General features: G+C 40.0%; 53 protein-coding genes (2 of these 53 only partly in view). 25 read left to right on the top strand and 28 right to left on the bottom strand.

Going from position 1 to position 57,671, the window contains the following annotated elements:
• Positions 1 to 1,335 carry the 5' portion of a sigma 54-interacting transcriptional regulator gene (locus BKM32_RS09140; RefSeq protein WP_076663533.1) on the bottom strand. 132 nt of this gene lie to the left of the window's left edge, so 1,335 of the gene's 1,467 nt are visible here — the first part of the coding sequence; the start codon lies at positions 1,333 to 1,335; the stop codon falls past the left edge of the window.
• Positions 1,336 to 1,374: 39 nt separating this feature from the next.
• On the bottom strand, positions 1,375 to 2,502 hold the full coding sequence (locus BKM32_RS09135) for a VWA domain-containing protein (RefSeq protein ID WP_076663532.1): 1,128 nt from the start codon (positions 2,500 to 2,502) through the stop codon (positions 1,375 to 1,377).
• A 232-nt stretch (positions 2,503 to 2,734) separates the two neighbouring features.
• Here BKM32_RS09135 and BKM32_RS09130 point away from each other — a divergent pair, with 232 nt between their 5' ends.
• The 8 genes from BKM32_RS09130 (at position 2,735) to BKM32_RS09095 (ending at position 11,315) form a co-directional block, all read left to right on the top strand.
• Positions 2,735 to 5,107, top strand: a complete 2,373-nt coding sequence (locus BKM32_RS09130; RefSeq protein ID WP_076663531.1) for a heavy metal translocating P-type ATPase metal-binding domain-containing protein — start codon at positions 2,735 to 2,737, stop codon at positions 5,105 to 5,107.
• Between the two features lie 63 nt (positions 5,108 to 5,170).
• The gene (gene ccoS / locus BKM32_RS09125) at positions 5,171 to 5,359 is read left to right on the top strand and encodes a cbb3-type cytochrome oxidase assembly protein CcoS (protein WP_053978291.1); all 189 of its coding nucleotides are present in this window, start codon (positions 5,171 to 5,173) and stop codon (positions 5,357 to 5,359) included.
• Between the two features lie 3 nt (positions 5,360 to 5,362).
• Complete coding sequence (gene ccoN, locus BKM32_RS09120; RefSeq protein WP_076663530.1) at positions 5,363 to 7,552, top strand: cytochrome-c oxidase, cbb3-type subunit I; 2,190 nt, start codon at positions 5,363 to 5,365, stop codon at positions 7,550 to 7,552.
• Between the two features lie 6 nt (positions 7,553 to 7,558).
• The gene (locus BKM32_RS09115) at positions 7,559 to 7,738 is read left to right on the top strand and encodes a cytochrome c oxidase subunit IV (protein WP_053978289.1); all 180 of its coding nucleotides are present in this window, start codon (positions 7,559 to 7,561) and stop codon (positions 7,736 to 7,738) included.
• Between the two features lie 2 nt (positions 7,739 to 7,740).
• Positions 7,741 to 8,718 carry a cbb3-type cytochrome c oxidase N-terminal domain-containing protein gene (locus BKM32_RS09110; protein ID WP_083702146.1) on the top strand — a complete coding sequence of 326 codons (978 nt, stop codon included), beginning with the start codon at positions 7,741 to 7,743 and terminating at the stop codon, positions 8,716 to 8,718.
• Positions 8,719 to 8,726: 8 nt separating this feature from the next.
• A complete protein-coding gene (gene ccoG, locus BKM32_RS09105; protein WP_076663529.1) occupies positions 8,727 to 10,151 on the top strand; it encodes a cytochrome c oxidase accessory protein CcoG in 1,425 nt (474 codons plus the stop codon).
• A gap of 17 nt (positions 10,152 to 10,168) precedes the next feature.
• The gene (locus tag BKM32_RS09100) at positions 10,169 to 10,612 is read left to right on the top strand and encodes a FixH family protein (protein WP_076663528.1); all 444 of its coding nucleotides are present in this window, start codon (positions 10,169 to 10,171) and stop codon (positions 10,610 to 10,612) included.
• Between the two features lies 1 nt (position 10,613).
• Positions 10,614 to 11,315, top strand: a complete 702-nt coding sequence (locus BKM32_RS09095; protein ID WP_076663527.1) for a sulfite exporter TauE/SafE family protein — start codon at positions 10,614 to 10,616, stop codon at positions 11,313 to 11,315.
• Positions 11,316 to 11,368: 53 nt separating this feature from the next.
• On the opposite strand, the gene BKM32_RS09090 is transcribed toward BKM32_RS09095, so the two are convergent.
• Positions 11,369 to 12,202, bottom strand: a complete 834-nt coding sequence (locus BKM32_RS09090) for a universal stress protein (protein WP_076663526.1) — start codon at positions 12,200 to 12,202, stop codon at positions 11,369 to 11,371.
• Positions 12,203 to 12,400: 198 nt separating this feature from the next.
• Between BKM32_RS09090 and BKM32_RS09085 the strand changes: the two genes are divergently transcribed.
• The 5 genes from BKM32_RS09085 to BKM32_RS09065 all read left to right on the top strand — a co-directional run bounded on the left by BKM32_RS09085 (position 12,401) and on the right by BKM32_RS09065 (position 18,222).
• The gene (locus tag BKM32_RS09085; protein ID WP_076663525.1) at positions 12,401 to 13,030 is read left to right on the top strand and encodes a superoxide dismutase family protein; all 630 of its coding nucleotides are present in this window, start codon (positions 12,401 to 12,403) and stop codon (positions 13,028 to 13,030) included.
• Positions 13,031 to 13,323: 293 nt separating this feature from the next.
• The gene (locus BKM32_RS09080) at positions 13,324 to 14,775 is read left to right on the top strand and encodes an MFS transporter (RefSeq protein WP_076663524.1); all 1,452 of its coding nucleotides are present in this window, start codon (positions 13,324 to 13,326) and stop codon (positions 14,773 to 14,775) included.
• Positions 14,776 to 14,797: 22 nt separating this feature from the next.
• The gene (locus BKM32_RS09075; RefSeq protein WP_076663523.1) at positions 14,798 to 15,952 is read left to right on the top strand and encodes an endo-1,4-beta-xylanase; all 1,155 of its coding nucleotides are present in this window, start codon (positions 14,798 to 14,800) and stop codon (positions 15,950 to 15,952) included.
• The gene (locus tag BKM32_RS09070) at positions 15,945 to 16,937 is read left to right on the top strand and encodes a glycoside hydrolase family 43 protein (RefSeq protein ID WP_076663522.1); all 993 of its coding nucleotides are present in this window, start codon (positions 15,945 to 15,947) and stop codon (positions 16,935 to 16,937) included. Before BKM32_RS09075 ends, BKM32_RS09070 begins: the two co-directional genes overlap by 8 nt.
• 109 nt (positions 16,938 to 17,046) lie before the next feature.
• Entirely contained in the window at positions 17,047 to 18,222 is a 1,176-nt protein-coding gene (locus tag BKM32_RS09065; protein ID WP_076663521.1) for an LETM1-related biofilm-associated protein, read from the top strand.
• Positions 18,223 to 18,231: 9 nt separating this feature from the next.
• Here BKM32_RS09065 and BKM32_RS09060 read toward each other — a convergent pair whose 3' ends face one another.
• From BKM32_RS09060 to BKM32_RS09045, 4 genes are read right to left on the bottom strand one after another with little or no spacing between them, the layout of a single operon-like run.
• Positions 18,232 to 18,987: a LytTR family DNA-binding domain-containing protein gene (locus tag BKM32_RS09060; RefSeq protein WP_076663520.1), complete on the bottom strand. Its 756-nt coding sequence runs from the start codon at positions 18,985 to 18,987 to the stop codon at positions 18,232 to 18,234.
• Positions 18,984 to 19,343: a 2TM domain-containing protein gene (locus BKM32_RS09055; RefSeq protein WP_240472305.1), complete on the bottom strand. Its 360-nt coding sequence runs from the start codon at positions 19,341 to 19,343 to the stop codon at positions 18,984 to 18,986. Before BKM32_RS09055 ends, BKM32_RS09060 begins: the two co-directional genes overlap by 4 nt.
• Positions 19,334 to 20,677, bottom strand: coding sequence for a histidine kinase (locus BKM32_RS09050; RefSeq protein ID WP_076663519.1), 1,344 nt, complete (start codon positions 20,675 to 20,677; stop codon positions 19,334 to 19,336). The genes BKM32_RS09055 and BKM32_RS09050 overlap by 10 nt, the downstream gene beginning before the upstream one ends.
• A 9-nt stretch (positions 20,678 to 20,686) precedes the next feature.
• Entirely contained in the window at positions 20,687 to 21,319 is a 633-nt protein-coding gene (locus tag BKM32_RS09045) for a M48 family metallopeptidase (protein ID WP_076663518.1), read from the bottom strand.
• Positions 21,320 to 21,495: 176 nt separating this feature from the next.
• Between BKM32_RS09045 and BKM32_RS09040 the strand changes: the two genes are divergently transcribed.
• Both BKM32_RS09040 and BKM32_RS09035 read left to right on the top strand, forming a co-directional pair.
• Positions 21,496 to 21,912 (top strand): hypothetical protein, encoded by a 417-nt coding sequence (locus tag BKM32_RS09040; RefSeq protein WP_076663517.1) that lies wholly within the window; start codon positions 21,496 to 21,498, stop codon positions 21,910 to 21,912.
• 40 nt (positions 21,913 to 21,952) lie between these two features.
• On the top strand, positions 21,953 to 22,522 hold the full coding sequence (locus tag BKM32_RS09035; protein ID WP_076663516.1) for a hypothetical protein: 570 nt from the start codon (positions 21,953 to 21,955) through the stop codon (positions 22,520 to 22,522).
• 15 nt (positions 22,523 to 22,537) lie between these two features.
• Here the strand turns inward: BKM32_RS09035 and BKM32_RS09030 are convergent, their stop codons facing one another.
• The gene (locus BKM32_RS09030; RefSeq protein WP_076663631.1) at positions 22,538 to 24,688 is read right to left on the bottom strand and encodes a TonB-dependent receptor; all 2,151 of its coding nucleotides are present in this window, start codon (positions 24,686 to 24,688) and stop codon (positions 22,538 to 22,540) included.
• Between the two features lie 161 nt (positions 24,689 to 24,849).
• Between BKM32_RS09030 and BKM32_RS09025 the strand changes: the two genes are divergently transcribed.
• Complete coding sequence (locus tag BKM32_RS09025; protein ID WP_083702145.1) at positions 24,850 to 25,728, top strand: DUF1684 domain-containing protein; 879 nt, start codon at positions 24,850 to 24,852, stop codon at positions 25,726 to 25,728.
• 88 nt (positions 25,729 to 25,816) lie between these two features.
• Positions 25,817 to 26,188 carry a protease complex subunit PrcB family protein gene (locus BKM32_RS09020; protein WP_171971856.1) on the top strand — a complete coding sequence of 124 codons (372 nt, stop codon included), beginning with the start codon at positions 25,817 to 25,819 and terminating at the stop codon, positions 26,186 to 26,188.
• Between the two features lie 49 nt (positions 26,189 to 26,237).
• Here BKM32_RS09020 and BKM32_RS09015 read toward each other — a convergent pair whose 3' ends face one another.
• Complete coding sequence (locus BKM32_RS09015; protein ID WP_076663513.1) at positions 26,238 to 27,170, bottom strand: peptidylprolyl isomerase; 933 nt, start codon at positions 27,168 to 27,170, stop codon at positions 26,238 to 26,240.
• A gap of 185 nt (positions 27,171 to 27,355) precedes the next feature.
• Between BKM32_RS09015 and BKM32_RS09010 the strand changes: the two genes are divergently transcribed.
• A complete protein-coding gene (locus tag BKM32_RS09010; protein ID WP_076663512.1) occupies positions 27,356 to 27,811 on the top strand; it encodes a hypothetical protein in 456 nt (151 codons plus the stop codon).
• 93 nt (positions 27,812 to 27,904) lie between these two features.
• On the opposite strand, the gene recQ is transcribed toward BKM32_RS09010, so the two are convergent.
• Positions 27,905 to 30,106, bottom strand: coding sequence for a DNA helicase RecQ (gene recQ, locus BKM32_RS09005; RefSeq protein WP_053978271.1), 2,202 nt, complete (start codon positions 30,104 to 30,106; stop codon positions 27,905 to 27,907).
• A gap of 86 nt (positions 30,107 to 30,192) precedes the next feature.
• Here recQ and BKM32_RS09000 point away from each other — a divergent pair, with 86 nt between their 5' ends.
• The 4 genes from BKM32_RS09000 to lptB all read left to right on the top strand — a co-directional run bounded on the left by BKM32_RS09000 (position 30,193) and on the right by lptB (position 33,185).
• A complete protein-coding gene (locus BKM32_RS09000) occupies positions 30,193 to 31,158 on the top strand; it encodes an SIS domain-containing protein (protein WP_076663511.1) in 966 nt (321 codons plus the stop codon).
• Positions 31,158 to 31,982, top strand: a complete 825-nt coding sequence (gene tatC / locus BKM32_RS08995; RefSeq protein WP_053978269.1) for a twin-arginine translocase subunit TatC — start codon at positions 31,158 to 31,160, stop codon at positions 31,980 to 31,982. The genes BKM32_RS09000 and tatC overlap by 1 nt, the downstream gene beginning before the upstream one ends.
• Complete coding sequence (locus tag BKM32_RS08990; RefSeq protein WP_076663510.1) at positions 31,975 to 32,322, top strand: carboxymuconolactone decarboxylase family protein; 348 nt, start codon at positions 31,975 to 31,977, stop codon at positions 32,320 to 32,322. The genes tatC and BKM32_RS08990 overlap by 8 nt, the downstream gene beginning before the upstream one ends.
• A 122-nt stretch (positions 32,323 to 32,444) precedes the next feature.
• The gene (lptB, locus tag BKM32_RS08985; RefSeq protein ID WP_053978267.1) at positions 32,445 to 33,185 is read left to right on the top strand and encodes an LPS export ABC transporter ATP-binding protein; all 741 of its coding nucleotides are present in this window, start codon (positions 32,445 to 32,447) and stop codon (positions 33,183 to 33,185) included.
• A gap of 111 nt (positions 33,186 to 33,296) precedes the next feature.
• On the opposite strand, the gene BKM32_RS08980 is transcribed toward lptB, so the two are convergent.
• Both BKM32_RS08980 and BKM32_RS08975 read right to left on the bottom strand, forming a co-directional pair.
• The gene (locus tag BKM32_RS08980; RefSeq protein ID WP_076663509.1) at positions 33,297 to 34,172 is read right to left on the bottom strand and encodes a DUF808 domain-containing protein; all 876 of its coding nucleotides are present in this window, start codon (positions 34,170 to 34,172) and stop codon (positions 33,297 to 33,299) included.
• Positions 34,173 to 34,193: 21 nt separating this feature from the next.
• The gene (locus BKM32_RS08975; protein ID WP_076663508.1) at positions 34,194 to 34,928 is read right to left on the bottom strand and encodes a phosphatidylcholine/phosphatidylserine synthase; all 735 of its coding nucleotides are present in this window, start codon (positions 34,926 to 34,928) and stop codon (positions 34,194 to 34,196) included.
• Between the two features lie 350 nt (positions 34,929 to 35,278).
• On the opposite strand from BKM32_RS08975, the gene BKM32_RS08970 reads away from it, so the two are divergent.
• Together BKM32_RS08970 and lnt are read left to right on the top strand one after the other, a co-directional pair.
• On the top strand, positions 35,279 to 36,322 hold the full coding sequence (locus tag BKM32_RS08970) for a PorV/PorQ family protein (protein WP_076663507.1): 1,044 nt from the start codon (positions 35,279 to 35,281) through the stop codon (positions 36,320 to 36,322).
• Positions 36,322 to 37,905 carry an apolipoprotein N-acyltransferase gene (gene lnt, locus BKM32_RS08965; protein ID WP_076663506.1) on the top strand — a complete coding sequence of 528 codons (1,584 nt, stop codon included), beginning with the start codon at positions 36,322 to 36,324 and terminating at the stop codon, positions 37,903 to 37,905. The genes BKM32_RS08970 and lnt overlap by 1 nt, the downstream gene beginning before the upstream one ends.
• 330 nt (positions 37,906 to 38,235) lie before the next feature.
• Here lnt and BKM32_RS08960 read toward each other — a convergent pair whose 3' ends face one another.
• The 7 genes from BKM32_RS08960 to BKM32_RS08930 all read right to left on the bottom strand — a co-directional run bounded on the left by BKM32_RS08960 (position 38,236) and on the right by BKM32_RS08930 (position 47,393).
• Complete coding sequence (locus tag BKM32_RS08960; protein ID WP_076663505.1) at positions 38,236 to 39,636, bottom strand: sugar transferase; 1,401 nt, start codon at positions 39,634 to 39,636, stop codon at positions 38,236 to 38,238.
• Between the two features lie 56 nt (positions 39,637 to 39,692).
• Complete coding sequence (locus BKM32_RS08955) at positions 39,693 to 40,706, bottom strand: glycosyltransferase family 4 protein (RefSeq protein ID WP_076663504.1); 1,014 nt, start codon at positions 40,704 to 40,706, stop codon at positions 39,693 to 39,695.
• Positions 40,660 to 41,988: an O-antigen ligase gene (locus BKM32_RS08950; protein WP_253187439.1), complete on the bottom strand. Its 1,329-nt coding sequence runs from the start codon at positions 41,986 to 41,988 to the stop codon at positions 40,660 to 40,662. The genes BKM32_RS08955 and BKM32_RS08950 overlap by 47 nt, the downstream gene beginning before the upstream one ends.
• 72 nt (positions 41,989 to 42,060) lie before the next feature.
• Positions 42,061 to 43,197 (bottom strand): glycosyltransferase, encoded by a 1,137-nt coding sequence (locus BKM32_RS08945; RefSeq protein WP_076663502.1) that lies wholly within the window; start codon positions 43,195 to 43,197, stop codon positions 42,061 to 42,063.
• A 21-nt stretch (positions 43,198 to 43,218) separates the two neighbouring features.
• Positions 43,219 to 44,391 carry a glycosyltransferase family 4 protein gene (locus BKM32_RS08940; protein WP_076663501.1) on the bottom strand — a complete coding sequence of 391 codons (1,173 nt, stop codon included), beginning with the start codon at positions 44,389 to 44,391 and terminating at the stop codon, positions 43,219 to 43,221.
• Between the two features lie 734 nt (positions 44,392 to 45,125).
• Entirely contained in the window at positions 45,126 to 46,454 is a 1,329-nt protein-coding gene (locus BKM32_RS08935; RefSeq protein ID WP_076663500.1) for a glycosyltransferase family 2 protein, read from the bottom strand.
• 189 nt (positions 46,455 to 46,643) lie between these two features.
• Entirely contained in the window at positions 46,644 to 47,393 is a 750-nt protein-coding gene (locus BKM32_RS08930; RefSeq protein ID WP_076663499.1) for a hypothetical protein, read from the bottom strand.
• Positions 47,394 to 48,046: 653 nt separating this feature from the next.
• Here BKM32_RS08930 and BKM32_RS08920 point away from each other — a divergent pair.
• Positions 48,047 to 48,271 (top strand): hypothetical protein, encoded by a 225-nt coding sequence (locus tag BKM32_RS08920; protein ID WP_076663630.1) that lies wholly within the window; start codon positions 48,047 to 48,049, stop codon positions 48,269 to 48,271.
• On the opposite strand, the gene BKM32_RS08915 is transcribed toward BKM32_RS08920, so the two are convergent.
• From BKM32_RS08915 to BKM32_RS08875, 9 genes are all read right to left on the bottom strand, one after another.
• Complete coding sequence (locus tag BKM32_RS08915) at positions 48,268 to 49,005, bottom strand: methyltransferase domain-containing protein (protein ID WP_076663497.1); 738 nt, start codon at positions 49,003 to 49,005, stop codon at positions 48,268 to 48,270. The two genes, BKM32_RS08920 and BKM32_RS08915, sit on opposite strands and share 4 nt — an antisense overlap.
• A gap of 14 nt (positions 49,006 to 49,019) precedes the next feature.
• The gene (locus BKM32_RS08910; protein ID WP_123812091.1) at positions 49,020 to 50,117 is read right to left on the bottom strand and encodes a glycosyltransferase family 4 protein; all 1,098 of its coding nucleotides are present in this window, start codon (positions 50,115 to 50,117) and stop codon (positions 49,020 to 49,022) included.
• A gap of 68 nt (positions 50,118 to 50,185) precedes the next feature.
• Positions 50,186 to 51,088 (bottom strand): hypothetical protein, encoded by a 903-nt coding sequence (locus BKM32_RS08905; protein ID WP_123812090.1) that lies wholly within the window; start codon positions 51,086 to 51,088, stop codon positions 50,186 to 50,188.
• A gap of 37 nt (positions 51,089 to 51,125) precedes the next feature.
• Positions 51,126 to 52,562 (bottom strand): MBOAT family protein, encoded by a 1,437-nt coding sequence (locus BKM32_RS08900; protein WP_076663495.1) that lies wholly within the window; start codon positions 52,560 to 52,562, stop codon positions 51,126 to 51,128.
• Entirely contained in the window at positions 52,552 to 53,664 is a 1,113-nt protein-coding gene (locus tag BKM32_RS08895; RefSeq protein ID WP_076663494.1) for a glycosyltransferase, read from the bottom strand. The genes BKM32_RS08900 and BKM32_RS08895 overlap by 11 nt, the downstream gene beginning before the upstream one ends.
• A 16-nt stretch (positions 53,665 to 53,680) precedes the next feature.
• A complete protein-coding gene (locus BKM32_RS08890; RefSeq protein WP_076663493.1) occupies positions 53,681 to 55,081 on the bottom strand; it encodes an asparagine synthase C-terminal domain-containing protein in 1,401 nt (466 codons plus the stop codon).
• Positions 55,082 to 55,178: 97 nt separating this feature from the next.
• The gene (locus tag BKM32_RS08885; protein ID WP_076663492.1) at positions 55,179 to 56,651 is read right to left on the bottom strand and encodes a hypothetical protein; all 1,473 of its coding nucleotides are present in this window, start codon (positions 56,649 to 56,651) and stop codon (positions 55,179 to 55,181) included.
• Positions 56,644 to 57,366 (bottom strand): bifunctional 2-polyprenyl-6-hydroxyphenol methylase/3-demethylubiquinol 3-O-methyltransferase UbiG, encoded by a 723-nt coding sequence (locus tag BKM32_RS08880; RefSeq protein WP_076663491.1) that lies wholly within the window; start codon positions 57,364 to 57,366, stop codon positions 56,644 to 56,646. The genes BKM32_RS08885 and BKM32_RS08880 overlap by 8 nt, the downstream gene beginning before the upstream one ends.
• Positions 57,359 to 57,671: the final stretch of a glycosyltransferase gene (locus BKM32_RS08875; protein ID WP_076663490.1), read on the bottom strand. The gene runs 653 nt beyond the window's last position; only the last 313 of its 966 coding nucleotides appear in the window; the start codon falls outside the window, past its right edge; its stop codon occupies positions 57,359 to 57,361. Before BKM32_RS08875 ends, BKM32_RS08880 begins: the two co-directional genes overlap by 8 nt.

Below are 57,671 nucleotides of genomic sequence, written 5' to 3'. Positions count from 1 at the left end.
TGGAATGTCTGGTGCATATTCTTCCAACAAAGCGTCCAATGGTTGGATGCTATCTAATAACTGTTGGTAATCCCTATCCGGCACATCGTCCAATAATTCAAACCCCTCCTTTTGATTGAAAAACCAAGATACAATATCATCATAAGGTGTGGCATCGCCTTCCTTTTTCAGTTTTTCAATCTTAGGGAACAGTTCCACAAACAAAGTTTTTACAGCATCCCCTATTAGATTGTAAGCCACCACCGAAGCTCCTTCCTGCTCTCCTTCATACACCAATTCTACTTTCCCCGTGATGGACGGAATGATTCCCATAAAATCTCCCATACGTACCGTGGTATTTTCATCTTCACATTGCAAAGCGCGACGTTCGGCGGTACTCAATAAATTTTCATAGGCGGTAATTCCCAATCTGGCACTCACACCACTTTTGGCATCTATAAACTCACTTTCGCGTGCTTCAAAAGCCACTTGCTCCAACAAATCCTTTGCCAATTCAGGCACTACAATGTTTTCAGCTTGTCTAGCATCCAATTTGGCTTCCTGTTGGGTAATGAGTTTTGCGGTTTCCAAATCTTGGGGATAATGGGTTAAAATCTGGGAACCAATACGGTCTTTAAGCGGGGTTACAATACTGCCTCTATTGGTATAATCCTCTGGATTTGCCGTGAACACAAATTGGATATCCAAAGGCAAACGCAATTTAAATCCACGAATTTGAATATCTCCTTCCTGCAAAATATTGAACAGCGCCACCTGTATTCTGGCCTGTAGATCGGGTAATTCATTGATTACAAAAATACACCGATTGGCCCTAGGAATCATCCCGTAATGAATCACACGATCATCGGCATAACTCAATTTAAGATTGGCCGCTTTTATAGGATCTACATCACCAATAATATCGGCAACCGTAACGTCTGGCGTTGCCAATTTTTCAGCAAAGCGTTCACTGCGATGCAACCAAACAATAGGTGTATCATCACCTTTCTCCTTAATTAGTTCCGTAGCATATCTAGACAACGGTCTTTGGGGATCGTCATTGATTTCGGAACCTTCCACTACGGGAATATATTCATCCAACAAATTTACCATCAGCCGCGCCAATCTTGTTTTGGCTTGTCCTCGCAATCCTAATAAATTAATGTTATGTCGGGATAAAATGGCACGCTCCAATTCAGGAATTACGGTATGCTCATATCCGTGGACGCCTTCAAACGTTTCCTCCTCCTCTTTAAGCTTTTCTATTAGATTATTCCGCAACTCATCTTTAATCGACTGGTATTTATACCCTGCCTTTTTTAAAGCTCCTAAAGTGGTAATGGCTGATATATTCATAGGTTTGATATCTAGTTTTGGTTTATCGAAAAAGACCTGTTATCCTTTGATGCGTTTTTTTCTATTGGTTTCGTAATCTTCAAAAATCATTTCGCCTAAACCTTTCAGCCCTGTATAAAAGGCCTTTCCTTGGTTGGCGTAGGTAAACTCACGAACAAATTGCATTAAATAAGCATCTTGGGCAATCATAAAAGTAGTGATTGGAATATGAAGCCGTCTTGCCTGCTGTGCCATGGCATAGCACTTATTGACTATAAAATCGTCCAAGCCGTAACTGTTTTTATAATATTCGCCATTGGGCAAACGCAAACAACTTGGTTTTCCATCGGTGATCATAAAGATTTGCTTATTGGTGTTGCGCTTACGTCTTAGTAAATCCATGGCCAATTGCAACCCGGCCACCGTATTGGTATGGTATGGGCCAACCTGTAGATAGGGCAAGTCCTTAATTTGGATTTGCCACGCATCGTTACCAAACACCAAAATATCCAAGGTATCCTTTGGGTAACGGGTAGTGATCAATTCCGCTAAGGCCATGGCCACTTTTTTGGCTGGGGTAATGCGGTCCTCTCCATATAAAATCATACTATGGCTGATATCAATCATCAAAACCGTACTCATTTGGGACTTGTGAAGGGTTTCCTCCACTACCAAATCGTCCTCAGACAACCTGAAATTTCCAAGGCCATGATTGATTTGGGCATTCTTTAAACTTTCGGTCATGGACACACGGTCTAAAGCATCCCCAAATTGATATTCTCTATAGTCGCCTGTATGCTCATCTCCAATCCCAGGGCTTTTGCTTCTATGGTTCCCCTGGCCACTGCGTTTGATTTTTCCAAAAATTTGGTCCAAGGCCGCTCTTCTAATCGCACGTTCTGTTTTCGAGGTAATCCCCAAGCCTCCTTCTCCATCAGGACGCAATTCTTCGCGGATATAGCCTTTCTTTTTAAGGTCTTCAATAAAATCGTCTATGGTATAATCTTCTGTCGTGAGATTGTATTCCTTATCCAATTCCCGTAACCAATCAATAGCTTCATCAAAATCGCCCGAAGTATGGATAATCAATTCCATAAAGATATCCAGAAGCTTATAAAAAATAGATTGCTCCGGTGCCTCATAATTTCTAAAGACAAATCCCTTAAAAAAATAGCCCTTTGTTTTCATAGCCCTATAAAATTACAATTTTTTGGAACGCCATCCGAATGTTATCGCAGTACATCCCAAAACACCATCCAAAGAGCCACTCCACGGCTCCTTTTCAAAAAAACAAATCATAAAACCCTGTAACACAAATAGTTAAATTCACTCATCGGTACTTCAGGATCAAAGCTGATAATTATCATATTATATTTTTTCTTATCTTTTAACCTTTGTTTAACAGATTAAACAAAAATTCATGGAGGGTCTAACCTGCTATCATTGTGGCGATTATTGCAATTCCAACACGATTACTTTGGACGAAAAAGTATTCTGTTGTAATGGTTGCAAGACCGTTTATGAGATTTTTTCGGATAATGGACTGACCTGTTACTACGATTTCCAATCTTCTCCTGGAGCGACTCCAAAAATCCAACAACACAAATACAATTTCCTTTCGGAAGCATCCATTATTGATGAGCTTACCGATTTTAATGATGGTAATGTACAGATTACAACTCTGTATATTCCGCATGTGCATTGTAGTTCCTGTATCTGGATTCTGGAAAACCTCAACAAGCTCAACCGCCATATAAGCAGCTCTCAGGTTAATTTTGGAAAAAAGACCGTGACTGTCACCTATAATAGTGACGCCTGCTCCCTAAAGGAATTGGTATTGCTATTAAGCAGTATTGGTTATGAACCTTATATAAGTCTGGACGATTTTAAAAACAATAAAAAGCAGATTGACCGCTCCTTAATTTACAAATTGGGAATTGCTGGTTTTGTCTTTGGAAACGTCATGTTCCTGTCCTTCCCTGAATATTTTGAAGTTGGGGAATTTTGGTTGGAACAGTACAAAGTAGTCTTTAGGTGGTTGATGTTTGCCTTTTCCCTTCCCGTGGTATTCTATGCAGCACAAGACTATTTTGTGTCTGCCTACAAAGGGCTGCGCTCAAAACTATTAAATATTGATGTGCCAATAGCCCTAGGAATTGCCGTCCTATTTATAAGAAGTACCATTGAAATTATCTTCGATTTGGGCAGCGGCTTTTTCGACAGCCTTACCGGCTTGGTGTTCTTTTTATTGGTTGGGAAGTTCTTTCAACAGAAAACCTACTCTTTCCTTTCTTTTGAACGTGACTACAAATCGTATTTTCCTATTGCCGTTACCAAATTGGAAAATGGCCAAGAAAGCAATATTCAGGTTTACGACATCAAAAAAGGAGACCGTTTGCTCATAAGAAATGAAGAACTGATCCCTGTAGATGGAATTTTATTGAAAGGAGATGCCGCTATCGACTACAGTTTTGTGACGGGAGAATCCAAAAAAGTGAAAAAGGTTTCGGGTGATAAGCTTTTTGCCGGAGGCAAGCAGACTTCTGGTGTGATAGAAATGGAAGCCGTAAAACCAGTAGAACAAAGTTACCTAACACAATTGTGGAGCAATGAGGTGTTTCAACAGGATAAAGAGCACCGCTTTACCACATTGACCAATACCATAAGTAAACACTTTACCATTGCCGTATTAAGCATTGCCCTTATTGCTACCTTGATTTGGTTAGTCGTCAACCCTAGCAAAGCCATGAATGTTTTTACGGCAGTACTCATCATTGCCTGCCCTTGCGCCATTGCTTTGGCTGCGCCATTTACCTTAGGCAATATTTTACGAATTTTTGGCAAACATAAATTCTATCTCAAAAATGCATCGGTGATTGAACAATTGGCTGACATCAACCTGATTATTTTTGACAAAACTGGCACCATTACCTCCAACAAACAGACTCAAGCGGTGTATGATGGTATGCCGTTGACCAATCAAGAGGAAGAACTTTTAAAAAGTACCGTTCGTAATTCCAACCACCCTTTAAGCCGCAGCCTTTACCAACTACTAAAGGAGCATGATATTTTGCCTTTGGGTCATTTTGAAGAGCACCCAGGACAAGGTATTGAAGGTAGATTTAACAGTGACCTTATTAAAATAGGTTCGGCAAATTTTGTTGGAAAAATTGAAACCTCGTCTGTTCTGGAAACGAGTGTACACATTAGCACCAACAACGTATATAAAGGTAAATACACTTTTTACAACAACTATCGAAAAGGGCTAACGCAACTTTTTAATCTGTTAAAAAAAGAAAACGATTTAGTAATTCTTTCTGGAGATAATGATGGTGAAAGTGATAATCTTAAAAAGTTGTTGCCCGCCAAAACAAAACTGATCTTCAACCAAAAGCCAGACGACAAACTGGAATACATCAAACACCACCAAAGCGAAGGTGCCAAAATACTAATGGTTGGAGATGGTTTGAATGATGCTGGAGCCTTGGCCCAAAGCAATGTAGGGATTGCCATTTCAGAAAATGTGAATGTATTTTCCCCTGCTTGCGACGCCATTTTGGACGCTTCAAAATTCAATTATTTGTACCAATACATTCAAACCTCCAAAAAAGCCATCCAAATCATCAAGTGGAGCTTTATGCTATCGCTGGTATACAATCTTATAGGACTCTTTTTCGCCGTAACCGGTCAATTATCACCAGTTATCGCAGCCATCTTAATGCCCTTGAGTTCTATTAGCATCGTGGTATTCACCACCATTGCTACCAATATGTTGGGCAAAAAACTAAATTAAAAATTACTGGACTATGAAACTAAGCAAATTAAACCCTAAATTTAAGTATCAATTCAACACATTATGAGTGTTTTATACCTATTACTAAGTATCAGCATTGTGGTTGCCGTTGTGTTTTTCTTCGCCTTTGTTATGGCCGTAAGAAAAGGACAGTACGACGATAGCTATACACCCTCCATACGCATGCTCTTTGAAGACGAGCTTGTAAAAGATGTACAAAAACCTTCAGTTAAACACAAAAAGACCAATTAAATTATGGAAGTAGAACAATTTTATTACGACAATAAAATCGTCAAGAAATTCCTCACAGCAACCATGCTTTGGGGTGTTGTTGGAATGCTCGTAGGACTCTTGCTGGCGTTCATGTTTATTTTCCCAAACCTAACCGAGGGCATTCCTTGGCTGAGCTTTGGACGTTTGCGTCCGTTGCATACCAATGCCGTTATTTTTGCCTTTGTTGGAAACGCCATTTTCGCTGGGGTCTACTACTCCTCCCAACGACTTCTAAAGGCTAGAATGTTCAGTGACACACTGAGTAACATCAACTTTTGGGGCTGGCAGTTAATTATTGTTTCCGCTGCGCTCTCTCTGCCTTTAGGTTTCACGACTTCCAAAGAATACGCCGAATTGGAATGGCCTATAGATATTGCCATTGCAGTAGTTTGGGTGGTTTTTGGATGGAACCTTATCGGAACCATTTTAAAACGTAGACAGCGTCATATGTATGTAGCCATTTGGTTCTACTTAGCCACTTTTGTAACGGTTGCGGTTCTGCATATCTTTAACAGTTTGGAACTACCTGTAAGCGGACTGAAAAGTTACTCGGTTTACGCCGGAGTACAGGATGCTTTGGTGCAGTGGTGGTATGGCCACAATGCGGTAGCATTCTTCTTGACCACGCCGTTTTTGGGATTAATGTATTATTTTGTTCCAAAAGCTGCCGATAGACCAATTTATTCCTATCGTTTATCCATCATCCACTTCTGGTCCCTGATTTTCATTTATATCTGGGCCGGACCTCATCACTTGTTGTACACGGCGCTTCCTGAATGGGCACAAAACCTAGGAGTTGCCTTTTCTGTGATGCTTATCATGCCGTCTTGGGGAGGGATGATCAACGGGCTTCTTACTTTGAGAGGTGCTTGGGATAAAGTACGTATTGACCCGGTATTGAAATTTATGGTAGTGGCTATTACTGGTTATGGTATGGCTACTTTTGAAGGGCCTACCCTTTCTTTAAAAAGTGTGAATGCTGTGGCTCACTTTACAGACTGGATCATTGCCCACGTACATGTAGGAGCCTTAGCTTGGAACGGATTTATGGCCTACGGAATGATCTACTGGTTGATACCGCGTTTGTACAAAACCAAATTATATTCTGTTGGATTGGCCAACTTACACTTTTGGATAGGTACTTTAGGGATCATCATGTATGCACTTCCAATGTATGTGGCTGGATTTACCCAAGCTAGTATGTGGAAACAATTCAACCCAGACGGTACCTTGGTATATGGTAACTTCTTGGAAACTGTAACCGAAATCATGCCAATGTACTTAATGCGTGCCATTGGAGGAACCATGTATGTAATTGGTATCTTGATTTTGGTATACAATATTATTGCAACCATCAGAACTTCTAATGCATCCGTTACCGATGAATTGGCAGAAGCTCCTGCACTTCAACCAGTCGCTAAGCACCGTGTTGCAGGTGAAGGCTACCACACTTGGTTAGAGCGTAAACCTGTTAAATTGACCATCTACGCCACAATCGCCATCCTTATTGGGGGTATTGTGCAGATTGTACCAACCATTATGGTAAAATCCAATATTCCAACTATTAGCAGTATCCAACCTTATACGCCTTTGGAATTGGAAGGTCGCGATATTTACATCCGTGAAGGTTGTGTGAGCTGTCACTCCCAAATGGTACGTCCGTTTAGAAGTGAGGTAGAACGTTATGGTGAATACTCCAAAGCAGGGGAATTTGTATACGACCACCCATTCTTATGGGGAAGTAAACGTACGGGGCCAGACTTACACCGTTTGGGTCAAAAGTACTCCGACAACTGGCACTTAAACCATATGTACGATCCACAAAGTACTTCATCAGGATCTATCATGCCAAGATACCCTTGGTTGATTAAAGATGAACTGGACAAGTCGCAAACAGAAGCCAAAATGCGTACTATGGTGAAATTGGGAGTGCCTTATACCGATGAGGAAATTGCCAATGCCCAACAACAAATGTTGGAGCAAGGAACTCAAATTGAGAAGAACTTGTATTCCGATCCAGACTTCGCTGAAACCTATGAAGCCGACAAAAAATCTGGAGGTGCTGATTTCGTGGAAATGCGCAATCGTGAAATTGTGGCCCTTATTGCCTACCTACAGCGTTTAGGTACAGATATTAAAGTAAAACAGGATGTTTCATCTAGTTCAAACTAAGGCCTTATGTTAAAATTTATAAAACATCATATGGACAGTATTGAAGGGATAGAAATCTACCCCATCATTTCACTACTGATATTTTTCATCTTTTTTGTACTTCTTTTTTGGTGGGTATTTACCGCCAAAAAAGAGTACATCTCTAGAATGAGTAACCTTCCATTAGACAACCAAAATATCGATTAATTATGAGAAAATTAATTCCATCCTGGATACGAGTACCTGTCATCTTCTTTTTTATAGTAGGACTCATAGAATATAATATAGACTCCCATGGCAAGCCTGCCATTTTAGAACAGCCAGCCCTATTGCTATTTGTCATATTTGTGCTTTTGTTGCTCATAGGTATTGAAGGGATTGTAAGTTCTATGGACAATATCCTTTACCAAAGTTTGGACGAAGAAGGTAAAAAGCGTTATGATGAAGCCCAAGCCAAAGACCCAAAATTTGTTGCTTGGATCAAGCGTACCTACCTTAAACTTTTGGGTTCCAAACCTATTGAATTGGAGCACGAAATCATTTTGGACCACAACTACGATGGCATTCAAGAACTTGACAACGACCTTCCACCATGGTGGCTATATGGGTTTTATGCAACCATTATTTTTGCCTTCGTATACTTATTTAAATATGAAGTATTCAATGCCGACGGGCAGTATGACGAACTAAAAACAGAATACGCAGAAGCTAAGGCTGCCATTGAAGAATACAAAAAAACAGCCAAGGATTTGGTGGATGCCAATACCGTTGAAGTATTGACCGATGCAAAAGACCTAGGTGCAGGAAAAGCCATTTTCGATGCCAACTGTGTGGCTTGTCACAAAGCAGATGGTGGTGGAGGAATTGGTCCTAACCTAACTGATAATTATTGGATTTTGGGTGGGGGAATCAAGAATGTATTCCATACCATTTCAGAAGGTGGTCGTAACGGAAAAGGGATGATTGCCTGGAAGCAAAGTTTAAAACCTTCGCAAATTGCACAAGTAGCCAGCTATGTGTTGCAATTCCAAGGTACCACGCCTGCCGAACCTAAAGAACCACAAGGTGATTTATGGGCTCCGGAAGGACAAACTGCTCCTACAGAAACCCCTGAAGCTCCTGCTACCCCAAACGAACCTGAAGCAGAAACAGTAGTAGATTCCACTGCCACTGCCTCAGTGCAATAACCTAAATTATGGATACTCCGGAACAAGAAACATTTAGAGATTCTATTGGCACTGTCACTAAGGAAGGGAAACGCGCATGGGTATACCCTAAAAAACCAAGTGGACCTTATTACGACAAACGTAAGTTGGTAAGCTATGCTTTGTTGGCGTTTCTATTCTTGGCACCCTTTATTAAAATTAATGGCAACCAGTTTTTACTGTTCAATGTGCTGGAAAGGCGCTTCAACATTTTCTCGTTCCCATTTTGGCCACAGGATTTCTATTTGTTCGTGATTGCCATGGTGATTGGCATTTTGTTCATCACCTTATTCACGGTAGGTTTCGGACGTATCTTTTGCGGGTGGATTTGTCCACAGACCATTTTTATGGAAATGGTCTTCCGCCGTATTGAATATTGGATTGATGGTGATCGCGGCAAACAAATGCGCTTGGACAGACAACCTTGGAATGCGGAAAAAATTAGAAAGCGTGCTTTAAAATGGAGCATCTTTTTATTGATTTCCTTCCTAATTGCCAACGTGTTTTTAGCCTATCTTATTGGTGGCGACAAGCTTCTTTCCAATATTATGGACGGTCCTTTCGAGCATTTGGGCACCTTGTTTCCGTTGCTCATTTTCACAGGAGTATTCTATTTTATATTTGCTTGGTTCAGGGAACAAGTATGCATCATTGCCTGTCCTTATGGAAGGTTACAAGGTGTACTTTTGGATACCAAATCCATTGTAGTGGCTTACGACGATAAACGTGGTGAAGGCGAAAACGGAAGAAAAAAATTCAGAAAGAATGAAGACCGTCAAGCCCTTGGACATGGCGATTGTATCGATTGTTTGCAATGTGTGCATGTATGTCCTACCGGTATAGACATTAGAAACGGGACACAGTTGGAATGCGTAAACTGTACTGCCTGTATTGATGAATGCGACCATATCATGGAAAGTATCAACCTTCCAAAAGGATTGATTAGATATGCCAGTGAAGATGAAATTGAGAAGAAGGAAAAGTTCAAACTTACCCTTCGTATGAAAGGCTATATTGCGGTTCTTACCATATTGATTGGATTCTTAATTGGCCTTTTGGCATTGCGAAGCGATGTAGAAGCGACCATTTTAAGATTGCCAGGACAATTGTATGAACATAAGGATGACAATATTATCAGCAATGTCTTCACTTATAAATTGGTAAATAAAACGTCTAAGGACATTGAAAACATTAGTTTCAAACTAAGAAATTATGAGGGTACCATTAATTTGGTGTCGGCCAAGGATAAGTTTGATGTGCCCGGACAGGAACTTGCAGAAGGGACCTTGTTTATTGAAATTAAACAAGGAGATTTAAAAGGGGACAAAAATAAATTGACTATTGATGTTTACAGCAACGATGAATTGATTGAAACAACAACGGTTAATTTTTTAGGTCCTAGAAGTTATAAATAATCTAAAAACTATAAGCTATGAAATTTAATTGGGGAACAGGTATTGTAATTGCCTTTATAGCTTTTATGAGCTTTATACTCTACTTTGTGGTGATAATGAGTAAAAATCGAAATGACCACCATTTAGTAACCGAAGATTACTACCAACAGGAATTGGAATTCCAACATGATATTGACAAACTCAACAATGCCAAAAATTTGGAAGAAAACTTACGTTGGCAAAAAACAGATAGTGGAATGCTCATCAGTTTTCCTGAAAATTTGGAAACCCAAAAAATCGCAGGAAATATTGAATTGTATCGCCCTTCCAACAAGCATTTGGATTATAAAGCAGCCATTGAGCTTACGGACCATACGGTCTTGATTCCTAATGACCGCCTTTTGGAAGGACGTTGGGACATAAGAATAGACTGGACTTATAACAACACATCTTATTTGTACAAACAACAAATAGTTTACTAAAATGCTCTGGACGGCCTTTATATTGGGATTATTGGGAAGTTTACACTGTGTAGGCATGTGCGGGCCCATTGCCTTTATGCTGCCTGTAGACCGTTCCAATACCACAAAAAAAGTGGGGCAAATTGCTATTTACCACTTGGGCCGAATTTTGGCCTATAGTATTATGGGCTTTGTTTTTGGACTCATTGGAAAAAGCCTATATCTCTTCGGGATCCAACAACAGCTCTCCATTGCCATCGGGATTATGATGATCTTGGCGATCTTACTTCCCCAAGGGAAATTCAGTACCTCCCGACTTACGGCTCCTATTTTTAAGGTAATTTCAAAAATTAAACAAAATCTAGGCAATGCACTACAAAAAAGAACTGCCGACACCTTTTTAACCATCGGCTTTCTAAATGGATTTTTACCCTGCGGATTGGTTTACATGGCCATCTTTGGGGCCATTGCCAACCAAAATATGTTAGAGGGGAGTTTGTATATGGCGCTTTTTGGTTTAGGTACGGTTCCTTTAATGACCTCTGCCATTTATCTAGGAAAGTTCCTCAGTTCAGAAGTAAAACAACGCATCCAAAAAGCCATTCCGGTATTCGTGGTAATAATTGGACTGATGTTTATCCTTAGAGGCTTAGGGTTGGGCATCCCTTACCTTTCTCCTGCTCCATCAACTCCTATGGCCAGTAGCCATATAGAGTGTCACTAAACAAAAAAGGGTTGGAACATTCCAACCCTTTTCTTTTTTCTTTTATCAAAAACTTAGATTTTGAAAGTCAACACAGGCAATGATGCATGGTTGGCAATATCTTCAGAGATACTTCCTTCAAAGAAATGTAAAAAGCCAGTTCTACCATGTGTAGCCACTGCAATTAAATCGGCGTTGATTTTGTTGGCATAATTAAATACCCCTCCTTCAACGGTATAATCATTAACAATAGCTACGTTTTCTTTTTGATCTAAATTACCATCGGTCTTGTTCAAGAAGTTGGTGATCTTCTCTTCAATTTCATCAGAATTTCTAAAACTGTCTGAAGGCAAGTTCACATAAAGAATATGTGGAGTCACTTTCATAGCTTTGAAAAGGGACATTGCCTTTTTATACACGCCATAAGTTTTGCTAGAGAAATCGCAAGCAAACACGGCATTGTTAAATTCTACATTGGCCAATTTTTCTTTCACAACCAATACAGGTACATCAGAATGTCTTACAACCTTTTCAGTATTGGATCCAACAAAAATCTCTGAGAACCCACTAGCGCCCTTCGATCCCATAACGATTAAGTCTACACTATGGCTTGCGGCCACTTCTGCCAATTCACTAAATACTTTAAAGTGCTTTACTACAGGGGTCACTGTTAAACCTTCCAAATAAGGTTTATCCAAGAAAGTTTCAAATTTCTGTTCTGCAATCTTTAAGAAAAATACAGCTTTTTCTCCTTGCTCAATATCTCCCGTATTTAAAACCGCCTCAGAAATTTCAAGCATGTGCATTACCAATATTTCACTATCATGCTCTCTGGCTATGGCTGCTGCTGCTTCCAATGCATATTCAGAATATTCAGAGAAGTCAACAGGAACAATAATTTTTTTCATTGTAATAAGTAGTTTAGGTTATGTTTTTTCCAAGGATAAAATTACGATTTTTATTCAGCTTTTACGTACAATGACCATGAAATTAACATCGAAAACCTTATTTATTTACAATCAAAACTGTGGTTCCTAGACTTCAAATAAATTTTAGTATTCTTCATATAATCCTTAACTTTCGGTAAAATTCAAACCAAATTAACAATGAAAGCATCAATCTTAATAGTTCCTATATTGGCAGTTAGCCTTTTTATGGGATGTAAAAACGATCATAAAAAAACTATGGAAGGTACTGAGCAAGAAAGTACCGAAACGGTAACCACACCGGAGAAAACAGAGATGGATAATCACGCTGCCGAAACAAAAAAAATTAAGGTGAGATTGGAGCCAAAAAGTAAAAGCAATGTTTCTGGAAATGTCCTTTTTAAGGAAGTTGATGGGATTGTATCCATGGTGGCCGTATTCGACGGATTGAGTGAGGGAGAACATGCCATCCACTTACACGAAAAAGCAGACTGCTCTGCAGAGGATGGAACTTCCAGTGGTGGTCACTGGAACCCAACAGCACAACCTCATGGCAAATGGGGCAGCTCCGAAGGTTACCATAAAGGTGATATAGGTAATTTTACAGCCGATGCCAAAGGACATGGTACCATTTCTTTTAGTACCGATGAATGGTGTATTGGTTGTGGAGATCCTTCCAAAGACATTTTAGGGAAAGCCGTAATTGTACATCAAGGTACAGACGATTTCACCACACAACCTACAGGTAACGCCGGTGGTCGTGTAAGCTGTGGCGGTATTATTGAGGAAGAAAAGAATGTTCACCAATAGAAGTGAATTTCCACTTTTAACAACATAAAAAAGATGTCCTGAATGGGCATCTTTTTTTATCCCATAAAACTCCCAAAAACTGCTCGAAACCGCCTGTTTTACAAGCAAATTCCATTATCCATAAATTCTTTCACAATCGGTTGCGTTTTTCATGAAAATTACCCTATTTTTTTCGTAGATTGCAAAGAGATTATTTCTACAAGCCGAAAATTGAAAAGGCAGCAACAGATGGATTCGCTGAAGTAATAATCCACAAAAACTAACTTCTAACCCATAATTAAACTACTTGTAGAATGACTTCAGATTCTCAAAAGCTCTCCGTAATGGAAAAGGTTGGCTACGCCTTGGGAGATTTGGCCGCCAATCTCGTATTTCAAACCTTAATTACTTACCTAGCCTTTTTCTACACCGATATTTACGGCTTGGACAACAACCATGCCTCGGTAATCATGCTCACAGTTGGCCTTGTGGCCGCCTTTGTTTTCAACCCTATCATTGGGGCCGTGGCCGACAGAACCCAATCCCGCTGGGGAAAATTCAGACCTTGGATCCTTTATACTGCGGTTCCCTTGGGTGTTGTGGCGCTTTTGGCCTTTACAACTCCCGACTTCTCTTATAAGGGTAAAGTTATTTGGGCCGTAGTAACCTATACCCTACTCCTGCTATTATATGCCGCCAACAACTTGCCATATTCGGCCTTGAGCGGTGTGATTACCGGAGATATGAAAGAACGCAACAGCATGTCGGCCTATCGTTTTGTAGCTGTTATGTTTGCGCAGTTCTTTGTACAGGTGCTCATGCTCCCAATTATCATGTATGTGGGGGAAGGCGATAAGGCTGCCGGGATAGAAACCGTAATGACCTGGTTGGCCATTATTGGAACAGTAATGCTCCTCATCACGTTTGCCTCAACCAAGGAACGTATTGTCCCAAAACCTGAGCAACAGGCAAGCTTAAAAGAGGACTTATCCGATTTGTTTCAAAACAGACCTTGGGTCATCATGCTATCCTTAACCATATTGATTTTTATCACTTTGGCCATGAAAGGAGGCTCGTATGTATATTATTTCAACAATTATGTCGATCAAACAACCTTAACCGAATACATCAGTCCTATTTTGGATATGATGTCCAACATGGGGATTAATTTCTTTGGTTCCGACCCTGTATCCGCAGGCTTTGGATTATTCAATGCAGGGGGCATTATCTTTATGATAATAGGAATTACCATCTCCAAAAAACTGGCTGACAAATATGGCAAACGGGATGTGTTTGGCATCGCTCTATTCATCTCAACCCTTTTTATCATTGCCTTTTACTTTTTTCAACCCAAAAGTGTTGGCTTGATGTTTTGGTCGCAAATCCTCCATGGCTTTTTCTATGGCATCACCATTCCCATTCTTTGGGCCATGATAGCTGATGTTGCCGATTACTCGGAATGGCGTACCAATAGACGTGCCACTGCCATTATTTTTTCTGCCATGATGGTGGGCCTTAAAGCCGGTTTAAGTATTGGTGGGGCCTTGGTAACTTGGATTTTGGGAAGATATGGTTACATTAATAAAGATATGGTACCTGCTGGTCAGGAAATCATACAACCCGAAAGTGTGGCTCAGGGAGCTAAAATGTTGGTGAGTATTTATCCTGCCATTCCATTTTTGATAGGCGCTGCCATCTTGTTTTTCTATGTCATCAATAAGCAAATGGAGACCCAAATTGAAAACGACCTAAAAGCACGTAGATAATCAATTTCAAATTACAAGGATTATGAAACTTAAATATCTTCTTCTTTCTCTTCTGATTATAGGCTGCAAGGCAAAAGAATCTAAAGACACCCAGATTGATAAGCCTCAAGAAGTCACTTCTTTGAAGGAAGCTTTAAAAAGTGATTTTTATATTGGCACAGCTCTTAATGTGAATCAAATCCATGAACGGGATGCGGCCACCAATAGTGTGATCAAAACCCATTTCAATGCCATTGTTGCAGAAAACTGTATGAAATCGGGACTGATCCACCCTGAAAAAGACACCTACTTTTGGGAGGATGCTGATGCCTTCGTCAACTTTGGAATGAAGAACAACATGTTCATTACAGGGCATACCCTGGCGTGGCATTCGCAAACACCTCCATGGCTGTTTGTAGACGACCAAGGGAATGATGTCACTAGGGAAGAATTGATTGCAAGAATGACAGACCATATTACCACCGTCATGACCCGCTACAAAGGCAAAGTAAAAGGTTGGGATGTGGTCAATGAAGCCCTCAATGAAGATGGTACAATGCGAGAGAGTAAATTCTACACCATCATCGGGCCAGATTGGGTGGAAATTATGTTTGGCATTGCCCAGAAAGTAGATCCTGATACGGAACTTTACTACAACGACTACAATCTTTCGAATCCTGAAAAACGCCAAGGTGCTGTCAATTTGGTAAAATCCATTCAGGAAAAAGGGATTAAAGTGACTGGAATAGGCATGCAAAGCCATGTTTCTATGGACAACCCCGACTTAAAAGTATATGAAGAAAGTATTGAAGCCTTTTCAAAATTGGGCACCGTGATGATTACCGAATTTGATCTTTCGGTTTTAAAATGGCCCAACAGACAAATGACTGCCGATATTTCGGAACGTGCTGCCTATATGGAGAAAATGGATCCTTTTAAAACAGGATTGCCAGATTCTATGGCAATGGCCCAACAGGAACGTTTCCAAAAGGTGTTCAATATATGGAAGAAAAACAGTAAAAGCATTACAAGGGTAACCACTTGGGGCGTTAACGATGGGAACTCTTGGAAAAATGACTTCCCAATTCCCGGAAGAACTGATTACCCTTTATTGTTTGACAGAAGCAACAAGGCAAAACCAATTGTAACCGACCTTATTAAACAGGCTAATACCACAAACACCACAGCTCATGAATAAAATAGCCAGACATCTCGTAAAACATATTTACACAGCCGATCCTTCGGCTCATGTATTCAACGGAAAACTATACATCTATCCTTCACACGACATTGATGCAGGTGAAGCCTTTGACGATTTAGGAAGTCACTTCGACATGGAAGATTACCATGTATTTTCAATGGACACTCCTGATAGCGAAGCTCTAGATCATGGGGTGGCTTTACACGTAAAAGATGTACAATGGGCAGAAAAACAAATGTGGGCACCAGATGCAGCCGAAAAGGACGGCACCTATTACCTTTATTTTCCGGCCAAAGACCGTGAAGGGATTTTTAGAATTGGTGTGGCTGTAAGCAATTCACCAACAGGGCCTTTCACCCCACAGCCCGAAGCGATTAAAGGAAGCTTTTCCATAGACCCTGCCGTATTTAAAGATAAAGATGGTGAACACTATATGTATTTTGGAGGCCTTTGGGGTGGGCAATTGCAGCGTTGGAGAACAGACCATTTCAATGCCGATGAACCAGAAAGTCCTTTTGCCCATATCCCGCAAGATCATGAACCTGCTCTCTGCCCTAAAGTGGCCAGACTTACCGATGATCTTTTGGAATTTGCGGAAATGCCAAAGGATTTGCTCATCTTGGATAAATTTGGTGAGCCACTAAAGGCAGGTGACCACAATCGCCGATTTTTCGAAGCCGCTTGGATGCACTACCACAACGGAAACTATTATTTTTCTTATTCTACCGGAGATACTCACATGCTGTGCTATGCTATTGGCGACAATCCTTATGGTCCATTTACGTATGCCGGAGTCATCTTAACACCTGTGGTTGGTTGGACGACTCACCATAGTATCTGCAAGTTTGAAGACAAATGGTATTTGTTCCATCACGACAGTAAATTATCGGATGGTGTCACCCATTTAAGGAGCATTAAAATGGTAGAATTACAGCACAGACCAGATGGTACTATAGAAACCCTGGATGGTATGATGGAATAATTCCATTCATTTCAGAAAAGTAAGACAGCATAAGCTAATTTGATTTGGAAGTCACTTCGGGTTTAAGATTAAAAAGTATCTTTACACCTTAAATTTTTCAGAAAAGCCTATGAACCCGTCTGCCAATGGTTGGATAAAAAAATGTCTTAAGGAAGTTTCTAAAAACGACACCTTCCTTAACCATGGTGACTATCAATTTTATGAGTCTTTAAAACATTGTGGGTTTATTTATGGTAGTAATGTAGAAGTAGTACTCAATGGCATTTACAATAGGGATTTCTCCCACGAAGAGCTTGGAAAAGTCAACCTTTTATTGGCCTTTTATTATGTGCACCACATTCAAAAAGAACCTCAAAACTTTATTGATAGTGTAGTAGGATTTTACAATACCATTGCTGCTTACAAAAGTTCCTTTTTTGAAGATTTATTGGGTGAAAAAACCTCATCTGAGCTACTGGAGAGCATTATTGACAAACGCGTGCATATCGATGATAATATCATCACCAAAAACTTCAATTATTTTATTACGAACGCCTTGTTGTTTGTAGATGTTTTGGCCTACCAAAAATACCTCAGCACACACAACATTACTGAAGCGTATATCAAGCAAATGGAAGCCTGTATAGAAACCATTGTGGTGACTGTATTTGATTATAAAGCTGAAAAATCGCAGTATGACAGAAGTTTGATTAAGTTGCTCAAGGCTTCTTTGCGATACCAAAACAAGGAAGCGTTGAGTTATGACGATGTCATTACCTGTATGGAAACCCCTCTCTCCAAATTTTACATTACCGATGTGGTCTGTATGGCCTTTTGGAGCGATAAGGTTATTGATACGGAAGAACAGAAGTTTTTAAAACGTTTTGGAAATGATCTGCAATTGCCCGACACAGTCATTCAACAATCGGTAAAGGACATCGATGTATTTTACAAAACCAACAAGGACAAAATAGCTCTGTTGAATTCCAAAAACATGGTGCAGAGCTTTTACGACAATTCCAGTAGAATGGTCAGCAAGCTTATAAAACGTAACAGCAAACGCTTACTCAAGGAATTGAAGCAAAGCAAGGAATTAATGGTCCTACTCACCAAATCAACCACTCGCCCACTTACCGATGAAGAACAGAAAAAAGTGACCGATCAACTTTTGGATATCATTAAAACCATCCCAAGTTTGGCCATTTTTTTATTGCCCGGCGGTATGTTGCTCTTGCCTATTTTTATAAAATTCATTCCTAAAATGCTTCCGTCTGCTTTTGATGATAACCGCGTGGATGAGGATTAATTAGGACATTTATTCTAACCAATCTTTAAAATCCCTAACGCGTTCCCGGGCCACAATAACCTCATGTTCCCTAAAGCTCCCCAATTTTATCTGCAATCTGGAATTGGTATAACTAATCATGTCCTGTATGGCATTGATATTGACAAAAAACTTTCGGTTGATCCTGAAAAACAGATCGGGGTCCAACTCCTGTTCCAGTTGCTCCAAGGTGGTATCCAATAAATAATTGCGTCCTTCAGCTGTATGGGCATAGGTCCCTTTGTTTTCACTGTAAAAACATTCAATGCTTTCGGTGGTTATCAATTTTAAATGTTGGCCAACTTTCACCGAAAAGCGCTTTTTGTAATCACGTTCTATAGGATTCACCAACAATTTTTTGATGGCTTCAAAATCCAAACTCATCAAGCCTTGTTGGGGCAAACGCTGTTGGTATTTTTCTACTGCCTTTTTCAGCTCTGCTTCATCAATAGGTTTCAGAAGGTAATCAATACTGTTCAACTTAAAGGCCCTAAGGGCATATTCATCGTAGGCTGTGGTGAATATGATGGGTGAAGTGATGGAAACGGCCTCAAAGATTTCAAAGGACAATCCATCACTCAACTGGATATCCAAAAAAATCAAATCCGGATGTGGATTGGATTGAAACCAAGTAATAGATTCTTCCACAGAATGTAACAAAGTATCTACTTGCACACCAATTTTGTCCAACATACGCTGCAGGCGTCTTGCCGAGGGTTTTTCGTCCTCAATAATCAGTACGTTCATTGCCATTTTTGCTGATCTTTTTCCATAAACTCCCTTATTTTTCGTTCTTCCCAATGCTTTCCAAACAAGAGGTCGGGGCCAAATACTCCAAAGGCATGGAAGCCTAAGCCTATTCCCCAGAAAATGGCCGTAGCAAAGGTGCCAAAATTCCAAATATTTCCATGACTTGAAATAGCAATGGTAATGATGATGAATAAATTGACGATTACATAGGACGCCAAATGCCAATAAAATCCAACCAATTTTTCAACTTTTTTCTTAGCTCTTAAATAAGCTTCTTCCTTATAAATATAAGTGTCCTCCAAACGCGGCGGAAACTTATCATTGTTTTGATACGGTTCCATGATCAGCTCCATTTTTGTTGATTTTCTTCTTCTTTCATAAACTCCTTAATCTTCCTGTTTTCCCAATTTTGGCCTAAAATGCCATCATTAACAAAGACATTGTAGGCCTGGAAAATAAGGCCCATGCCCCATCCCAAAAGTGGGAACCAAAACCAATGGAAGCCCCAAAAGGTCTTGTAGTTGATAAAGATTAAAAAAGGAATTACGAGCAGGTAAGAGATCAAACTGTAATAAAATCCCTTTAGGTTGTCTACATGTTTTCTGGCTCGCAAATAGCTGTCGTCAAATTGCGAAGCGGGTTGTAATGATGGTCTCATAACGGATATTTTTTTGGACAGCATGGGAATAGCCACTGAGAACTTTCCTTGCTGTTGGTGAATACTAACGGTTTTACTGGTAAGCAATTCGTAGCGTTGTTTTATGTTTTCAAGCCCTACACCGCTACCACGCTTAACTATTTGTTTGGGCTGTAAATTATTTTCCACTACAAGCGCTCCTTCACGCTCATAAATAGTGATATAAAGTGGTTTTGAACTGGTAACCATATTGTGCTTCACAGCATTTTCCAAGAGCAATTGCAATGACAGCGGCACTACTTTATAGTCTGGATTGGAAGCCCTTTCCGGAATATCAAACACAATGCTGTCTTCAAAACGCATCTTCAACAAAGTCATATAGGTTCTAGCGAAGTCCAGCTCCTCATCAACAGTTACCAAATCCTTGTTCTTTTGCTCCAACACATAGCGATACACTTTGGAAAGCGAGGTGGTAAACTGTTGGGCACTCTCAGGGTTTTCCTCAATCAAACTGGTAAGCACATTCAAACTGTTGAACAAAAAATGTGGATCCAACTGGTTTTTAAGTGCATCGAATTTTGCACTGGCCGTTCCTGCAATAACTTGCTGCTCCTTGATTTTATTCTTTTGGTACCGATTGTAGAAAAAGATCACATGAAAAATAGCGATAACGGTCAAGGTGATCCACAGTCCAAATTTATAGGCTTCAAGTGTTTCCTGTTCCAAAAAGCTTCCAAAGGAATGTCCATTGAATACCATGGCCGTCAAGGCTCTCAACACAAACAAACCAATTAAAGTGATGATGGTGGCTCCCAATACACCTACTACAATTCGCTTGAGGTAATGCTTCCATTGAAAGCGCTCCAAATATTGAAAAAAGTACATATTGGAGTAGCCCAATACAAAGGCGTACAATTGGTAAAACACAAAATCAATGACATAATCGGTGATGCTTTTATTGGTAAATCCACCGTAAAGTGAATTGCCAAATACAAATATCGCACAGCCAATACCAAAGGCGATAAAGAAAGATTTCATTGACTTGTTCATGATGTTATGCTAGTGTTTTTCTTGACAGGATTCTGCCAGCAATTGTTCCAACCTTTGCTGCCCCCAATTGGGATGAAAAGGCGTCTCAGGTTTAAAGGTAGCAAAAAGTTCCAAGGCATGGTTTAGGTCCTTACAAAATGGTGAGGTGTCCTGTCCAAAATATTTGGCACTGCCTATCTCCCACTCTGCCTTCCCATAAACCGCCCTAGGATTGTTGGGTGCCAATTGTTTGGCTTTGGCATACAGTTCACTAATTTTTGCTGAGTATTTCATACCATAAGTCATTCCATCAAACACCACCCAATTGGTCAACACATGGGCCTGAAGCACTAATATCTCCGGATTTTCCTTACTGATACTCTTGGCTGTATTTAAGTGCTCTTGAGCCTTGTCCAATTGAGCCTTTAATACAACAGCATCCTTTTCCTCCCAACTTTTTAAGCTGTTCATCTGGGCGATATAATAGTGGGGCAACCATTGGTCCCGTTCGGCATTGGCAATGCGCTCAAACAGGTTTTCGGCCTCAGTCCATTGATTGGCTTCCCATAAACTAAAGGCCTTTTGCATGCCCTTTTCAAAATTGGCTTGTGCCTGGGTGAGACTTCCCAAAAGCAACAAAATGATGTAAAAAAAATGTTTCATGATGCTAAGTTTTAATGTTGAAACAAATATCCTGCACTTTAGGAAGCTTTTGAAAAGAAGCCTACTGAACTGTCACTTTTAAAAGCTGAATTGTAATCTCTATTTTGCACAGTACTTTTCTTCAAATAGAAAAACTTTGTTAGATTTGAAATGTCTTAACCAACACTTTCAACTACATGAACTTTATCAAATCGCTGTTCCTATTTACTATTTTTTGTCAGCTTGTGAGCTGTAACCTATTGCCATCAAAAATACAACCTCAAACAGCCGATTTAGGAGAAGCCATCAAGATGAACACCAATAAAGAGGTGATGTCTAAAGTAACGAGGAAAGATAGCTTGGTCAACTTTAGCTACCAATCGAAAATTTCAACCAGTATTTTCGGAGGTTCTTCCAGCAGCCACACCCTAATAGTGAAATTGTTTCCCTTTGAAAATTCCGAATTCACATCGAATACCTATTTACAAACGAGAAGCTCTGAAATCAAAAACGTTTTGGATCAGGAAATGACAACCTTATCAAATTTTGATGCCATCAACTTTCAGCTCATTTCTCATAACAAACAAATTCAAAACATCATCTTAGAACTTTAAGACCTAACCTTTCAACTTTCGCCCTTAACCAACCAAACCAATGAACCGACTTATCACCCTACTATGCTTCATAGCATTATTTCACGCCTGCCACACTCCCAAATACATTAGCTATGGAGACATTCATGGCACTTTAAATTTCGAGAATGGCAAATGGCTTCTCAACAAAATTAAAGCCCCTTCCAGCCTAGTGAGCAGCTTGACCGACATCACCGTTAATGAATTTTCCAGCTTACTTGGTAATCGCTTCTCAACCGTTTATGAAACAAAACAATTAATGTTGCCCAAAGAACTTCCAGAAACATTGAGTAAATCCACCCTCTTGGATATTAAAAATGGAACGGGTTTTGATTTCTTTATAACCGTACGAGCCAAGCGCTTGAGCAACGACATGGGTAGTCTACAAATAGGGAAAAACTACAGTGAGAAACTCAATTCTGGATTGGTGACTCTAGAGATTTACGACCTCAACTTACAGCAAAAAATATATTCAAAAACAGTACAGGGCAACTTGACTGTAGAAGAAAATGATAATTCACTAGTCTTTGGAAAGAGCTCCAATGGGCTGATGATTTCCAGTTTAAAAAAGATTTTAAGAAAGCTAGGATAGGGCTTTACTTTAAAATTACAGCTTATCCAATTGGTTAGATTTACCATCGTCGCTAATGGTCCAGAAAAATCCAATGAAGAAAAACTGATCTGCTCCAGGCAATAAAGCACGTCTATGATACTGTCCATTCATATCAGGCGAATTGGTATATTGGTAGCCGTTCACATTTTTAATCCCCAAAACATTGTTCACGGATAGATACAAGATTTTTTGCGGACTTATTAAATAGGCCCAATTCACACTTAAACTGTTGTAAGTTCTGGTTCGAGCTGCCATGAATTCGGTTTGGTTTGGATTATCGTAAGGTCTTCCTGAAGCGAAGGTATAACTCAATCCCAACTGGCTTTTCCAAGCCTCAATCCAATATTTGCCAACTACAGAAAGGTTATGGGTATTGGCATAATTAGGAGTGGCTGCCTCTGGAAAATTCAAATAGTTTCGCTTGGTGTCCAAATAGGAATAACTCAACCAATAATCCACATGTTTCAAGGTTTTGTTATCACGCCAAAACACATCTAACCCTTGGGCATAGCCATCACCATTTGTTCCAAAATCACTGTCAAAAGTGGGCTGTTGGTTAGTATACGTCAATAAATTATGATAATCCTTGCGATAAGCTTCCGCCCTAAAAATCTTACCGTCATTTACATATTGATAGTTTAAAATATAATGAGACGTATGCGCAGCCTTTAATCCTTGGTCAAACTTTAAATAGTCGTTAGAAGGAGTTTGATAGAATTGCCCATATGCCAAAGAAAGCTGCCCATTCTTTGAGGTTTTGAAAGCCAAGGATGCTCTAGGGGCCACTTCCATACTTTGGAACAAATGATGGTAATCGGCCCTTAGTCCCGCCTTTAAAGCTAATTGCTTACTAAAAATGATATCTGCTTCCGTATAAGCGGCAGAAATACGATTAGTAAAACCGTAATTAACGGTAAGTGTATCTTCCTCAAAGTTTTCTTCAAAATTGGTAACAAAAGCTTCCCCTCCAAAACTCAATTTCACTCTATTACTAAAATGCTTTTTCAACGTCAACTTAAAATGTCCCGAATGTTCCCTATTGACTATATTACTTTCCATAAGTTCGATAGTGTTTTTACCCAAAGTATAGCTCATCCCCGAATGTAAAGACCAACCCTTGCCCAAGGTACCTTGATAGGACAGATTGGTATACCAATTTCTATTTTTCAAATGCACATATACCCCTTCGTCATAATTGATATCCTCTTGCGTCAAAGCAAAACTGCCGGCATCAAACGCTGTGTAAAATTTCAACAGACCACTATCAAACTTTTGTCTAAAAACTGCCTCTCCCTGTCCTCCCCTAAAAGGAATGTCCCAATGATTTCTATCGGGAAAAATTGCCGTATAAGGTGCCAAGTTTATATAACTGGCGTTCACACTCAACGATCGACGTTTCCTTTTTTCGGTATGACCTAAGGTACCTCCAACCGTCATCAAACCAATATCAGTCTTCTCTTGATCGGGTTCATCAATCGTATTCAATAATAAAACACTGGACAAAGCTTGACCATATTCCGCAGAATATCCCCCTGTTGAAAACGTAATCCCATCAAACAAAAAGGGGGAATAACGCCCTCTAGATGGCGTATTGTTGGTACTAGGCGTATAGGGTGTAAACACTCTAATGCCATCTATAAAAATTTGAGTTTCATCGGCGCTCCCGCCTCTTACAAACAAACGGCCATCTTCAGCCACCGTGGAGGTCCCTGGTAAGGTTTGCAGCGCTCCTACAAAATCGCCCAAGGCACTCGCCGTAGTCACCACATCCAAAGGTTTTAAAACAGACACCTTAGAATTATCGCCTGCCTCAAAAGTCCCCGCCGAAATCACCACGGCATCCAAAGCATTTACGGAATCTCGCAATACCACTTTCAGATTTTGCAAATCTGTAACGGCTTTAGTGACATCATGGGTTTCGTAAGACACATAGGATACAATCAAATGCACCTGCCCCTCTTCAAGGGTTTCGAACTCAAAATGGCCCTCTTCATTACTGGTGGCACCATCATAAGTGCCATCAATATAAATATTGGCCCCTACAACAGGAAGCCCTTTAGAGTCTACAACAGTACCTGAAATTAATTGCTGTGAAAATGTGTTGCCCACGGTTAGCATTACCAATAAATAGAGAAGTGATTTCATGATAGGTTCGTTTACAGGTACAAATATCATGTCCTGATAGCCCTCTTAAAATTCAAACCCTCTGAGCTGTTAGTTTTTAAGGATGAATTGTGAGCTTCTTCCAATTTCCCAAAAGTGAGTATCTTTAAATTTCATAACTTTCAAATCTAAAATCTCAATTCATGCGAATCCTTCTCTTCCTTTTATGTACAGCTTTAATGTCCTGCGGAAATGCTTCCTCAGAAAAGAAAATTGATCAAACGTATAAGGAAGACATTGAAGCGTTTTGGAAGTCTAAAAATGAGGTAAGAAAGGACAACTATCTACAGTTATCTGGTTTGTTAAAACTTATCGACAGTAGTACTGTTTTTGGACTGAATGCCTCCAACCAACCTTCCTCCAAAAAGGAAGCCCTACAAACCATCTTTGGCAATTATACACAACTAGGCGATAGCCTTATATTCATTCCTGCTGAAAACAAAATTATTACGGTAGAAGCCGACACCTTATCCGCTAGACTCCCTATGGTTTTTGATAGCTATGGAAGTTCACAAATGCTACATCAAGAGCATTTGAAATGGCAAATTATTACCCGAGGGGATAACCGCTATATTAGGGTTTGGGATGCAAAGAATCCGGCCATAGACGCTTTTAAAGGTTTTGAAACCTTCCCTTTAAATCCAAAATTTATCCTGAAAGGGCAATTTACCTATTACGACCAAACCCAAACTAAAGATGTAGAATCTAAATTAGGCTATAAGCATGCCACAGATTTTGCCGGTTTTGTAAGTTTTGAGTTTGAAGGTAAAGAATACAAACTCGACACCGAAGCTGATGGTTTTATCATGTTAGGCGATGCCACTTCCGGCAATACCACTTATGGTGGCGGACGCTACTATGTCTTGGAAATACCAAGTACCAACGGGCCTGTTACTATTGATTTCAATAGATTATACAATCCGCCTTGCGCCTATTGTGCCTTTACAACTTGCTTATTGCCCCCAAGTCAAAACCAATTGCCGTTCGAAATTTTAGCAGGAGAAACAACCAATAGATTATAATACCATGAAAAATACTTGCTTCCTTCTATGCACCATCGTGTTTACCTTAGTTAGCTGTGGTTCAAAACCCAATAAAACAACGCAAAACATGGAACCTTTCATAATTGCTGAAGGCAACCTTTATGGAAATGGAGACGAAGGCATTCCCAAACAACAGATCATTATTAATACCGAAGCAGAATGGCATGCTCTAAAAGAGCAAATGGATCGAGTAAATCCTGTGTCGGAGCAATTCACGCAGAAGGATGTTAATTTTAATATCTATCAAGTCATTGCGGTATTTGAGAGTGTGAAAACTACAGGAGGTTACCGCATCGACCTCAATTTGGAAACTACCCAAACCCAACGCACCATTACCGTAAACACCAAAGCGCCGGAAGGCATGGCTACCATGGTCATGACCCAACCTTTTAAAATCATGGCCATTCCAAGAATGGACACGCCCATAATATTTCAATAAAAAAAGCACCTCAATGAGGTGCTTTCCTTTTAATATATAAGATTGGAGATTACTTTACATCCATCAATTCTACGTCGAATACCAAAGTAGCGTCACCAGGAATCACACCTCCAGCACCACGACTTCCATACCCTAAATCGCTAGGGATTACAAATCGTGCTTTGTCACCTACTTGCAACAGACCGATACCTTCATCCCATCCAGCAATTACCTGACCAACACCTACGGTAAATTCCAAAGGTTGGTTGCGCTTATATGAAGAATCGAATACGGTTCCATCAGCCAATTGACCTTTATAGTGTACGGCAACAGTTTTTCCTTTTTCGGCTTTTTTACCAGCTCCCTTCTGGATGATTTGGTAACGCAAACCGCTAGCAGTTTCTTCAAAACCAGCAGCCAACTTATCCAACTCTGCTCTCTTGGCTTCACGCTCGGCAGCAATACGCTTTTCACGAGATCCTTCAAAAGTTCTAAAAGCTTCAATAGCATTAAAGTTTTCAGCAGCTTCACCTACACGGATAATTTCAACCGCATCCATAACATCACCTTGAGAAATAGCATCCACCACATCCTGGCCTTCTACTACTTTTCCAAATACGGTATGCATATTGTCCAACCAAGGAGTCTCTACATGCGTAATGAAAAACTGGCTACCATTGGTTCCAGGACCGGCATTGGCCATAGACAACACACCAGGACCATCGTGCTTCAAGTCTGGGTGGAATTCATCATCAAATTTATACCCTGGGTTTCCAGTTCCTGTTCCTTGAGGACATCCTCCTTGAATCATAAAGTCTGGAATTACTCTGTGGAATTTCAACCCATTATAATAAGGTGTTCCCTGTGGCTTTGCCGAATTTTCCAAATTTCCTTCTGCCAAGGCCACAAAGTTTCCAACCGTTCCCGGTACTTTTTCAAATTCTAAAGCAACCAATATGTCGCCTTTGCTTGTATTAAATTTTGCGTATAAACCGTCTTGCATTGTCTTTGTATTTTGTTTCGATGTGCAAAGATACTAAACTATGGTTGAAGCAGAAAGCTTCCCTAAAGAAGATGCGTTGTGTTAAAGATGTAAAACGCTTTAGAAAAACAGACGGCATTTAGCACTAATACTTTTTGGAAAGGCCTTTTTGAAAACCTAGATTTGCAATGATCTAACAGATACCTATGAAATTTTCACTTACCAAACTAAAAGCGGCTTTTGGAGACTCCAAAAACATGGGAAAATTGCACGCTGACGGTTATACCCAAAACATTATCAACGATATCAAAGACGAGCCTTTTGCAGTTGGCGCAGAGAACGTGTGCTATGCGGGCATTGCCGAATTGGGAGGCTACCATTTTTTACAGACCATTATTGTTGGAAGTTTTCATATCAAAACCATCAAAGGGGCACAATTGACCATTAATGGAAAAGATTTTAAAATGGTCATGACTTCTGACATGGAAGAATTGGAGTCTGAGCATTCAGATGTTTCCAATCGAAGCATCACACGCATCGATTTTGCCATTGAAAAGGAAGACATTGCTAAATTCAAAAAATCTAACATCGATAGTTTGTTGTTGGAAGCAAAAAAACACCGCATCCCTTTTGATATCTATAAACCTTCAAAAGAAGCTTAATTATATGTTGTCATTTCAACAGAGTGGAACGAAATGAGGAAACAAAAAAGGGAGCCAACGGCTCCCTTTTACTATAATTTAAAGGTATGCTATTTAATTAGCTACCTCACTGATAAACTTGATACGATACAAACGTAATTCCTCATCGTCGTAATCTCCATCAAACTCCTCAATGGCATCCGAGATTTTATCCGTTTCAGAATCCATAAAATACTCATGGATTTCCTCCTGTTGGTCTTCATCCAAGATTTCGTCAATCCAATAGTCGATATTCAGTTTGGTCCCCGAATATACAATGGCTTCCATCTCCTTGATAAACTCGCCCATGCTCATTCCTTTGGAAGCAGCAATGTCATCCAACGGCAACTTTCTATCCACATTTTGAATGATAAAAAGTTTTAAAGCCGAATTGGTTCCGGTACTCTTCACCACCATATCGTCAGGACGGATGATATCGTTTTCTTCCACATAACGGGCAATCAATTCGATAAAGTCCTTTCCATATTTCTTGGCCTTTCCTTCTCCTACTCCGTGCACATAGCTCAGTTCTTCAATAGTCATAGGATACTTAAGGGCCATATCCTCTAAAGAAGGATCTTGGAAAATCACAAAAGGTGGCACGCCCAATTTTTTGGCATTGCGCTTACGCAAGTCCTTGAGCATTCCCATAAGTTTTTCATCGGCAACGGCTCCTCCAGATTTGGCAGCAGTTACAATGCTTTCATCGGTAGTTTCATCAAACACATGGTCTTCCGTCATCATAAAAGAGATAGGCTCCTTTAAATAAGCCTTCCCTGCTTTGGACAAACGCATCACGCCATAGGTTTCGATGTCCTTTCTTAAATAGCCGGCTACCAACAATTGGCGAATAAGAGCCATCCAGTAACGTTTGTCGTGATGGCTTCCAATACCAAAAAATGGCTGGTCATCGGTTTTATGTGACGCAATCAAGGCATTGGAACGCCCAAGTAACACATGCACCAAATCCTTGGCCTTATATTTTTCATTGGTCTTTTTAACGGTTTCCAAAACAGTCACCACATCCTCTTGGGCTTCGTGCTGTTTCTTTGGGTGACGTACATTGTCATCCATGTCGCCTCCTTCACCAGTAGCATTATCAAATTCTTCCCCAAAATAGTGAAGAATAAATTTACGGCGTGACACCGAACTTTCAGCAAAAGCAACAACCTCTTGCAATAAGGCATGCCCAATTTCCTGTTCGGCTACTGGTTTCCCAGCCATAAATTTCTCTAGCTTTTCAATATCCTTATAGGCATAAAACGCCAAACAATGGCCTTCGCCACCATCACGTCCTGCCCTACCAGTTTCCTGATAATAACTTTCAATACTTTTTGGCATGTCATGGTGGATCACAAAACGCACATCTGGTTTGTCAATCCCCATTCCAAAGGCAATGGTAGCCACTACCACATCCACATCTTCCATCAAGAACATGTCTTGGTGCTTAACCCGTGTTTTAGGATCCAGCCCTGCGTGATACGGTACTGCCTTAATGCCATTTACTTGAAGTACCTGCGCCAATTCCTCTACTCGCTTTCTGCTCAAACAATACACAATCCCCGATTTACCTTCATTCTGTTTGATAAATCGAATGATGTCCGCATCCACTTGTTTGGTCTTAGGGCGTACTTCGTAATACAAGTTTGGACGGTTAAAGGAAGCCTTAAACAGATTGGCATCCGTAATGTCCAAACTTTTCAGGATGTCCTCCTGTACCTTAGGCGTGGCCGTAGCAGTCAACCCAATGATAGGAATGTTCTCCCCAATACGTTTGATAATGTGTCTTAAATTGCGGTATTCCGGTCTAAAATCGTGGCCCCATTCACTGATACAGTGGGCCTCATCTACCGCCATAAATGAAATAGGCACCGAGCGCAAAAACTCTACGGTTTCTTCCTTGGTCAACGACTCTGGTGCTACATACAATAATTTGGTAATGCCGTTAGTGATATCTGATTTAACACGGCGAACTTCGGTTTTGTTTAGTGAAGAATTCAGTACATGGGCAATGCCTTCATTGTCCGAAATCCCCCTGATAGCGTCAACTTGGTTCTTCATTAACGCAATTAATGGCGACACTATAATAGCTGTTCCATCCTTGATAAGGGCTGGAAGTTGATAGCAAAGCGACTTCCCTCCTCCGGTGGGCATGATTACAAACGTATTATGCCCTTCAACAATACTTTGAATTACAGGCTCTTGCAATCCTTTGAATTTAGAAAATCCAAAGTACTGCTTCAGCGCTGAATGCAAGTCAATTTCTTTGATACTCATTAATCCCTATTAGTATTTTATATACATTTGCATAGATTAAAGATATGAATTTCTTTAACCGCTTCAAACCATAAAATTAATAAATTTTGAACATAAAAAACGACATCCTTAAAACCGCGAAAAGAACCATTGATTTAGAGAGGGATGCTATAGATAACCTAGGCCAGCTGCTGAATGACGACTTTGCAGATGCTGTGTCTTTAATATACAATTCCAAGGGTCGTGTCATCATCACTGGAATAGGAAAAAGTGCCATTATTGCCAATAAAATTGTTGCCACCTTAAACTCTACTGGAACCCCTTCAGTATTCATGCATGCCGCCGATGCCATCCATGGTGATTTGGGGTTGATTTTGGAAGACGATATTGTGATTTGTATTTCCAAAAGCGGGAATACTCCAGAAATTAAGGTCTTGGTGCCACTGATAAAAAATGCCAAAAACAAAATGATTGCCATTACGGGCAACGAAAACTCCTTTTTGGGACAACAGGCCGATTACATTTTAAATGCCTACGTAGAACATGAAGCCTGTCCTAACAATTTGGCCCCAACCACCAGTACCACAGCCCAATTGGTAATTGGCGATGCCTTGGCTATTTGTTTATTGGAATTGCGTGAATTTACCAGCAAGGACTTTGCCAAATACCACCCAGGTGGTGCTTTGGGAAAACGTCTTTATTTAAGGGTTAGCGACCTTGCCTCCTTAAACCAAAAACCACAAGTAACCCCTGAGACTAATGTAAAACAGGTGATTATTGAAATCTCCGAGAAAATGTTGGGAGTCACTGCAGTAGTGGAAAACGACAGCATTATTGGAATCATCACCGATGGGGATTTAAGACGTATGCTTACCAAAAATGAGTCCTTCATACACCTTACGGCCAAAGACATCATGAGTCAAAATCCAAAGCGCATCGATTCCGATGCCATGGCTGTAGATGCCATGGAACTTATGGAAGCCAATGGCATTTCACAATTATTGGTGGAAGAAGAAGGCAAATATGCTGGGGTGGTACATTTACATGACTTGATAAAAGAAGGAATTATCTAATGGCGAAAAAGAACGTAAACGAAATGTCGTTCCTGGATCACCTTGAAGATCTAAGATGGCATTTAATAAGGATTACCTTGGCCATTCTATTGGGAGGAGTTGTGGCTTTTTTAATGAGTGATTTCATTTTTGACACCATCATCTTTGGTCCAAAAAAAATGAGTTTCCCTACCTACAAATACCTTTGTCAAATCTCCCAATTTATTGGAATAGACACCACCTTTTGTGCGGAGGAACTTCCTTTTAGGATACAAAACCGCACCATGGGCGGACAGTTTTCTGCGCATATCTGGACCTCCATTTATGCAGGTTTGGTCATTGCCTTTCCTTATATAGTATATCAGTTGTGGCATTTTATAAGCCCAGGTTTGCACCCTAACGAGCGCAAACATTCCCGTGGCTTTATTGTCATTACTTCCTTGCTGTTCTTTTTGGGAGTACTGTTTGGATACTATGTGGTAACGCCCTTGTCTATCAACTTCCTTGGGACCTACAACGTCAGCGCCGAGATTTCCAACGAAATAGATGTTAGCTCCTATGTGGCATTGGTAAGATCCTCTTCCATTGCCTCAGGTTTTGTATTTGAGCTGCCCATCATCATCTACTTTTTAACAAAGGTAGGTCTGGTAACGCCACAGTTCTTAAAGAAATACCGCAAGTTTGCCTTGGTGTTGGTCTTGATCCTTTCAGCCATTATCACGCCTCCAGACATTGCAAGTCAAATTATTGTGGCCATCCCAATTTTGCTCCTGTACCAAGTGAGCATCTATATTTCGGCAATTGTTATTAGAAACCAGAAAAAACAAACCACACATCATGGCTGATTTAGTAAACGAATTTAACGACTACCGCAGTCGTATGAATGAGAGGATCTTGGCCGACAACAACAAGATCATCAAACGAATTTTCAATTTGGATACCAATGCCTATGCGGAAGGTGCTTTGGATGTAAAAACCAAAGAACTATTGGGCTTAGTGGCTTCGGCTGTTTTGCGCTGCGACGACTGTATCAAATACCATTTGCAAACGGCCTATAACGAAGGTTTGAGCAAAGAGGAAGTAAGCGAAGCTTTGGGCATTGCCACTTTGGTTGGCGGTACCATTGTCATTCCCCATTTGCGTCGCGCCTACGAATTTTGGGAAGCTTTGGAAAACCAAGAATAAGGATTTTTCATCTCTAAAATTCATAGTCCGCCAACATATGTTGGCACTTGGTGACGCGTTATATAATAAAATTAAAAATTGTAAGTTTGCCTTCTTAGAAGCAACGACGAAAAAATAAGCCTGTGAAATTAAAAGCCGAACATTTAATGAAGTCCTATAGCGGACGTAAGGTTGTAAAAGATGTTTCCTTGGAAGTGAACCAAGGGGAAATTGTTGGATTATTGGGGCCTAACGGTGCTGGTAAAACCACTTCCTTCTATATGATTGTTGGGCTGATCAAACCAAATGGCGGAACCATTTATTTGGACAACACCGAAATTACCCACTACCCGATGTACAAAAGGGCACAAAACGGGATTGGCTATTTGGCGCAGGAAGCTTCGGTATTCCGAAAGTTGAGTATTGAAGATAACATTTTAAGCGTGCTGCAATTGACCAAAATGAGCAAAAAGGAACAGTTGCACAAAATGGAATCGCTGATTGATGAATTTAGTTTGGGGCATATCCGTAAAAACCGTGGGGACCTACTTTCGGGTGGGGAACGCCGCCGTACGGAAATTGCTCGCGCACTGGCTACCAATCCTAATTTTATCTTGTTGGATGAGCCTTTTGCCGGAGTAGACCCTGTAGCGGTAGAGGACATTCAGCGTATCGTGGCTCAATTGACAAGAAAAAACATCGGAATTCTTATTACCGATCACAACGTACAGGAAACTTTGGCCATTACAGACCGTACCTATTTAATGTTTGAAGGAAGCATCCTAAAAGCAGGAGAACCGGAAGAATTGGCTTCCGATGAAATGGTTCGTAAAGTATATCTAGGACAAAACTTCGAATTGCGTAAAAAGAAATTGCACTTTTAAGGACTTACTATGTTGTCATTGACTGCGTCGAATCTTCGATTTCAGAAGGAGGTGAAACGTAATCAGTATCTTGCATGCTTCATTCATCCCAAGGACCAATAACGTATTAGGTTACTTTTTCTTAAACAACTTCTTAATTACCAACACCACTGCAAGTACAAGGGAACCAATGACCAGCCCCATTACAAACTCGCGCAACATTCCTGGCCAAGACGCCAATATATGATGGTCGTGAAACCAAGGAACATTGTGGGCAAATATCCCTCCTGCCACAATCAACAAGGCCAAGGTACCAATTACCGAAAGTCCTTTGACCACAATGGGTAGCGCTCTCACCAAACCACGTCCCATATGATATGTGGCATTGGTTTCGCCATTGCTAAGTGATATCAATTTCAAACCGAAATCGTCCATACGTACAATAAGGGCAACAATTCCATACACACCAACGGTAGCCAAAATAGCCACTACAGAAACCACCGCTATTTGTACCAACAACTCAGATTCCATCACATTCCCCAAAGCAATGATGACGATTTCAACAGAGAGGATAAAATCCGTAAGAATGGCCGATTTCACCTTTTTTTGTTCTTGGGCCAAAACTTCCTTTGGAGATTTGGCGGCATCAGAGCCTTCTTCTTTATGATGGGCATGCGGTACAAAAAACTCATACACCTTTTCGGCACCTTCATAGGCTAAATACAATCCTCCCAAAATCAAAATAACGGTAATCGCCACAGGCACAAACGCACTGAGCAAAAAGGCAATGGGCAAAATAATGAGCTTGTTTAAAAAAGACCCTTTCGTGATGGCCCATAACACAGGAAGTTCTCTAGACGACACAAAGCCAGAAGCCTTTTCAGCATTCACCGCCAAATCGTCCCCTAAAATTCCAGCAGTCTTTTTTGTGGTAATCTTACTCATTACCACAACGTCATCCATTAAAGCAGAAATATCATCCAATAAGGCAAAAAAACCTGAGGCCATACATGTAAATCTTTAAAATAATTAAGCGTTTTTGCTAAACACCGACAATAGAATATATAAGACAATCACTATGGGGATTGCTACAAACTGTAACAATATTAACAGCACTAAACTGATTAGCAGAAAGCTATAACGAACTTTATTGGCTGCAAAGCTCCAGTCCTTCGTTTTCAAAGCAAACAACCGAATGGACGAATTAAGGATATAGCAACTAAACACACTAAACAGTATCAAAAACCAAGGATTCAAAATCAATTGGCTTAACCATGCCGTACTCTGAAATTTCAAAATTAAAGGCAGGGATAAAATCAATAAAGCATTCGCTGGAGTTGGCAAGCCTTTAAAGGCTGTTTGTTGTTCGGTATCTATATTGAATTTCGCCAAACGATAGGCAGACCCCAAGGTTACCAACAGGCCTACCAGAGCCAAGGGGGCAAAGGCTACCCCATTAAAATCGGCCACAGAATTCCATTCTGCAGGCTGCTCCGAAGCCAAGGATATAGACAGTAATTTGTACATCACCAATCCGGGAACCAAACCACTGGTAACCATATCTGCCAAAGAATCCAACTGCAGTCCCAATTCACTGCTTACCCCAAGTTTTCGAGCCAAAAAGCCATCAAAAAAGTCGAAGAAAATCCCCAAGAACACACAAAAGGCCCCAGCTACAAAATTACCGTGTACCACAAAAAGCACGCCTACACAGCCGCTAAATAAATTCAATAAAGTAAATAAATTGGGTATATGCCGCTTCATATTCTTGGCTTAGTTTTGTGTAAAAATAGCAACTATTTTGAAATGTTTCTAAGGAATTAATTTCCGCTTTTGTGGATTTTGTAGCCTAATAAGCAATATTCATAAGAAACAAACACACAAACCACCACATATCAATGCCTTACAATATAACATTTCCTTGAAAACATAATCCTACAGACCATGCAACAGCTCCCGAAATTTTAGGGAACAAAAAAAGAACCTTAGAAACTTATCTACTCTATATAACTCCCACACAATAAGTGTGGACATTTGTTGTTTAATAGGTTAAAAATATTGTGCATCTTTGTAAAAATTTTTTGCTCTTGAAAAACTATATCGGGCTTTTTTTGATGTTGGTTTCCTTTGGAGCCCTTGGGCAAACCGCTAGAAAATACTCCAATGAATTTATGAATATCGGGGTTGATGCCGCAGCGCTGGGTATGAGTAATACGGTGGTGTCCTTCACTTCCGATGTAAATTCCGGATATTGGAACCCCGCAGGATTGACCGCTTTGGAAGACAATCAATTGGCCCTGATGCACTCCAGTTATTTTGCCAATATTGCCAATTACAACTATATGGCCTTTGCCATGCCCCTCGACACCGAAAGTGCTGTTGGAATTTCCCTGATCCGTTTTGGAGTTGACGACATTTTAGATACTACTCAATTAATAGACGACCAAGGAAATATCAATTACGACCGTATCAAACGCTTTTCTACCGCCGACTACGGAGTCACCTTTTCCTATGCCCGTAACCTTAAACTTAAAGGCTTCAGTTACGGTATCAACGCAAAGGTCATCCGTCGTATCATTGGCGATTTTGCCTCGTCTTGGGGATTTGGCCTCGATGCAGGGCTTCAGTTCCAAACAGACAAAGATTGGAAGGTTGGGATAATGGCTCGCGACATAACTACTACTTATAACGCTTGGGCTATCGATAAGGACAAGTTCAACGATATTAGTGAAGCTGTAGAAGGCCAAAACCAAAGTCTTCCGGAAACAACCGAAATAACCATTCCTAAATTACAGGTGGGCGTTTCCAAAAAGTTCATCTTTCATTACGACTATTCTTTGGTAACGGCTTTAGATTTGAATGTACGTTTTGCAGAAAACAACGATATCATCTCCTCCTCCTTTGCCAGTATCAATCCTGCTTTTGGATTTGAATTTGGCTACACCGATTTGGTGTTTCTAAGGGGAGGCCTTGGGAATTTCCAAAACGAAACCCAGTTTGACGATTCCCAAACCACGACATTCCAACCCAATTTTGGGGTAGGCTTTAAATACCGAGGCATACAAATAGACTATGCCTTTACCGATATTGGCGACCAAAGTGCCGCCTTATATTCCAATGTATTTTCCCTAAAACTCGATTTTAGTATCTTTAGATAGTGCAAAAACCAATTCTTGCCATAAGCTCCGGACTACTGCTGGCCCTCTCATGGCCCACCTATGGCATGCCTTTGTTATTATTTGTGGCCTTTGTACCATTATTGGTATTGGAGCATTCTCTAAGAAATTCCTCTTCAAAAGGCAAGCGATTAAAGTTGATGGGCTATGCCTATCTTAGTTTTGTTATTTGGAATTTTATCACCACCAATTGGTTGCGTTTTGCCGATGTGTTTGGGGCCAGTTTTGCCATTTTGGTCAATTCTTTATTGATGACCATACTCATCCTACTCTACCATACCATCGCCAAACGCAGTTCACAGAATAAAGCACTTCTATTTTTGGTAACCTTATGGATCTGTTTCGAAAAATTGCATTTGGGCTGGGAATTCTCTTGGCCTTGGCTGAACCTTGGTAATGCCTTTTCCGAACACCCTTCTTGGATCCAATGGTATGAATATACGGGAACCTTCGGAGGAACCCTTTGGGTATGGCTTGGCAACCTGATTACCTTTAAAGCCTATTTGGCCTACCAAGAAAAAGGTAGAAAAGCCTTAAAAAATCCTGCAATAGGACTGGCTACACTCATCCTTTTACCAATTGGAATATCTCTCGTTCGCTACTTTACCTTTTCATATGAAGGAACGGCTGTAGAAGTGATGGCCTTGCAGCCGAATATCGACCCATACAGTGAAAAATACCATACAGCCAACGACAGTATTGCCCAGTTACTTTTAAAGTTGACGGATAAGAACATTACAGACAAGACTACTTTGATATTGGCCCCCGAAACGGTATTTGCCGATAATGTCCGTTTAAAGCAGTTCCCCAATGCACGTTTCAAATCTTTATTGGATGGCTATGTAAAACAGCATCCCCAGGTTAATTTCTTGACCGGTATATCTTTCATTGATGTTTTCGGAAATCCTGCTAAAGTGCGTTCAGAAACCAATCAATTAAGGGACGATCTTTGGTATGACGACTACAACTCAGCCATCATGCTCAATGTCTCAGACAGTGTACAGTTTTACAACAAATCCAAATTAGTAGTGGGAATTGAAAATTTCCCCTATCAGGAAATCCTAAAACCCTTGATTGGAGATGTCATGATTGATTTGGGAGGCACTGTGGCCATGAAAACCACACAAAAGGAACGCTCGGTATTTACCACCTCCGATGGTAACACCAAAGCTGCCCCTATCATTTGCTACGAATCGGTATATGGTGAGTTTGTCACAGGCTATGTCCGTAATGGCGCCAACCTCCTGGCCATCATTACCAACGATGCCTGGTGGGGAGAAACCCAAGGCCATAAACAACATTTAAGCTATGCCCGCCTTAGGGCAATAGAAACACGGCGTCCTGTGGTACGTAGTGCCAATACAGGAATTTCAGCCATCATCAATACCAAAGGAGATATCGAAGCTACCCTACCCTATAATACCCAAGGCGCACTCACCGGAACCATCACCACCAACAATACACAAACCTTTTACACCAAGGCAGGCGATTATATTGCACGTATCAGTTTGTTTGTGATGATAGGATTGTTTTTGATCACTATGTTCAGAAGACCTAGAATATAGAATCGCGAAACTGCTTCTCTATTCTCTATTCTCTATTCTCTATTCTCTATTCTCTATTCTCTATTCTCTATTCTCTATTCTCTATTCTCTATTCTTGTATCTATCCTCTTGCACCAACCTTTCATTTAAACACGCCCACTTTCTACGTCATCCTGAGAAAACCCATCCTGAATAAAGCCGAAGGATAGAAGGACTCACTATGTCATCCTGAGCAAGCCTGTCCTGAGCATCGTCGAAAGGTCGAAGCATACTATTCTCTTAAGTCTTGCGTCTATATTCTTTGCTCTTTGTTCTCAAGTTATGCATTCTCAATTCTTCATTCTTAATTCATTACTGCCCTCTATAGTACACTATCGTACTCAAGGTTTTCAGGATAATATTTAAATCTAGGAAGAAACTACGGTGTTTGATATAGTAAAGGTCATATTGCAGCTTAGTCAAACTGTCATCAATGGTAGCCCCATAACGATAGTTAATTTGCGCCCACCCGGTCAGTCCCGGTCTAATCACATGACGGGTTTCATAAAAAGGAATTACTTGCGATAGTTCATTCACAAAATAAGGACGCTCAGGACGGGGACCAATAATACTCATATCCCCTTTCAGAACATTGTAGAACTGAGGAAACTCATCAATACGGGACCGCCTTAAAAACCGCCCAAACTTAGTAATACGGGAATCATTCTTATCGGCCCATTTGGCCCCACAATTGCGCTCGGCATTTACGACCATACTTCGTAATTTAACAATATGAAAGGGCACTCCATTCTTACCAACCCGTTCTTGTTTATAAAATAAGGGACCGCGATTCCCTAAGGCATTACCTAAAAGAACAAATGGTAAAAAACAGACCCCTATCAAAAGTCCCAAAGAGGCAAATACCATATCAAAACTACGGTGAAAAAAGAGGTAGAGGGCATTTTGATTGCTTCGGCTAAATGGAAAATACTTATAAAAATCCTTGCCTATAAATTGAATGGGCACCCTGTGGGTCACCTCTTCATACACTTGCGTATATTCTCTAATAGTAAACCCCCGCTCTAAAAGCATCATCAAATCATGATATATCTCGGGCATAATGGTTTCGGCATTAAAGCTGGCCACCAAAACCTCCGACACCCGTTCCTCAATTATCACAGGAATCAAATCTTCTGGACGATATTCCTTAAGCCCTTTAAACCTCACAGGGGCATCTGGCTCGGCTTCACAATTGATAAACCCGATAATTCGGTAGTTAGGATCAGAATCCTTCAGGGGTCGGACAATATTTTCCATATTGGAAATTTCCCCTACCAACAGCACCTTCTTATTAAATCTGGGAGAGGACACAAAAGTAGTATAGGCCACTCGCCACAAAAAAATGCCCACTATCAAGGCAACATAAAAATAGACGATCTGAAGACGCTTTTCCGGAAGAAAAGGTGTAAAGAAAGGCGTCAGCAAATAAAACAACACCACGGTGGAAGCAGTCAATACCACATTTCGGAAGGTCGTATCCAATTTACTCGATTTATGCAAATCATAAATCTCAAAAATCGTCCCAAACACCATAATGTAAAGTCCCAACACCACCAAAGGCACCGTATGCTCTTGATCTATGGTAAGATATCCAAAACCAAAACCGTATTCCAAAACACAGAGTCCTAACAGGACCATGCCTAAATCCATCAAGCGCAGCAATACCTTTCGTTCTGAAATCTCAAAATGTATATCCTTGGTTGGCCCTCCCATGTGTTAGTTGGAATTTTGTCGTAAATATATAAAGATATTTAACAGAAAGGCAGGTCTTAGGGATGTAATACGACATTCCATCGTTGTTTGACCAGTTCCCAGTCAAATTCTGCCACTACGGCACGGGCATTATGGATCAAATGCTCCCGAAGTTCACTATTCTCATAGACCTTCTCTATAGCTTCCACAATAACCTGTACATTATTTGGGGGCACTAACAAACCACTCGCTCCATCTGCAATCAAATAAGGCATGCCCCCCACATTGGTGCTGACTACAGGCAATCCCAAGGCCATGGCTTCAATCACACTCACAGGAGTATTGTCAAAATTGGTCGTATTGATAAAAATATTATACTCCTTGGCCAATTGGGTCCATTCAGCCTTACTCAGCTTCCCCGTGAACCGCACCGAAACATTCAAATCCTCTGCCAAAGCCCGAACCTTTTCCAAACTCCCATCACTATCGGGCCCCACCATACAAAGCGAAACATCATACCCCTTTTGTTTTAAGTCATAAACAACCCTAACAGCCAACTGGGGGTTGTAAATTTTTGAAAAAGAACGCACCCACAGCAAACGTATACTTTCGTAACTCTTCTTTTCTAAAGGATAATGGCATAGCTGAATACTATTCGGGATATGCACCACATTGGCATAGCCATGCTTTGCAAAAGCATCCTTTAAATATTTGGAAGGAGACACATTATGCTTGGCGTGTTTAAAAATTAGAGCGCACAATTTTGGATGACTGAGCAAACGGGCAGGCAGATTCCCCCCGTTCAAACTAGGGATATAGGGCAACCTTAAAACCCGGCATAGCTGACTCACCAAAAAGGCATAATAAAAATTGCTCGTACTATAGGTATCGATAAGGACTACATCTGTGGATTGCGCATAACGCATACATTGGTAAAGCATGTCAACTAAACGCAAGAATTTGATGTTATGAGATGAAGCATAACGCAACTGATTTCCCTCTGCTTCCAATAATGCCCCTAGCACCTGTATGGACGAAAGATTACTATATTGGTTGTTTAGATTGTTTCCTATGTACAGAACGTTGCTCATATGTTACATTTAAAAGAGAAAGGGCATATATGAAAGACGGAGCGGCAATGCGCATTCCTGAGTGGTTAATTGTAGCAAACCAAAAGCACAAAAATGACCAAAAAAACAAACTGTTTTGGTGTTTACCCCTATAAGCCAAAGGGGTAAATATCAAAATGGTTAAGATGATAATTCCTAAAAAACCATGTTCTGCCAAAAGCCTTCCGACCTCATTATGTGAAGGCAAATGATGCCCCGATTGCTCTACTCTTTTATTTTTTGTTCTACTAGCTCCAATCCCTAAAAAAGGGCTTTCCAAAAAACCATTTACTTCTTCCATAAACAAATCTACCCTTCCTGTTGTGATATCACTTTTTTCTCGTCCTTGTGCATCCTCATTGGCGTAACGTTTATCAATCAATCCCATTGTTTGAGTGGAACTTATCATCCAAGTTATGGCTAAGCCTACTATTAAAAGCATGAATGATCCCATGATTTGATTTTTTTGTCGCAAAGAAGACCTAAAAAACAAAGTCCACAAAAAGGCTCCAACAACAATCACTGCAGCAAAAATCCCTCCCCTACTAAAGGTGACAATAGCCCTAAATCCCATAGCCCCCAATAAGGCTATATTCAATACTTTTAATAAAATATTGGGGGATTGTAAAAACAAACGCACTACCATTATGAACATCCCCAATCCCAAAACGGTAGCTACTTGATTAGGACCAAAGCCCCCTGAGGTTGCAGAATTGGAAGCAGTCCCTGAAAGGGTATCTTTAATACTAGGGTTATATAAAAATAGATAGGTCGTTGTTGCTACCAAAGGCAATAACATATACAGCAGCATATCCAATATTTGTTTATGGGACACTTTCCGTTCATAACAAAATAAAGCGGCAACTCCCAAACATACAGGTCCACTCAATACAAAGGCAATATTCGTTCTAAAATTAGCATCAAAGGTTAAGGTTATAGAGGCTACTACTATGGCAGGCACCAACAAAATAAGATACATAAAGTAAGGATACCCCTTTCCTGAAACACCTTTATAAAACATACCCATTACGGTAAATACGATTACCAAATACTTTGAAGCTTCATAGGAAAGTCCTCCCTTAGTCATCCTAAAAAAGACCTCTGCCCCCACAAAATAAGAACAGGCCAAAAACACATTAAAAATTTTATCTTTCTTGGGGCCTAAAATAATTTTCCATATGAAATAGAGTACCGCTCCTACAAAATACACTTTGGAAATAGATTGAAATAAGAATACCAATAGCCCCATGGCTATATGGAGCAAAATTTGAGTAATGTATTTAGATTGGCTGTTGTTGTGCAATTGTAAATAGTAAATAGTAAATACTAAAAATAACTAAATTTTAAATCCGGCTGTAATATCCCGAATGCGTTGATTATAATATTCAAAGGTAAAGGGCAATGCTACCTTATGAACTTCAACTATATGAGCCGTATATTCTTCTGGAGATAGCCGCATTAACTCCGTCATGGTATTGAGCACACTAGTTATTTCCACATTTCCCAACACCCAGCCCTGCTTGCGGTGTTGTACATATTGGGTTATAGCCGACACCTTTGATACTATTGGGAGACATCCAAAATTCATTGCTTCAGCAATGACCTTTGGAAAACCTTCCGAAGCTGTTGTAGGCATCAAAAATACATCACTCTTCCTATAGATTTGAAATACTTGCTCCCTATCCAAGCTTCCATGCCATACCACAGGAACTTCAATATTTTTTGCCAAAGACTTATAAGTCTCCAACGCTGTTCCTTCTCCTACCAAATGCAAAGCTTCTATCTTAGAACACATTTCTTCATCCAAAGCCCTAAAGGCTTCAAGGATACGCCCCACCCCCTTGGCTCCTTCAATACGACCTACATAGCAAAAGGTCCAACGCTTAGGCAGTCCCCTTTGTCTCGTCCACAAATCTCCTTCCTTAACATCTGTTTGAGTTAAACATGGATTCTCAAAGGTCTGACAGTGCTCAGGTTGGGACGGCCAACGTCCATTGATTGTCACGGTTCTAGATTGTCTCTGTAACCACCAGCGCTGCCAACGATAGCCCAAAGGGGGGGTTGCTTGATTCCAATTCCCTGCATACTTAAACCAACCTGGTTTCTGACTATACCAACTTAAAAAAGGCAATGTATATGCTCCTATGCCCGTGGGTGCCCGAAACTGGAAACAATCCACCTGTTTAAGGGTACTATATATCACAGCTAAGGTTTTAGGGGCCTGCCATAGCACGTCCAACTTAGCATAAAGTCCTTGGCCTCCCACAGCAGGAATAGCTACAAAATGGACTTTTTTGGATTGATACGGTAGGGTACTTTTTGGGGGTATTCCCTTATGCCACATGGCCACATGCCAAATCTCCTCAAACACTTCCAACAAATGGTTGATTTCATTAACGGTGGGGCCCCAACCTACAATATTCCCATCTTCAGAGGTATAATGTTCCGTATGTGAAATGATGGCTAATTTCAAAATCTATGAGGTATATAACTATTACTTACCATTGTATCTATCCCGTAAACCATTCACTTCTCTTTTTACTGCCCATTTCTCATTGTAAAGTTCTTTCTCAATAACCGCTATATACCTCATCACAATCGCCTCCCAATCATGTTCCAAAGCCCAGGTTTTAGCTGCTTTGGAATAATTTGGATAATCCTTTAAAATGGTTTGTAGAGCCTGCAGCATTGCCTCAGAATCTCCGAGAGGAACCAATTCTCCGGTATACCCGGGTACAATAGCATCGGCTATCCCGCAGTCCTTACTCCCAATGGCTGGAACGCCAAAAACATTGGCTTCCAAAATAGCAATTCCAAATCCTTCCACATCACCACTATGAGTGCCCATGCTTAACATGACAAATACATCTGACTCCTTCAACAGCCCTTTAAGAGCTTCATCGGACACTCTCCCGTGAAAACTCACATGATCCCCTACCCCCAACACTTCAGCTTCTTTCTGAAATGCCTTCCAATCAGTGGGCAAACCTACACAATGGTAATGCAGTTCGGGATAATTTTGCAATAACCTCGGTAAAATTCTGATGACATTCAATTGTCCCTTACGCTCTGAAACATGCCCCACCGTAATCAGTTTGGGGATTCCTTCCAAACGCTCAACACTTTTCAAATCTTCCTTTACCCAATCGGCTTCAATTCCATTAGGAACCACTGTAGTTCGTTGTTGTAAATTTTCCGGGAGCAATCCTCTCGTAAACTTTGACACCGCTATAATATGGGCCATTTGTCCTAAAGACATTTGAACAGTCCCTCGTAAAATCTTATTTTTAAAATTAACCTCCGTACCATGGACCACCGCCAAGGCTGGACGCTTCACAACATTGATTCCCAAAGCTACACTCCAAAGGGAAAATTTCCCAGAAGCCAACACCATATCGGCCCATCCGATGGACTTCAACAGCAATTGTAGGCGTTTTACATACATGAGTCCTCTAACTTTATGCAAAGGAACCCTCATGACTTCAAAAGGTAATTGGGCATCAAACTCCTGTTCCTCATTTAGATCCCAAGTTCTCTGATCGGCAACAACCCTTACTTCATATCCATTAAGGTTCAAATACTTGGCTAATTGATAAGCATGCCTTCCTATCCCTCCTGGTAAAGGAGGAAATTCGGATGTAATAATAAGAAGATTTTTGGTTTTCAAGGACGTTTCAATCTGCTGTAAAATAAAGCTATAATCCTGCAGAGCGCAAATTTTTTAGAAAGGAATTTATATGCAACTGTATTCTACAATAGAAAATGGTATTTAAAGGTTGCCCCCAAAGAAACAGATTAGGATGAGCACATGTGATTCTATCACACAACATACCCCTTTTTGGTTCCCACCCATTACTTTATTGCTGATTTTACTTCATATCCCCCAAAAAAAACCTTTTCTAATTGGTCGACATTCTTAGACAAACACTGGAGAACAATACCATTAAAACTAAAATAAACCACTGATATTAAGGCTCTTATTTTAACAAACAATACAATGGTGTACTCTTCAATTAAAATACTCTAAGTAGAACAAAGTCATTTGAAGTTATTTATAAATCCTAAGGCTTACTAAATTTCATCTAATTGCCCAATTCAAACAAGAAAGCCCTTCCGAACACTAATCAACCTCTATAAAATGAATACCGGAAAGGCTTTTTTGAAGATACTGCTATTAACTGTTGCTAAGTTAGGTATAAAAGATTGCCACACAAGACATCCTTAATTTAGTTATACACATGGTTTTCAACACCTTCCACGCACACTTATAAACATCTTATACACTCTCATATCAACAAATCATGAATTCCCCTACAACAAACAGTTCATCTGACTCTATAGTCTACAATCTACCCCATGCTTTCGACTTCTTTACCTTAAGCTCTTTTTAGAACTATCAGTTTACAATTCTCCAATCATCGGCCCCTCCTCCAACTTTCTAGTGGCCAAACGCCAGGATTTCCAAACCTGAAACACGACCAAAGGCAACATAAATACGGACAGTAGTGCCCCCAAGACCAACATTAAACGATTTTGCTTAAAACGATAGGGCAAAATAGAAATAGGCACCGTCCTTAACAAAGCATATCTGGTGGCCCTACCCCCAAAATAACCCCTAAAAAAATACAGCACACTGGGAATCGGCCGCGGCGCCAACAGCTTATTGGTACGAAAAGCATCCCAACTGCCCATTTCCCGTAGCCCCCCACTATCTACCTTCAGATGCAAACGTTCGGCATATGGGTTGGACACATTCAAAAAACCCGCCCTATAAGCACGAAGACCAAATTCTCCATCTCCCATACGCTGCTTTTCAAACTGACGATCGAACAAGCCAATATCCTCAAATACCTCCCTTTTAATCAAAACATTTCCTGTGTCCAATTGATCGCTTACCTTAAAAAAAACATAATGTTCCGGAACCTTGGCCCCCACTTTCGAAATGGATACCCCTGAAGAAATATCGGCCTTAAAAAAATCCAAAGCCTTGATATGGGAAGAAATCCAATCGGGTGCCACTCGGCTATCATCATCAAACAATAGCAAGTAGTCCCCTTGTGCTTCTTGTATCGCTCGGTTCCGCGCCAACCAAAGGGCTTGTTCCTCTTGGTAAAACACTTTCAAGTCCACCCCTAAATCCTTATAAAAAGCCTCTTTAAAGGGTTGGGACTGGTCCACCACCAACACCTCAAAATTAGGGTAGTCCTGTTGTGTCAAGTCCTGCAAGACATCCTTTAGATAAGTATAGCGGCTCAAAGTAGGGATGATGACAGATACTTTGGGGGCCTTTTCTAGCAAAGAACTTTTAAAACCATACCACCCTTCATGACTAAGTGGATGTTTTAAATACGTACTACGTATAGCATGACGACTATACCAAAAGGCTTTGACTTCCTTAATAGGATTACAAAAACTTCCCAACCGCAATCCCAACACATACCAAACCCAAGCTTTATTGAAATATTTACGGATAAATCGGTACTCGTCTACCAAAGGTAATTCTACAGCTTCCGAATAAACCTCAGCGTCCCCAATATACCCCTTCTGCAAAGCCTGCCAAGACAAGTCATGTAGTTGTGCCAAGGCACTTTCAAAGCCCGAGTCGGCTTCCAACTGCTTCTTTATGATTATTGGCAACTCCTCTACTTTAGGAAAGATTCCTTTATCATTATTCCTGTTTAAAGAAAAATAATGGGTAGGCTGAAGATAGTTTAGAAATTTAAATAGCATTTTTAGTTGATTGCTTCAGTTATAAAGACCTCTCGATTGTTGTTTTTAGCCTTATAAACTTTAAGGGACTAAAAATAGTAAATCGTCTTCACTTTAATGGAACTCCACTTTTTTTCTTTCAAAAGCTGACATATACAACATACAAAGAGGACTTAAGCCCTCTTTGTTCATTTGATTTTCACTTTTCCTTTATACTATATCTATCAATTGCAAAGCATTGAAAGCTCCATTATTCAAAGGATATTGGACTGCATTGACTTCTTGATAGAATGCCACTTTCAGAAAAAAGCATTGATTTCCAGAACCACTTGGTACCGCCGAGGGAGTCAAAGTGACCGAGGTGGCGAGACCATCTATGGGCATATTAGTCACAGGACTAAGCTGCAGCTCCTTTATTCGGGTTTCGAAATCGATATTCAACACCCCACTAATGAAACTTACATGCGTAGCCCCTTCAGGCAGATCCAAATTTTGACTAGGTATGAAATTGGTAATACTCACTTCCCCGGTGGTTGTGTTAAGTGTAAAATCGGAACGTAGGACTACCCCCAATAAAGCATTCGCATTAAAGTCAAATCCCTTTAGGTCTGTTTGACCTTGTACTGTCTGTAACCCCAAAGCCACATTACGAGCTCCTCTTAGCGAGGTTGTATCAGCATTTTTCACTTTTGCCATAACCTGAGTGAGCCTAGATGTCACAAGGCCATCCTTAGCATCGACCAACAAGTCTAAAATTGCCCTCCTAAGGAGCTTCCCTGCCGAGGCGGCATTGCCAAACTCGGCCCCATTTTCCCTTGTTCTAGCAAAGGCTGGATCGGACTGGATGCGATTTTTAATTACCCCCCTTTTGGTTTTTACCAAATACCCTTGTTTGCCCTTATAAAAGGTAAGATCGTCCAGGGTTCCTTCGATCTTGATTATGCTTCTTAATTTTGCCATACTTTCATTTTTTATCTGCTGTAATTACTTACAAGCAATATTAAACTTCCTTTACAGCCATTGGCTTTTCCCAATTACACCTTATAAACCTTGGCCACTGTTTATAATTTATTTGAGGCAATTCCTTTGGCCTTTTTCAAACTTCGGAAGTTTTTGGATTTACTCTTTTCCAAAATTGCCGCTATGTCACCTTTAAGACCATTCACTACCAACTAGTCAACCTTTAACTGCTTCCTTCCTAAATCTTTTTAAATGGTTAAGATTAGCCACTTCCGCCGATTTCGCCGTTTTGTGCCCTTTTCCTGTCTTTCTGCCAAAACCGCTTTGGCATACATTTCCCATACTTAAGGCATACTTGAACTATAGGGTCTCTTGGGAGTATTAGAGCGTTATTTTTTAACTTGAATATTAGGTGCACATGGATGATCTTCTGAAAGTAACCTTCTGCTCCTCTTACATAAAGAGCACATTTCTCACCCATAAGCCCAGGACATATGAACTAGATGTGTTAAAGAAAGTCCTAAGTGTCAAAATTTAGAGCGGTATTATACGAAACAGCAATTTTTAACGTTATTTATCTTACAAAATAAAATTTTGTGAATTCCTCTAGATATTTGAGTATTTATACGTGTGCCCTCCAAATGGGCTACCACATGAACAGGCTTAGCATGTACCGGATTTGTATATACCCCAAAGACGTTTCATGGCTTACCGGCAAAGGTGAGCGCTATGCCCGCGACCTGATTAGAGATATCAAGCTTCTTCATCACAAAGACCGACACCAATTGGTCACCATTAAAGAATTTTGTGAGTATACGGGACTACCCTATGACGATGTTTTTAATGTGATTAACCAAAAAGGCAGCTCTCGTCATTAGCTTTTTTGAAAGCACCAAACTACGTGATCTTCAAACAAGCCAAACTTTTCTATATCTGAAGGCGGTAGATTTTGGACTTTCAGTTCTTGTGTTTTAAATCCGACTTTTTCAAACCGCAAATAATAATCCAGGCCACAACTCCTACAATGGTCATGGTGCCCATGGACTTTTTCAAAATCCTTAGACGGAATTTCCGAATCTTCAAAAGTGTGAGGACTTTTTAAAGGATAGATTGGCACACTCACCAAAAAATGACCTCCGGTTTTTAAAAGCCGATATACCTCTTCGATTGCCCGAACATCCTGGACAATATGCTCCAAAACATGCCATGCGACTACCAAATCGTAATTTTCAGAAAGTAAATTGGTATGGGTAATGTCTTGAACTATATTGATATGTTTTACAGGCCTTATATTCAATCTATCGTATGTACTCCCTTTCTGCAAATTCTTTGCCATGTATGTGTTTTCATTTAGATTGGGAGCTATATGAAGTACTCTCTTGGGATTTTGTATCAAGTTGAAGTATTCCAAAGCAAATGGCATCAAACGGGTTCTTTGAAGTGACCTACATTTAGGGCACTTTCCCTCGAAAAATTGTGTTCCCTTCCAATTACAGATGTCACATTGTACATTATCTCCAGCATGCAGGACCACACGTCTTTTATTTAACAAAAAGTCCTTAGCTTTATTTACATAAGCCCTTGGGTTATTGACAAAATTGGCTAGTTTCATTTCCTTAGTTTTAGTTAATTGGTATAAAATGCCTGGAACTGTTTACGCTGGGATTCTAAATTAAATTCATTATACACTCGCTTTTGGGCGGCCTCCCTTATTTTTGCTTTAGCTTCCTCTGTCAACTGGCTTATTTCCGAAATTTTCCCTGCCAGTGCCTTCGGATTATTCTTGCTTACCACCCAACCTGTTTCTCCATCCAACACATTCTCAGGCAAGGCTCCACCATTTGATACTACACATAGACAACCCATTGCTTGGGCTTCCAAAACTGCATTGCAAAATCCTTCAGACAGACTGTATTGAATGTAGATATCAGTATTTCTTAAATGGTCGACTATCATTTCATGGGTTTGCTTTCCCTCTAAAACCACTTGATCCTCTAAACCAAGGTCCACAATCAATCTCTCTAAAACTTCCCTTTCCTTTCCTTCTCCAATGACCCTATAGGTAAACGTCTCCCCCTGTTCCTTCAGTTCTTTGAGTGCCTTTAGAATTAAATCTATCCCTTTGATTTCATGTAATCGACCAATTGTTAAGAACATTCCTTCTTTTCTTAAATTTTGGGGCAGATTTGAAAACCGTTGCACATCCAATGCCGGCGTTATTATTTGAACAGGGACCCTCTCCCCCAAACCTTCTTCTTTCGCCCTAGTCTCCATGTATTTAGATATAGCATGCACCTTATCCACTTTATGCCATAACAAACCATAACACCCCCGGTGCTTTTTGGGATATATGTCCATATCATAGCCTCTTAAACTCACTGCCATTTTTGCTCCGATAGCTTCTGCCACAACTTCACTTTGTATGGCCATGGTAGCAAAGCCAAAATGTAACCAATCCAAATCGGCGGTAAGCATGTGCGCATTATTATACATGTTTTTGGCGATTTGCAAGCCCCCTCTTTTTTCTTTACGTTCCAATACCATCAATTTCCATAACCGTTTTGGACAACGACAGACTAATTTGGCATACCCCCAGAGCATTGCAAATACCTGAAGCACTGCATTATCCTTATAAACTTTTGGAGCCAAGACTACCTTGCATAAATTGAATGAGGGGTCGTGAAATTGTGCGAACAGCGTTACCTCATAGCCGGACTGTATCAATCCTTTTATTTTGGAATTAAAAAATGTCTCCGAATAATTAGGCGTCCTTGATAAGACCAGCCCTATTTTTATTTTTTGTTTTGTTCCAGGCACTGCAAAATAAATTTAGCAAGTTCTTTTGAAAACTCTTCTCCTGAGCTGATACTTAAATGATGGCCATCTGTATACTCATATTCTTGATGCTGTAAAGCTGCATTCCAATACTCAACTCTTGTTTCCTTGGCCAATTTTTCCATTTTTATATCAAAATTTGGCATCCATTCGTGTTCCATTTCCCTCATTGCCTTATCTACAGGCATTCTTAACAATAGTACTGTTCCATGCCTTTTTAAATATTCTATTATGGTCTTTAGATATTCCAAGCGTCGTTTTGAAGCTCCCAAATATTCTTCCCTCATTTCCCTATAGCTATTTAGGGTAGCCTTTACCCTTTGTTCTTTTCTGTGTTGATCATCTTTTAAAGCGACCTCAAACCAGCCATCGTCCCGAACTTCCAAATTTTCGCCATGGTAATTTGGCCATTTTTTTGTAATCAACTCAATATTCCTACCTGTATAACAATAGAGCAAATAAGGAATGTTTGGTGCCATATTTACATATTTGACTTTCCCCAAAACAGACTCCGACTCTCTAAAATAACCCCCATCGGTCCTTTCTTCCCTAGTATCGGAAATGGTCCAGGGATTGACCTCCAAAACAAACACGCCATTATGTGATTCAGGGTCCAACTTTCTTTTAATGCTGAGCAGATAGGGTTCCCCATAGGGTGTATGTATCCTCGAAAATGCATAGTTATACAATTTTACACCAGGCAATAGGGCATTGCATATCCTAGGCTGTATCCCTTGTGCTGCCCTAGAAGACCCAATTATCAATGAGTGCTGTTTAGGACTTGTAAATTTTAAATAAAAGGCATCTGCATGTCCATCGGCTAAAGCAAATATTCCTAAAGCACTTATAAAAAGTACCATCAAAAACCCACAAGATTTTAATAAAAACTTCCTCATATCAGAACTGAAAATATATAAACTCCTGTTCCTTTCCTCCGTATAAAAATATCACCATAGCAATCACATAATAAAGCCCCCACCGTAAGGCTTTAGGATACCTTAACCATAAATGCTCTATGGCATACCGCCCTTCCCGACCACGCCATTCTACCAAAACAAATAGACCCAACAACACCAATAAAAAACTTGGCCGTATCTCCGGAATCGAAAACAAGGAGGAACTAAAAACACCTTTAAGATAAGACAGCGCTTCCGTCACGCTAGCAGCCCTAAAAAATACCCAAGCCACAACTGTTAATAAAAAGGTACTCCCCATTTGCCAACATTCCCTAAAATTGGGCAACAACTGTTCTTGTGCCACAACTTCGGTGTGCTTTCTGTGATGTTTTAAGAGAATTAAAGGTAAAAAGTAGGCGGCATTTAAGCCTCCCCACACCAAAAAGGTCCAATTGGCGCCATGCCAAAAGCCACTCACCAAAAAAATAACCAACACATTTCGCAACACCTGTCCTTTGGAACCGCGAGATCCCCCCAAAGGAATATAAACATAATCCCGAAACCAGGTGGATAAGGAGATATGCCAACGTCGCCAAAATTCAGCAATGTCCCTAGAAAAATAAGGGGTTGCAAAATTCTGCATCAAATCAAAGCCAAATAGGCGGGCCGTTCCTATAGCAATATCGGAATAGCCTGAAAAATCGCCATAGATTTGAAAAGCAAAGAACAGGGCACCCAAAAACAAGGTACTCCCTGAATGCTCGGTATGATGTTCAAAGATGGTATTGGCAAACTGGGCACAGTTATCGGCAATCACAATCTTTTTAAAAAGCCCCCAAAGAATTTGACGTAGGCCATCCACAGATTTTTGATAGTTAAATTGACGCTCCCTATAAAATTGTGGCAACAAATGAGAGGCCCTTTCAATAGGACCTGCTACCAATTGCGGAAAAAAGCTTACAAAAGCCGTAAAGGCTAGCATATCTTTGGTGGGCTCCAAGCGCTTTCGATATATATCTATGGTATAGCTTAGGGTTTGAAAGGTATAAAAACTAATGCCTACCGGCAAGATGATATTGAGTGTATTGGGCTGGATGTGTTTCCCGAAAAGGGAAAAGGCCTCAGTAAAATTATCTACGAAAAAATTATAGTACTTGAAAAAGCCCAAAAGCCCCAGATTGACCAAAAGACTTGCCCACAACAAATATTTACGTTCTTTAGGACTCGTTTTCTTCCCTAATTGCAAGCCAATAGTATAGTCCACAAAGGTACTAAAAGCGATTAGAGCCAAAAAACGCGGATCCCACCAGCCATAAAAGAGATAGCTGGCCACTACAAGAAGGCCATTTTGCAGTTGCCTGCGTTGGCCTCCAATAGCCCAATACAGGATAAATACTATGGGCAGGAAAATAGCAAAGTCGATAGAATTAAACAGCATAGGTTTTCCATATTTGTTGGTAACATTTTTGATGTGCTTGGATACATTCCGTTAAGGAAAATTGGCTTTGGGCCCGGCGACACATTTGTGTTCCCAAACTACTTCTAGCTTCGATATCCGACTCCAAGAACATTTGAATTTTTTCAGCAAGATGTCTCGTATCTCCCGCGCGAAACAATAGATTGTCGTAATTATAAAGGAGATCCCTAATCCCAGGGATATCGGCTCCTATCACAACGCGACCGGAAGCCATGGCCTCCAAAGGGGCTAACGGCAAACCTTCCTTACGCCCCTCATCCTTGGTAGGAATCACAAACAAATCGGCCACTGATAAATAGGGCCTTACATCCAATTGTTTCTTAACAAATATAATGTTAGGAGAGGCATAGGTTTGTTTTAGCTCTCTTCCATAGGCATTTTGGTTATCCCCCACAATTAACACCTTAAGCCCAGGATTTCTTAAGCTTTGTACCGCCCCCAATAAGAGCTCTATTCCTTTTACAGGAGCCAAATTGGCGACAGATACAATAACAAAATCACTATCTTGAAAACTATGTCCTAAAGGAGTGGTCCTTGTTCGGGCCAAGGGCTGAAACCGTTGAAGGTCTACACCCAAGGGCATGTACTGCACCTTATCGCTATAAGGGGCCAAGATTCCTGTTACCATATCCCTATTAATGGCAATGATTTTAGTACTTAACTGACTGCGCCAATGCCAAGCCTTATTGCCCCATCCCATAGCCTTTTTGGTATACACATAGGGGATACCCGCCCATTTGGCAGCCAAGGTCTCTGTAAAATCAGAACTCCAATGCCAAGAATGGATCAAATCAAATTGCTCCCGCTTAAAAAAACGGGCTATTTTTAGAATTCTAAACGGTAAGGTACGGAAAGGGCGATAGGGCGTACAAAAGTCCACCATATGAATAGGCACTCCCAGAGTTTCCACCTCCCTAAAAAAGGCGCCACGGTTATGGCTACAAGCGATATGGGGTTCAAACACCTCCCTGTTTAATCCCTTGACCAGATCACAAACCACTTTTCCACTACCAGCGGTATCAAAATTAGGAATGGTAAAGAGAATCTTTATGCGTTTCTTCATACTATCGTTATCTCTTCTAGGTATAATTATACTCTTTTTTTTGGCTAAACAGGGCCAACACCAATAGCATGTTTAAGGTATGGGCCGTTTGTGGATTGGGTTGGATGCAAAACTTACCAAGAGCCTCCTTAATAAAATGTTGTGGCAACCCCAATATTGACTTTGCTTCCCATAAGTGTGCTTCCAATGCTTCTTGGTTCTCTGCTCCCAGAAACTGCAATTCCCAATTGCGTTGGATATACGGTGTTCCCAACTGTTGTTTTACCGTTCTTTTAGCTTTGTTTATGATGCGATAAGGCCAATTATAGGGCGGTTTATTCCAATGATAATTATTCAGGTGGAAGGGCCGCTGGTCCTGCCAGGTCACTTTGGCCAATTGGGGTGCCCTTTGCTGTATATAAGCAATTTGAAGTTGTCGTCCTTTTAAAAATGCCTCAGGAATGGTGGTGATAAATTCACACATCCGATTGTCGTAATATGGAAGAACTATTGGGTGAACCCTCTCAAATACTGACAAATTTATCGAAGTCCATCGAGGTGCCCAATAGAGACTTTTAAACGCCCTGATCTGAGCATTGGCACTTTCGGGAATGTCAATAGCCTTTAGCAAACTGGCAACTCTCTCCCTCAGGTATGCTTTGAAAGTTCCCTTTAGGCCCCATAACTGCCATAATTGTTGAGCCAATTCCAAACCTCCAGGTTTTAACAATTTTTTTTGCAAGACCTCCAACTGCTGTTCAAAGGGCAGGGAGTCTGGTACTTTCATATCGTCGAATAGGACATCTCCCCAATGTCCCAAAAGAAAAAGGTCTCCAAAATCCTTCAATTGTTCCGTTACGGCCATTTGCCTAGGACTACAAAAATCTGTAAAACAACCATTTAAATTAGCTAGTTCATCTAAACGCTCCCATAAGTAACCATTGGAAATTTGCAGCGACTTAAAAGGCATGCCTGCCTTTTTTGCCAATTTCTTAGCGATAACCGTTTCCGGATAGCCCCCAGCAAAGTCATAACTGTAGGTTGCCACAGAGGCACCAGTCGGCTGTAAAGCAACTGCCAAAGTTCGGCTGTCCAAACCTCCCGATAAAGGCAAAATGACCTCTTGCCCCGCAACCTGTGCTCCAACAATCTCCTCCAATAGATCTCCATACCGCTCCAATGCTTGGGAAAATTTAAGATCCTTTGGGCGGTACTCCCATTTAAAATAGGGCTTGGAACCTTGCAGATACCCCTCAGCATCCACTTCATGCTCACCGGCAGGGCGCAATACTATTTGATCTTTCCAATAGGTATCGGTATCCAAAAAAAAGCCTATGGCTGTAAACAAACATATTGCTTCCAAATGTAGTTCATGAGCCCCTTGTACCTTGGCAAAGGTTTGGTGATGTGGAATAATTGGAGTGATATATTCTTTCATTCTTTTCAGTGATCTAGAATTTTTTTCAAGAAATTCTCATATAACTTATATAAAGTTTATAATAAGCCTCCACATCAAAAAGAGCGCAAAAAACAACCTATAATTTATATGTCTCAGTACAATCATTTATAAATCTGTATATTTTATATGAACCTATATTTTCATTTAAATAAAATAAATTGGAATATTCACCAAATATCGATTTTTCAATTTTGGAATACAGGATTAAGTATTTTATTTTACCCATTTTTAAATCTTCCTGTAAATTATACAATCTCAATTTATTTGTCTCGATTTCAAATTGGGGTAAAATACAATTTTTATAAAATTCTAAAGCAAGTTCTCTGTCCTGTGAAAAAAAATATTCATTCCCAACAGTATTTCTTACAAATTGGTTAATACCCTCTCTTTCATTATTTATCATCAAATATTTTCCTCCAATCCCTCTTGCAACCTTTTCTCCATAGAAACAAAAATGTAGTAAGCTGATTTGTATTCCCACAACATAAATCAAGATTAGCACATTTATTCCGTTTCTTGTATAATATTTTTTTGCTTTACTTAACCTATACCCAAGCCATACCAAGAGAGCAAAAATAGCATCGTTGAAATAATTAATACCAGAACCTTTTTTTAAGGCCAATAATGCTGAAATCCCAATACCTAATACAATTAATAATTTTAAAAAAAAACTTAATGAAATTGTAGATTCTTGTAATTTCAACTTTTTTTTTGAATGCAAATCAAATATAATTACCAAACCTAATATCAACAGAAGATAATATAGTATAAAATCCTTATAAGTTGAAACTATTGCTTTCCTTAAACTAAATTCTTTAATTCCCCCTATCGTATTATCGAAAATATACTTAAAATGATACCCTGCAATTTCAATAGTTAACCAGAACAAAATACCAGTCACCAAAAAGCCCAAGGTTAAAAACTGTAAAGCCTTCCAATTTTTATTGACTATAAAAAAAACACCAATTATCAAAAGAAAGCAAAATCCAGACTGCTTGGAAGCAATAGAAAGAAGCCCTACCCCACCAATGAATGCTATATAAACCATCTTTTGACTTGATTGGAATTTGATAAAAAGCAGTAAAGACAATAAATATAAAAATGATACCAGAGCATCTGGCCTAGTCAATGAAAACCATGGGTAACTAATTATGACAAATAAAGCTAACAACTCCCAAATTCTAGATTTAGGTAATTTGAAATATCGAAGCCCTATAGTATACAAAATCAAGACAGACCATAGCAATAGACCAAGAGAAATACTTCTAGACACCCACCTGATCTTTAAAACTTCTGAAGTATCAACCTGCAAAACTGTCAACACTAAATCATTGAGTACATAATAAAGTGGCATGTATTGAGTAAGGGCATAGGGTAATTGATTAGGATTTTGATAGAGGTAATCATTTTGATCCAATATTGTTTGTATTGAATAAATCACATTGCTTTCGACCCCTCGAATATCATTACCTGAAACAATGGAAAGTACCGTTAACGCCATCATACCAAAGGCGCAAATCATAAAAATAAAACGTACAGCTTTAAACATCCCTTTTCAATTTCCAAATTCCTAACAATGATTTCCCTATTACCCTTCCTATACCCGGATCCACCAATTCTGAAATCGGTATTATTGTAGAATCCCAAAAAACAATTTGCTTTTCCGAAGGATACTTTTGTTTTAGAATGAATTTATTCAACAAAGAGGCTAATACTCCAACTGAGTCCAAATATTCCAACTTTATAGTTTCTAGATTTTCACCTACAACTTTTTCTATCTCATTTTTGTTATACCTCCTAAAATGACCTATTGCCCTATCAAAATCAGAAAACAAATAGTTTAATGCAGGAACTAAAATAATGAGATATCCATCTGGTTTCAAAAAGTTTTTGGCCAATTGGATTTCGGAACTATCATTTTCAACATGCTCAATCACATCAATATACAAGATGGAATCAAATTTTTCTTGACTTTTAAAACACCTCAAATAATCAGCATAGATCTGAAGTTTAGGTAAATAATGATTTGGAATTTCCTTTGGGATTTTATTAGCTAAGTTTATATCCGGCTCCAAGCACACCCATGAAGTCACACCTTGGTTTTGGTCTAAAAACAATCTTGTATTACTACCAATGCCTGCTCCAACCTCTAATACAGATTCCCCTAAAAAAGGCTGTATTTTTTTCATCCAATACCCTTTCCAATTATTTGCCAATGCAAACAACTCCAATTCATTCCCTATGTAATTGGATGCTTCAAACACTTTTTATGGATAGTATAAAATCTTTATAAAACTTTTTGGGAGGATATCTAACTATATTTTTTTGATTTAGCTGAAACAACAGAATAAGAAAAGTTGTCAAAACTGTGATAGCCAAAATTGTGATTAAAATCAAACCTGTAACTGAAGACCAACCTGGAATTGGTATCGTAGTAAATAATGCTAAGTAAACTATGGTCAAAACACCAAAAAACACTAATACAGAACAAAACAGGGCTCCAATCAAAAGTCTTACACTCATCACATCCAAATAGATAGAAATAGCACTCATTCCATGCAGAACTAAA

Origin of the sequence: Mangrovimonas sp. DI 80 (assembly GCF_001975575.1) — a bacterium.
In the GTDB taxonomy this organism is placed as follows: domain Bacteria; phylum Bacteroidota; class Bacteroidia; order Flavobacteriales; family Flavobacteriaceae; genus Mangrovimonas_A; species Mangrovimonas_A xylaniphaga.
Note: the sequence above shows the minus strand (reverse complement) of the source record. Positions and strands in the feature narration are given on the sequence as shown.

Bases quoted from the DNA above. Each gene is read 5' to 3' on its own strand.
- BKM32_RS08915 (WP_076663497.1), bottom strand. From the start codon at position 49,005: ATGAAACTAGCCAATTTTGTCAATAACCCAAGGGCTTATGTAAATAAA.
- BKM32_RS08970 (WP_076663507.1), top strand. From the start codon at position 35,279: ATGTTGGTTTCCTTTGGAGCCCTTGGGCAAACCGCTAGAAAATACTCC.
- BKM32_RS08900 (WP_076663495.1), bottom strand. From the start codon at position 52,562: ATGCTGTTTAATTCTATCGACTTTGCTATTTTCCTGCCCATAGTATTT.
- BKM32_RS09110 (WP_083702146.1), top strand. From the start codon at position 7,741: ATGAGAAAATTAATTCCATCCTGGATACGAGTACCTGTCATCTTCTTT.
- BKM32_RS09055 (WP_240472305.1), bottom strand. From the start codon at position 19,343: ATGGAGCTGATCATGGAACCGTATCAAAACAATGATAAGTTTCCGCCG.
- BKM32_RS09035 (WP_076663516.1), top strand. From the start codon at position 21,953: ATGAACCGACTTATCACCCTACTATGCTTCATAGCATTATTTCACGCC.
- BKM32_RS08955 (WP_076663504.1), bottom strand. From the start codon at position 40,706: ATGAGCAACGTTCTGTACATAGGAAACAATCTAAACAACCAATATAGT.
- ccoG (WP_076663529.1), top strand. From the start codon at position 8,727: ATGGATACTCCGGAACAAGAAACATTTAGAGATTCTATTGGCACTGTC.
- BKM32_RS08975 (WP_076663508.1), bottom strand. From the start codon at position 34,928: ATGAAGCGGCATATACCCAATTTATTTACTTTATTGAATTTATTTAGC.
- tatC (WP_053978269.1), top strand. From the start codon at position 31,158: ATGGCGAAAAAGAACGTAAACGAAATGTCGTTCCTGGATCACCTTGAA.
- BKM32_RS08990 (WP_076663510.1), top strand. From the start codon at position 31,975: ATGGCTGATTTAGTAAACGAATTTAACGACTACCGCAGTCGTATGAAT.
- BKM32_RS09050 (WP_076663519.1), bottom strand. From the start codon at position 20,677: ATGAACAAGTCAATGAAATCTTTCTTTATCGCCTTTGGTATTGGCTGT.
- BKM32_RS09060 (WP_076663520.1), bottom strand. From the start codon at position 18,987: ATGAACGTACTGATTATTGAGGACGAAAAACCCTCGGCAAGACGCCTG.
- BKM32_RS08885 (WP_076663492.1), bottom strand. From the start codon at position 56,651: ATGTTTAAAGCTGTACGTTTTATTTTTATGATTTGCGCCTTTGGTATG.
- ccoS (WP_053978291.1), top strand. From the start codon at position 5,171: ATGAGTGTTTTATACCTATTACTAAGTATCAGCATTGTGGTTGCCGTT.
- BKM32_RS08960 (WP_076663505.1), bottom strand. From the start codon at position 39,636: ATGGGAGGGCCAACCAAGGATATACATTTTGAGATTTCAGAACGAAAG.
- BKM32_RS09130 (WP_076663531.1), top strand. From the start codon at position 2,735: ATGGAGGGTCTAACCTGCTATCATTGTGGCGATTATTGCAATTCCAAC.
- BKM32_RS09010 (WP_076663512.1), top strand. From the start codon at position 27,356: ATGAAATTTTCACTTACCAAACTAAAAGCGGCTTTTGGAGACTCCAAA.
- BKM32_RS09045 (WP_076663518.1), bottom strand. From the start codon at position 21,319: ATGAAACATTTTTTTTACATCATTTTGTTGCTTTTGGGAAGTCTCACC.
- BKM32_RS09070 (WP_076663522.1), top strand. From the start codon at position 15,945: ATGAATAAAATAGCCAGACATCTCGTAAAACATATTTACACAGCCGAT.
- BKM32_RS09085 (WP_076663525.1), top strand. From the start codon at position 12,401: ATGAAAGCATCAATCTTAATAGTTCCTATATTGGCAGTTAGCCTTTTT.
- BKM32_RS09025 (WP_083702145.1), top strand. From the start codon at position 24,850: ATGCGAATCCTTCTCTTCCTTTTATGTACAGCTTTAATGTCCTGCGGA.
- BKM32_RS09065 (WP_076663521.1), top strand. From the start codon at position 17,047: ATGAACCCGTCTGCCAATGGTTGGATAAAAAAATGTCTTAAGGAAGTT.
- BKM32_RS08905 (WP_123812090.1), bottom strand. From the start codon at position 51,088: ATGGTACTTTTTATAAGTGCTTTAGGAATATTTGCTTTAGCCGATGGA.
- BKM32_RS08935 (WP_076663500.1), bottom strand. From the start codon at position 46,454: ATGCTATTTAAATTTCTAAACTATCTTCAGCCTACCCATTATTTTTCT.
- BKM32_RS09115 (WP_053978289.1), top strand. From the start codon at position 7,559: ATGTTAAAATTTATAAAACATCATATGGACAGTATTGAAGGGATAGAA.
- BKM32_RS08980 (WP_076663509.1), bottom strand. From the start codon at position 34,172: ATGGCCTCAGGTTTTTTTGCCTTATTGGATGATATTTCTGCTTTAATG.
- BKM32_RS08890 (WP_076663493.1), bottom strand. From the start codon at position 55,081: ATGAAAGAATATATCACTCCAATTATTCCACATCACCAAACCTTTGCC.
- BKM32_RS08920 (WP_076663630.1), top strand. From the start codon at position 48,047: ATGAACAGGCTTAGCATGTACCGGATTTGTATATACCCCAAAGACGTT.
- BKM32_RS09030 (WP_076663631.1), bottom strand. From the start codon at position 24,688: ATGAAATCACTTCTCTATTTATTGGTAATGCTAACCGTGGGCAACACA.
- BKM32_RS09135 (WP_076663532.1), bottom strand. From the start codon at position 2,502: ATGAAAACAAAGGGCTATTTTTTTAAGGGATTTGTCTTTAGAAATTAT.
- BKM32_RS09020 (WP_171971856.1), top strand. From the start codon at position 25,817: ATGGAACCTTTCATAATTGCTGAAGGCAACCTTTATGGAAATGGAGAC.
- ccoN (WP_076663530.1), top strand. From the start codon at position 5,363: ATGGAAGTAGAACAATTTTATTACGACAATAAAATCGTCAAGAAATTC.
- BKM32_RS08895 (WP_076663494.1), bottom strand. From the start codon at position 53,664: ATGAAGAAACGCATAAAGATTCTCTTTACCATTCCTAATTTTGATACC.
- BKM32_RS09095 (WP_076663527.1), top strand. From the start codon at position 10,614: ATGCTCTGGACGGCCTTTATATTGGGATTATTGGGAAGTTTACACTGT.
- BKM32_RS08930 (WP_076663499.1), bottom strand. From the start codon at position 47,393: ATGGCAAAATTAAGAAGCATAATCAAGATCGAAGGAACCCTGGACGAT.
- BKM32_RS09015 (WP_076663513.1), bottom strand. From the start codon at position 27,170: ATGCAAGACGGTTTATACGCAAAATTTAATACAAGCAAAGGCGACATA.
- recQ (WP_053978271.1), bottom strand. From the start codon at position 30,106: ATGAGTATCAAAGAAATTGACTTGCATTCAGCGCTGAAGCAGTACTTT.
- BKM32_RS09075 (WP_076663523.1), top strand. From the start codon at position 14,798: ATGAAACTTAAATATCTTCTTCTTTCTCTTCTGATTATAGGCTGCAAG.
- BKM32_RS09080 (WP_076663524.1), top strand. From the start codon at position 13,324: ATGACTTCAGATTCTCAAAAGCTCTCCGTAATGGAAAAGGTTGGCTAC.
- BKM32_RS09100 (WP_076663528.1), top strand. From the start codon at position 10,169: ATGAAATTTAATTGGGGAACAGGTATTGTAATTGCCTTTATAGCTTTT.
- BKM32_RS09040 (WP_076663517.1), top strand. From the start codon at position 21,496: ATGAACTTTATCAAATCGCTGTTCCTATTTACTATTTTTTGTCAGCTT.
- BKM32_RS09090 (WP_076663526.1), bottom strand. From the start codon at position 12,202: ATGAAAAAAATTATTGTTCCTGTTGACTTCTCTGAATATTCTGAATAT.